The following is a 57,532-nucleotide window of genomic DNA, read 5'->3' as shown; positions in this document are numbered from 1 at the left end:
AGTATCGCTTTTATGCTATTCTTAATGAAAAAGAAGGGAGAGAAAGCCGATGCCGAATCCAACATTTGAAAATCTGAATCAACATAGAAAAGAAGAAATTATCTCAGTTGTTCTTCAGGAATTTGAAGATCGGAGTTTAAATCAAGTGAAGGTTGCAGAGCTTATCAAGCGGTTAGGAATCTCTCGCGGTGCTTTTTATAAATATTTCGAAGATTTAGATGATCTCTATTTATACCTGCAAAGTTATTTTTCTGAGATTATTCATAGAGATATTATGAATTGTATTATGGAAAATCAGCAAAGGCTTTTTTACGGGATTGAGCGGTATCTAAAGCGTGTCGCAGAAATGAACCGCAATTCTGATTATTGGCGGGGAATTAAGCTGCTGGTGTTGGGCTCCAAAACAAGTTATTCGATGGAAACCATCGACATGGAAGAGTCGCCGATGATTCGAGCTTGGTTTTCTTTACTAGATAAAAATAATCTACACATGAACAGCGGAGAAGAAAAAATCTCCTTTTTATTCTTTTCAATGGAGCTGGTAATGGATTTGTTGAGCAGCTTTCTGTTGAATGATTGGGAATCAGAACGGCTGCTGAAGGAATATAATTTTCGTGTAGCTTGGCTCTCTCATGGACTGATTAAATAATTAAGAAGAGAAGAATTAAGCAAAAGCGAGCGGTTTATTTAGGAAGAAGCTAGGTCTGTGGTCACTCATCCCCAGCATCGTATGAATAAGAATTGTTATCTCAACATTAAAGAGCTGTACCAAACAATTCGTTTGATACAGCTCTTTTTTTTACGGTTTAGCGATGACTTTTTGATTTAGTGGTTGTTCAAGGGTCGTTTCTTCATCCAGCTTTCTGAGGCGCTTGACCGCTTTGATATAGGAAGCAACTAAAACGACTGTAGAGCCAATCCATGCAAGAGGAGACGCTGCAGCTGCTCCTGTGAATCCAAATAAAGCAGTTAGGAAGATTGCAGCAAAGGAACGCATAAACAACTCCATAATACCTGCAAGTGTTGGAATCACCGTTTGCCCCAGTCCTTGCAGTGTATAGCGGACAACCAGCAGTATAGCGAGCACCCAGTAGAGACTGCCGTTAATATTGAAATAGACTTGTGCCAGATTTAAAACCTGAGTCTCACTAGAGCTGACAAATAGAGTAACCAGCGGTTTGCCGAAAAGAATCACAATACTGCCGGCAAGAATACTAAAGCCGATACTTAAGAATAAGGCACTTTTAACTCCTTGCAAAATCCGTCCGTATTTTTTGGCACCATAGTTTTGGGCGGTAAAGGTTGCCATGGTGATGCCGAAGGACATCATCGGCTGAATCGCAAACTGATCAATTTTACCTGAGGCAGCCTGAGCAGCAACGACATCTGTTCCTAAGCTATTGAGAGCTCCCTGCAGAATGATAGCGCCAATTGCAATGATGGAGGTTTGAAAAGCCATCGGCAGGGCGGCGTTTAAATGATCTCTAATTTCAGACCGCTCAAAAGAGAAATCCTTCCTCCGTATTTGAAGATTGGGAATTTTCTTTTGAATGTAAAATACACAAAGAATGCTGGCAACGACCTGTGCGGTAACAGTAGCCACCCCAGCTCCAGCTACCCCCATATGAAAGTTGATGATTAAAACCAAATCCAATACAACGTTGACAATACTGGCGACAATCAGAAAGACTAGTGGTGTTCGGCTGTCTCCCAAGGCACGAATGACATTGGACAATAAGTTAAACGCCATCGCAGCAAAAATTCCGATAAGAATGATTGAGATGAAGGTTTGTGCATCATCAAGAATCTCTACAGGAGTCTGCATCAGTAAAAGCAGCGGCCGAACAAAAATAAGACTAAGAATAGTAAGAATCACTGTGATGATACTGCTAATCAAAATGCTGGTAGCAAAGCTGCGTTTGACTCCTTGATAATCCCGAGCACCAAAACGCTGGGCGGTTATGATTGAGAGTCCTGAAGTCAATCCTTGAGCAAATCCGATAATTAGAAAAGTAATACTGCCGGTTGCACCAACAGCAGCCAAAGCATTTTTGCCTAAAGTCTGCCCGACAATTATCATGTCAGCCATATTATAAAACTGTTGGAAGATGTTTCCAATCAGTAATGGTATTGTAAAAAGAAAGATGAGTTTTAACGGTTTTCCAGTTGTTAGTTCTTTCATAAAAATAACCCCTTTGATTAGTTGGACAGCAACGAGAATCAAATACTTTAGCCTATATTACTCATTTTTCAGAAAATGTCTACACATTTTTTTGAAAATGGATGTTTTCTAATAAAACTTTTTCAGTTTGATAATAATATAACTGAATAGAGGAAATAACAAGGGGTTTTAGGAATGTTTTTTTGAAAAAATTGAATGGATAAAAAGTAATCAGCTTTTTATTGGAAAATTCCCTCTTAATAACAAAAAACAGCCGGATTGGCTGTTTTTAAAGTATGGAGCTTATTAGGCATAGAGGAAAGCATATAAACGCAGCCGCTTGTTGCCGGCTGTTAATCGTAATGGAGACAGGAGCAGACACTATTTTTTTCGGAAGTTATTTATATAACTTGTTTTTAATACGCAGACTGGCAGCAGTATGCATGATCCAGTGACGTGAAAAGGGCATTTGGATAAGTCCTTTGATGTCTTTTTTACACCAGTAGTCAATAAGCCAGCAGGCATTCTCGTTGTCACTTACTACGTGTAATGCTTTAAGGAGCAGCTTACTTTCTTCAGTCATTTTTCGCTTTAAATCGGAATATGACAGTTTTTTCAGCATAGCATCTGTACTGTCTTTTACAGCAGCGGCATAGTGATAAAGCTCTTCTATATCCAATGTATCAGAGAAGTCAGCAATCTGCTGTTTTACAAGTTCATTTCCAGTAGTAATAATAGATGCGCCAATCCGTTCCTGGTAATTCCCTGTAAAGAAAATCTGATCTTCACCTTTTATAAGAGAGTGGGTAACAATATCTTCAATTCTGAAAATGTGCCATATGGAATAAGCGATGGTTTTGTTATGGTATCCTTTGGCGTTGATAAAAGGAATGGCCTTAAAATCCTCCAAAGTCAGTTCTTCCTTCAGTTGATAGAGTACCTCCATCACAGATTTCCGCAGTTCCAGCAGCGTCTTTATGCCATCATCAAATGTAGCTTCTTTTTTCAGTTGTACCTGCATAGTTTTATTCATTTCCGACCAATCGTTAGTCATTTATTCTCACCTCGTAATTTTTGATTTAATTATAGGTAAAATGAAGAGGATGCAGTGCTTTTTTATAAGCATACAATTAATACAAACCTTAAAATACCTATTGATTATTTTCTCAGAACAGCCAACTCGGCTGTTTTTTTAGGAATTTTATGTATCTTGTCTGTAAAAAAAAGATAAAGCCGCAACCGTTCCCATCTATATTGTAGACACAGATTATTCTTTGTATTCAGCGATGTCTATCGCCTCTATATAGACTTTCTCCCCATAGTCATCAGTTTCAGAATAGGTAAAACCGAGCTTTTCCAGTAAGCGGATGGAGGCTTGATTTTCCGGAAGAACCCCGGCTTTGATTTGTCGGCAGCCATGTGTGCTGAGGGAAGCGAGTACAGCACTGACTACTTCACTAGCATAGCCTTTCCGGGCTTGAGCAGGTGTGATAGTGTAGCCCAGCCAGAAGGTACTATCTTCTTGTTTTAAGTAAATATCGCCAATCAACTCATTCGTTTTTCGATTGCTTACTGCAAATTGCGCACCTTTTGCAAAGTCGGGTTTCGTTAGCAGAAATGCTTGGTATTCTATTTTGCTCAGTCCTTTGAAGCCCTGATGAATCATCCAATCCAGATTATTTCGATAAAGCATAAAGTTATCAATATCCTTTTCTTCAAAAGGTCGGACTAGGCAGCGTTGTGTTTGTATGTACATGACAGCTCCTTTAATGTTTCTTTTTCTTTATTCTATACTAAATAAAAAGAAACAGAAAGTTTATTTCAGTGTTGAAATAAGCGGGTGTTTAACGGAGAATAGCTAACCGCCGGGCATTTTGATAGAAGCTCGCAAAACATGTTTATTTATTGAGAGGTCTATAAATTTTATTCATGCTAGACTTGAAATCAAGGAGGTGTTTAGGAATGATGGAACATTTTGATCAAGTCCTATCTTATATTGAGAAACAGTTGAAAGGAGAGATAAATTCGCAGAAAATTGCTAGAATTTCCGGCTGTACGTTTGCTTCGTTTCAAAAAATGTTTTCTTATATTGTCGGCATTCCTTTATCCGAATATATTCGACGCAGAAAGATGAGCCGGGCAGTTTTTGATTTGCTGGAAGGGAAAAAGATTTTGACTGTATCCAAAGAATATGGATATCATTCGCCGACAGCATTTAACCGGGCCTTTCAGTCTATTCATGGTTTCCCGCCTTCTGAAGTAGTACATAGAAAGGAAGAACTGACTATCTATCCAAGATTGCGGCTATCGCTTAGTGTTTCTGGCGGAGAACAGTTTCAGTATCGTTTGGAGGAAAAACCTACACTTTTCTTTGTAGGTAAGAAGTATCCGTTAAGTTCTGATATTGAGAGGAATTTTCACGAAGTTCCCTTTATTTGGCAGAATTTTATGGGGAGCGAGCTAGAGCAGCAGCTTGTAGAATACCGCAAACAAAATCAAAGTCCAATCTTCGGTATAGCAGTAGCTGAAAAAGCACAGCCTGCTCATTACTATATAGGTGTTTTCAAGCAGCTTGAAGCTGACTGCCCGGATGGATTAGAAGAACTAGTCTTACCGGCTCAGCGCTGGCTGCTGCTAAAAGGTCAGGGAAGCATGCCAGAGGCAGTACAGCAGCTGTACAGAAGGTTTTATCAAGAATGGCTGCCGGTGTCAGCGTATGAATATGAGCTGAAAACAGATGTGGAGGTTTATCCTTCTCAACAGGAGATGCACAGTAGTCAAAGCTGCGAGCTTTGGCTGCCTATCAGAAGAAAGGAGCTTAGCAATGAGTGAGCAAATTAGTATAAAGAATATTGAACCTGTAAGAGTTGCTTACAGAAGCTATCAGGGAGATGTGCGTTCAGCTGGAAAGCTGATGCCGTCAATTTTTAAAGCAATCAGAGGGAGAAATACAGGAGCTCCTTTCTTTTGTATCTACAAAACAGATCCTAAAACAAAAATCGGCGAGGTTGAGCTCTGTGTACCAACTGCAGAACAACCGGCAGCAGCGGATGTGGGCATAAAAACATTTCCTCAGATGCGGGCACTTAGCCTAATTCATAAAGGAAGTTACGATACGCTGGCTGCCGCCTATAAACAGCTATCCGTTTATATTCAGAAAAATGATTTGACTGTAACAGGGGCTTGCCGAGAGGTCTACATTAAAGGTCCGGGTGCATTGTTTAAAGGAAATCCGGCAGGATATATCACAGAGATTCTGATGCCTGTTGTTTGGGAGGAGCAAGAAGATGATTGAAGTAAAGGGAGTCACAAAACGATATAAGACAGGTGTGACTGCGCTTAATCATCTGGATTTACAAGTCAATGAAGGAGAGATATTCACTTTGCTTGGTAAAAATGGTGCGGGAAAATCTACTCTGATTGATTGTCTGACTACGGTCTGTCAGCCAACTGCTGGTTTAATCCGCATAGGTGGTGAAGAGTTGACCGAAAGAAACGTTTTTGCCATTCGACGACAGATTGCCTGTGTAGGTCAGCAGATTTCTATTGATACGTTTTTGACACTGAAAGAAAATATGCAGCTTCAAAGCAAGCTTTACCAAGTAGAAAAGGCAGCTGCTGAAAAAAGGATAGCTGAGCTGATTGAAATCTTTGAGCTGGAGGGGTACACGGAACATCCGATTATAAGCTATTCAGGGGGTGTAAAAAGGCGGCTGGATATTGCGATGAGTCTGGTTTCATCGCCAAAAGTAATTTTTTTAGACGAACCGACTGTAGGCCTGGATGTCTTTTCCCGCAAGGCACTTTGGGGCTGTATCCGTAAAATCAACACGGTCTTAAAAACCACGGTCTTTTTGACAACGCATTACTTGGAGGAAGCCGAGGTCTTGAGTGATCGTATTTTTATCATGGATAAGGGTCGAAAAGTGATTGCAGGCAGTCGGCAGGAGCTAACGGAGTATCTGCAGCAGCGTGTGATCCAGTTGACTTTTGACACAGCACAGGAACAACAACAGGCCTACGCAGTGTTGCTTCAAGAAAACCTAAAAGCTGCAAAGCAAGAAAGAAAACAGCTACGGGTAGAATCTGAAAATATTCAGCTGATTACAGAATTATTACTTAAGAAAAAGCTGGCATTTAGTGGTATTCAGTTAAAACGGCCTTCATTGGAGGAGATATTTATTGAGATTCTTTCAGAAAAGGAGCTGGAAAAATGAGTCTAAAAAGTTTGCTTTGGCGCAACATGAAATGGCGCTATCATTACCGGGTTACCGTTTTTGTTACGATTATTCAGCCCTTAATCTGGCTGCTGTTGTATAGCACGGTAGTCTCAGGAGCGGACAGAGTAGCATACACCTCTTTTATTTTGCCGGGAATCATGATTTTAGTGATGCTTGGCGCCTGCAGCAGCAGTGGAATGATGAATTACATGACTAAAAACGAAGGTAGTTTTCAGCGGCTGTTAAGAGCACCTGTATCTAGGACGAGTATCATCAGTGCACAGAATCTTGAAGCGGTTGTTTTATCATTTATTGAAATTTTCTTGTTGATGATTATTAGTCTGGGGTTGTCAGTTCGGTTTCAGCTATCAGTATCAGGGGGACTTTTAGCAATCCTGATTCTCTTTTTAACTGGTTTTTTCATGGCAAATGTTGCCTACAGCATCAGTCTGAAGCTGCCAAATGAAATCATCTATGAAACCGTGATGAATATGATTGTGCTGCCGCTGTTTTTTGCGAGTACGGCCCTGCTTCCGTTAGAGAATATTTCTGACGGAATTCGCTGGCTGGTCCTGCTGAACCCGTTTACCCATGTGATTGAAGCTCTCCGCAGATTATTAAATGGGCAGTCTCTGCCGCTGAAGAATACCTTGTTTTTAATTATCCTTTTAGTGGTTTTATGTATCATGGGACTACTTTTTTCAAAGCATATGCTGAAAAAGGAAAGCAGTAAATAGTGGTTTCTTTTCCGGATTTTCTATAGTAAAGTGAAAGAAAATAATTTAACTGAAAGAGGGGAAGCAGTTGACTGATAAAAAGGGGACAGCAATCGAAGATGTCCTGACCTATTTGAAGGAACACGCCTCGGAAAAGTATAAGAACAATGTTGTTAAACTGGGGATTCCAGAAAAGGAAACATTGGGTGTGGGGACAGCAGATTTGAGAAAATTTGCTAAAAAACTGCCTAAGGATAAAACGTTTATTTTAGCCTTATGGGCTACTGGATATCATGAATGCAAAATACTAGCTGTTTTGGCTCTGCAGCCGGCTGACTATACTGAAAAGGAAATCGAGACATTTATGTCAGGAATTCAGTCGTGGGACTTGTGTGATTTATTTTGTAAAACAGTGCTGATTGCACGCGCAGATTACGATAGTTGGATTAGAAGCTGGATTGATAAAGAAGAGTTGTATTATAAGCGGGCAGCATTTACGCTAATTGCCAGTACATCTGTTCATGTCAGTCTGACGAATGAAGAAATTCAAGACTATCTAACACTGATTAAAAAGTATTCAGCAGATGAACGCCTGCTGGTCAAAAAGGCTGTATCCTGGGCATTGAGAGAGCTGGGGAAAACCAATGAACAAGCGAAGGAATGGAGTATTGAAACTGCAGAGATTCTTACAAAGCAGACGGATAAAGGTCAACAATGGGCTGGGAAAGATGCGTTGAAGGAACTGTCTACCCTTGTAAGAACAGAAGGACGTACTCGGCTAATATCTTCCAAATCGAAAATGGGTAGAGCGCTTTAGCTATCAGTTTTAGCTATAAATAAGTCTTCAACGCTTTCTACTCCTAAAAACCGAATAAATAGCGGTCCCAAAGCTGTAGCTTTGGCAATAAGCCGGACTATATGAAAATGGCTCCATTTTCATATAGTCCGGCTTATTTCTGAGAAACACAGTGAGGCATGAGCTGATGTTAAACAGTACCTCCCTGGTTCTTGAAGCAAAACACTTTTGATTACCCCCTTTAATAGACACCTCAGGAAATAGATTTTTTGAATTTCTTTATTTTCTTAAGAGCCCATTCATAGTGACTTGAGGTTGTAGAGACAAAGTAGCTGCCTAGAGTAGAGCCGCCAACCCATGCGAATACGCCTTTAGAAAATAATTCATCGTTTGAAAATCCCTCTGCCAGCTTCATGACTTTTGCGTGACTAGCTTTGAGAAGGGCCAAGGCTTCAGCGTAAGAACTGTCTTTGTTTTGTTCCATAAATTCCACATTCATCGCACCGTATGACCGCCAATTGTAGCCTTCTTTAAGAAACTGTTTATGCTCTCCAGCCATATTTGATTCTACCCAGTCTAATAGTAACTGATGCCATTCATATAGGTGAATTAGCACATCGTGAACGTTTCTGTCTCTATTCCAATGCTCGCCCTTTTCCTTACTTACGTCAAAAGAGAAATCTGCTGTTTGCTGTTCAGCTGATAGTGAATCTAGTAAGGTCGTCAGCTCATTAAAGTTTGTTTCTCCCGCAGTGATAAGATCGTTTTTTGTAGTTGGTCTAGCCATTTTTAGTCTCTCCTTTTAGTTCATGATTTATATTCATAATTAACTTCTGTCTTAATTATCAACTGTTCCCTAAGGTACGAGTCAAGAGGTATTTTTTCATTTTTAATTACAATCGCTAATTAGAGAAACAAACATACAGCTGCTGATTTTCGATTTACTTATAAAACGGCGGAGAATATGGGCGATACTCTTACTTCCTTCTGTTTTTAGGCAATTTTATTTTCCCAGTCAGTAGGTGTTAACACTCAAAAAGGTGTTGGCAGATGTTCCGCCAACACAAAATATTCAGGTTTTATAGAATTATTTTTAATAATAAGGAAGCTCTATGATGGTTTCCTGTTTTGATTCGTCTATTTCTTCGTCACTAAGATAATATTCATAACAATAGTGCATGAAGTTATCTCCGTTTTCCTTGATCTGATTAAGCAAGGCATCATAGATGGGAACCATATCGTCATATTTACCCACATAATGTACAGACAATGCTTTGTAGGAAGGCAGTACATATGAAACGATGCCGTCTTTTTCCGGAAGCAGCTGATCTACAGGAAAGCCGATTTCCATTTCCATCTGAGACTCATCAATTTTTCCATCATCATCCATATTTTTAAAGGAAACAAAAGGGTTGCTAAGTATATTGGCCCCTTGTTCGCTAATATACTTACCTAGCTTCATAAAGGTTGGACCAATAATAGTTGGCAGCTCTGTAACAACCAGTCCTTTTTGCGTGAAAGAAACAATTTTTTGTTCAGGTTTTGTGATTTTTTCAATAATCATAGGTACACTCCTCTCGTTTTTTTTATTCTAACATGGAGAAGTGCCATACCATGTCATATTATAAATTGTTTTCTAAAAAATATTTTGCATGTGCACAAATTTTTTCTTTAACCCAGAGAGGTTCGATAATTTTGACATTGCGGCCGAACGGCAGTAAAAAGCTATAGAGTTCGTCCAGCTCTGTAAATTCAAACGTAATATTATAGCTGTTATCTGGATTGACACTTACCTCATCATAAAAAAAACGGTCATATTGGTTATAGGCGATACGCTTGCTGAATTGAAGAGTCACTTTAAACTTGTCAAAAAGATTATCGATACTTTCGGGTAATTTAGGATGAAAGTATTCATCTAGTATGGTGATGCTTTTTATACAGTCGATTCGAAAAAGCTGATGCTCCTTTTTTTCAGGTACATAGCCTAGAAGAAACCAGGTTTGACTTCTAAAAATAATTTTCAGTGGTTCCGCAGTAATCAGCATGGTCTGCCCATAGCGGCTATAAAAGATAAACGTGATTTTTCTTACCAGCAAAATGGCTTTTTTCAATTGAGAAAAGGTGTTGTTGTTATGGGGCAGCGTGGCAGGTAGAGTGAGCTCCAGCCAATCCGTCAAATCAAAGGCGGATTCGAATTTGCGCATTAATTCATCCGTCTCAAGAATTCCCAGTGATTTAAGCAGGTTTAATGCCAAAAAAAGGTCATCCTTTTCTTCATTTCCTAAAAGTGCCTGATCTAAAGTGAAAGAATCCTCTAGAAAAATTCCGCCGTTTTTCCCCTTGACTGAATAAACAGGAATGCCAGAGACACTTAAAGTGTCAACATCTCTGTAGATTGTTCGAACCGATACGCTGAAACGTTCCGCCATTTCTTTTGCGGTTGTTTTTTTCCGGTAGAGCAGAATCAAAATAATTTCCAGTAAACGATTGATTTGCATAGAATCACCTCAAGTTGTCTTTTTCGGCTGCTTCTTAACAGAAGGTTTACACCTCTTGGTTGGTTAATGACTTGTTTCTTGAATACCTAAGATTCTTTTTTCCTCTACTGATAAAGGAAACTCATTTTCTTTAGGAAGAGCGGTCATATCAAAGCTGCCGGCATCAATTTGATTTTTCATCTGGTGAACTTCCTCGGTGATATCGGTGATGTTCGTTGTCCAGTGCCGGACATATTTTTCTACCATTTTCCCTCTTAGACCGAGCTGGATTGCTTTTCGTTCCATTTTTTCCAAATGAAGGTCTTTGTCGGGATCCCATTGGCAGCGTACTTCAGAGCTTTTCACTTTTTTCTGCCAGCTCTCATAGCTTGGATACAACTGTTCATCGTAAGTTGAAAGAACAACATGCTTCAACAGCTCTCTGAAACCGTCAATTGTTATGTCGATTGCCAGCACTCGTTCTTGCCCTTCTTTTGATGCCCAGCCGGAACGATACATCATCCATAGGAAGGAAGGCTTAATCCAGGTCATGCGCTCCAGCTTAAAAGAAGGACCGAAATGACCTAACGAAGTAGCCTCTGCGGCAATTTTATGATTATAGGCTTGGTAAACTCTAATCGTTTCTGAATTAAATGATGCGTAAATCTTTTTTTCCATAATAGACTCCTAACACAATTTGTTACCTTTTATTATATAGGAGCTGCTGAGAGATAAAAAGAAAACCATAGATTATTTTTAAGAAAGAAGGAGAAATTATCTAATCGCAGTATTTTTGTACTAGAAAAAAAGGACTGCTAAACGACTGATTTTTAGCTAGATATATGAATGACATTCACCTACTCTTTCCAAAGCCCTTTTTGGACAGCAGTCAGCCTATTCCGACTGTTTTTTTTCTTCTCCAAAAAACTTGGAACAAAAGCCAGCAATTTTCTGCTTTTTGTTCCAAGCCTCAAAGGTTTCTTCAGTTTTTTCCTGCCAATATACTTTGAGGCAGAGTCTAAAATATTTCGTTTTTTCACTTCCCCTTCTGTTCCAGCTGTTTCTTCTATGCTTTCTGAACAGGGAACTGAATTTCAGTCAGCCAGTCTTCTTCGCTATCTTTGTTCCAGATGCCGTCAATATAATTTTCACGGGGAGATTCCATCAGTTGATAGTTATTAACTTCAATAAAATGGACCAATGCGGCATAGGCTTGGGGCAGTCCAGCATAAGAACCCTTATGCAGAACGCATACAGCTGTTTCAACCTCTGGAAGCTCTTTAAAGGTAATAAGCTCACTATCGGTTCCCATTTCAGTAACGGACTGACAAATTTCAACATCGATGTTTTCTTCACGGTATTCATGATCGTGATACACGTTGAAACAATACTCAGGTTCAGCGCATTCACAGTTGAGGCGCTCCATTTCAGCACCCATTGCTGGTACATAGGAGAAAACTGCATTATATGTAGGCAGTATTGTTCTCATGGAAGCCACAATTACTTTCGGCAGGCTCTTTATCACCACATGATAGTGCTGAACAGCATCTTTTGAGAGAAGATAGCCTTCCAGCTGTGCCAACATGGTTGTTCGTTCCGCAATTTCTTTCATAATTTGCTGCTTTTTTCTTTGCAGCAGCGTGGCTTCGTCCACGCCATTTTGCACCTGTTTGATTTCTTCAAGAGTATAGCCAATCTTACGTAAAGCCAGAAGCTGATGGAGAGTCGGCAGCTGGCTGGAACTATAATAGCGGTAGCCGTTTTCCGGATCGATGTATTGGGGCTTTAGAAGGCCGACATCATCATAATGACGCAAAGCCTTGATTGTCACATGATTCATTTTTGAAAAAATTCCGATTCTGTATAATTTTTCTTCTTCTTTACAATCTGTACTCATTGGACTCACCCTTTCAGAATAACTGAAGCAGAAATTTCCTGCCTCAGCATAACATCTATTGCTTTATCAGAAGCTACTCCCAGCGGAATATTCTGACAGCTAAACTGCCGCACAGCAGTGTAATACCCAGCATCAATAGAACAATCAACAGCGGATTCCCAACAGGTTCATTGATAGTCACTGACTTCAGCAGTTTAATCCCCTGAGTCAAAGGTAAAACACTGGCTACCTGTTGCAGTGCTTTGGGAAATAGCTCAAAAGGAATCATTGCCCCTGATAGAAACAGCATTGGAAAATAAACAAAGCTGCAGACTACATTAGCAATTTTTAATGTTGGGCAAAGGCTGGCAATCAACATACCGATACTATACATCGACACCATTACCAGAAAGTAAGCGCCGATTAGCTGCAGCCAACTGCCGTTCATCTGGTAGCCCAAAAAAGCAGTACTAACTAAAATGATTGTTCCGGCTGAAAGCAAGGCTGTGAGCATGCCGATAAAAAATTGTGCTGCCAAAATGAGCAGGGGACTGATTGGTGTGACGCGGTAATGCTTCAATATCTTTTTATCGCGATAATCACAAATTGTCAATGGAATACCCATAAATGCAGTCGCACAAATCCCAACTGCAAGTAAGGAGCTGAAACTGCTGTCCAAAAACGTGTAGCTGCCTTGAGCAACCTGCTGATTTCCAGCGATTGTTGCGATTAAGACTAATACACCTAGAGGCATGCCCACCCCAAAGAGGAGGCCATCGAAGGAACGTAGAGCCTGCTTTCCTTCGATTTTAACTAAAGTCAGAAATTTATGCATAGCTGATTCCCTCCATATGCTTTAAATAGGCTTCTTCTAAATGCTCCGCTGATGCTGCCTGAATAATTGCTTCTACCGTTCCTTCTACTACTTTTTTACCTTTGTTTATTAAGTAGAGATAGTCACATAAAGCTTCGGCTTCTTCCATATAATGGGTTGTTAAGAACATTGTCAGGCCCGCAGCCTTCAGCTGTTTTAAGATTGTCCAAACTTCTCTGCGGGCCTCAGTATCCAAGCCGGTTGTTAATTCATCCAGAAAAATAATTTCGGGATTGGGAATCAGTGCCAAAATAATGGACAGTTTTTGTTTCTCACCACCGGACAGCTTATTGACCGGTTGTTTTTCATATTGTGAAAGGTGGAACAGTTCTAATAGCTCCCGATAATCTCTGGGCTGTCTATAGAGGACAGATATTTCTTCGCAAAGCTCAGCTACTCTGATAGCCGGCTGATAGCTGGAAGACTGAAGCTGGACACCGATTTTTTGGAATATCTCCTTTCGCTTTTTACCAGGCGTGGTTCCTAAGAGTGTTACCTCACCGTCGTCAAACTGCTTGATACCTAAAAGACATTCAATAGTCGTTGTCTTTCCAGCACCATTAGGACCCAGCAGACCAAATACCTGTCCTTTTTCGACTGAAAATGTTAGCTGATTGATTATTGTTTTGTTTTTGATTGTTTTGCTCAAATCCTTGACTACTATGCAATGATTCATTGTAACTCCTCCCTTCAAAACCAATATATATCCTCCTGTAAGGGGAGGGTCAAGGGAAGGGGATGAAAAAATTTTTTGAAATTATTTGTGTAAAATGCTTCCGTTGCTCTTGACTTAAAGTTGGGTTTAAGGTTTAGACTTAGGATAGTTGATAGGTATAAGATTTGGAGGGAGAATAATGCAAAAAACAACCACTGTATTGCTGGTTACCGATCGGCCGCAGCAATCCTTTGATGTCGTTAAAATTTTGTATGACAAGCTTGTACAAGTAATGACTGAAAATCAGGAATTTAAACTGTTGCTTGCTTCTTATGAGGAAATGAAAGAAAGATTTATTTCTGCGGATATTGTGTTGTTGGGTTATCCCAATCAAGCATTAATCGCTCGATTGTCCTATCTATATGGGAAGACCAGCTACGTTGATCTAATCGATTTATCTGCCTATAGTGTGATAGATGCCCAGCGCTTGAAAAGACAAATTTTGACGATTGATAAGTTGACAAAAGAAGCGTTTAACGACCATCATCAGTTAAAGTGGAATATTCTTTGTACATTTAAAAAAAAGAGTCGTAAGTAACTTTATAGCCATAGCAGCCAAACAGCAATAGATGGTTGATGGTTACTAACAAGATAAGAGTGATGAAAATATTGTCAGAAAAGATTAGAATGTAGAAGATTGAGTCTGGGACATAAATAAAATCCCAGACTTCGGGCATCCCTAAAACCGAATAAGCGGTCTTCAAAAAGCAACCCCTCGAAAATGAGCCGAATAATCTCAAAAATAGGAGAAGCTACAGGTAGGTATCAATCAACAGCTACTCGGTTTCCCGTAGTGTTTCTTGACAATTTTTGGATTATTCGGCTTATTGCTGCGAAACACAGTGAGGGACGAGCTGATGTTAAAAAGTACCTACTCGGTTCTCGCAGTTGTTTTTGAAAATATATTAAAATTGTTCAAATTGTTTTGTTGTCTCTTTAAAGGATTTTTTTGCTTGCGTCACCCATTTTCCTTTGGCCGCTGTTGTTAAACTGCTTAGATAATTTGAGGAGTTACTTTTTAGAGCAGTAATTATTGTCTCTTCAGCTTGCTTCATTCGTTGTTTCCTTGTGTCGGAAACGTGTCTGCTATGACTAGCAGTAAACGAACGAATCAGCGATTTTTCCAAGTTTTTTCGAATATCCTTTAGTTCATCTTTTAAACTGTCAATCATTTAAATCTTCTTCTTTCTTTGAGATAATTCGCTCTTCTTCATAAATAGTTACTTGCTTTTTGTACTGTTGTTCAGTTTCTTCTAAAACACATTCTATTTTATAAGTAAGATTATTCACTAAATTTACTCCTTCTTCTTGTGCCTGTTCTACCATATGATAGGCATGCCTTAAATCCAGTGAATCGTGGTCTTCCTGCCTTGAAAATGTTGAACGGAGTCGTTCAACTGTTTCTTCGAGGAGGGAGTTGAAACGATGTTTTTCCAGAGTAGTTTGTTCTAATTCTTCCTCAAAACATCTTTTTTCTCTTTCGTAATCGTCTTCCAGTTGTTGTATTTTTTTATTGTAGTTCTCATTTTCCATTACGCACTTCCTATCTGACTTGCCAATCCATGGTCAGCTGCCAACTGTTCAGTAATTGAGGCTTTAATGGAGTCAATCAGCTGATCATAATGCTGCTCAATTTCTGCAGCTTTAGCAAGAGCTCGCTCATATTCTGCCACAGGCTCTGTCACAATACTTTCTTTTGTGGCACCACCACTTTGCAGAGCACTTAATTCTTCTGCTTCTGTCAGCGTTGCACCGACAGTACTTGCATTAGCTAAGGTATCCGCCCATAATTGCTGGGCGTCCTCTATTGCGTTGTTGTACATAGTTTTTAACTCTAAAAGTTCAGCTTGAATGGTTTGTTTCATTCCTTCTGTTATTGCTAGAGCTTCTGCAGCATCTAAAAAGATACTTTCAGTCGAGGAAAGCCCGCCACCACTCTTGGTTAATTTATTCCTCAAGCTATTCAGTTCTTTCATCCTCATTTTGGTCATTGTTTTGGCTATTTCTACACTGGATATTTTTTTGCCGTTTTCATCGACTAATGGTAGATAAGCACGGATAAAGGCTTGTTCTTCTTTAGACAGAAAACCAGTCATATCATGCCCTTTTCCGTTGTAAAGCTTAAATTTCTCACCGGGATAAAGACTGCCGAACATACTAGCGTATTTATTTAATGGATCATCTTCAGAAATAAAATAGACAAGACGCCCTTTATACTTATGAATAATATAGGCCATTTCAGCTTCACTGAATATTCGATTTAGAAATCCTGATTGATCAAAGAGCATACCTATCCCTTTTCCTAGTTTATTGCTAAGAGGAGCCGCATTGTATAATACGATATTAGGAATTTGATGAGACATCCCTAAAACAGCACCATCCCGTCCACCCTTCGAATGACCAGTCACGGTATCAACAGTATAATTCTGTTTTAAATTATTCAGAAAGGCGTTCCCTTCTTTAAAGTAAGCCGAACGGGCAGTATCTCCGTTTACAGCAATCGAACCATCCGCTATAAAATCCTGCATTTTCTCTCCCCAGCCATTGTCCAAATTGGTTCCAGCAAAACCAACGGTTACCTTCCCAGTGTTGTTATCCTTAAATGCTACACCGCTAAGACTGGTGTTTTTATCGTAAAAAGCGTCAACTAGCTGTAGATTTGGAGGGAATTTGCCGGAGTTCTTTAAATCTAGTATTTGGTCATTAATATTATTTATAGTTAACCCATTATATAAGGCATTTTCTACCTCATAAGAGATAGTAGAAATTGCACTCGTTTTTTCGGTTCCTGAATTGATTCCTTTATCTTTTAGTTTGTAATCACTCATTGGTTATCCTCCTCATTTGAAGGTTGATAATCAATGGAATCTCTAAAAAAGATAGGTGGATTTTTTTCAAACTGAAATGTTAATTCCTTCGAACTAATTGAGGAACCTTCTAACGTACCACGACCGCTTAAGACTAGAGTTGGTGCCTGCTCAGTAGGGATATTGTAGCGTTCTCTCAATTGCTTTACATTAGTGTCTTGATTGGTTAGCTGATACTCCAATTCATACATTGGAACCTCTGGATTATACATTTTCCGTAGATTTTTGTATTCGTTCAACTTATCAAATTTTCCATATTGAACAAAAAATTTAAAATTTAATATCTTCTCTTTTAAAGCTGAATCAGTCACTTCTTCAGTTAAATGAAAGCCTTGTTCATCGTAAGTTACGGGGTAGGTTTGTTCAATAACTTCGGGTGTTTCTATTTCTCGCTCAAAATAGAACCCTTCTGCTGTTTGAGTATTTCTGTTTAATCGAAGAACCATCCCTTCACTAATAAGGGGTGAAGTTTCTGTGTGGCTAACTCCCATTGTAGAAATAAGAACCCAAGTTCCTTTGTCCTCCTCTTCAAACTCCTCGTCTCGATAGCCCTCCATATCGTAAAAATCCATTAAATTCTTAGTAGGATACATTGCTAAGACATTCTCAAAACCTTGTTCTACTTCCTCTTTATTTTTAACTTCACAACCACCCAAGCTTGTCATAATGAATAATCCTCCTATAATGCTCAAAATAAGTCGGCAGTTTTTCATATTTTTCTCCTCTATTAGATATAAATGAAAATTCAAACATTTTTTTATCCTTTCTAATTATATTGAATATCAGACTTTTTGTCTATGTGATGAGTATAGAAAATAGTCATTTTCGAGCTGCTTCAATTACTAAAAAAGGTGTTGGTTGATTTCTGAATAACACAAAATATTATAGACTATGAAAAAAACAGTCAAGCGCCTTTGCTAATATGACGGCGCTTGACTGTTTCTTGATAAAATATCGAACTAAAACTTACTAAGCTCATTCTAACAGTCTTAGTTAAACGCATGGAAACAGCGGCCTGCTTTTGACTGATGTGGAACGCCGGCTGAGCTAAAGCTTTTTAATAGAGCTGATTTTCCCGTTGATGGTTGATGGATAGGTCTCTTGAATAGCACCGGAAAAAGTGACTTCTACTGTGTCGCCTTCAACGAGGTTTAGCTCTTCAAAGGGATATTCGGAATCAGAAATTTGCAGGGTCACTAAATCTCCTTCAACAAGTATGCTATTGGAATCAGCTGACACAGCGACTGTCCCTGAAATTGTCTGTGTTTCAGCATTAGACTCGATACGATTGTTTTGCCGATTTGATATGAAAAATAGCAGCAGAGCTACAAAACCGGCAGTACAGATAACCGCGATTGAAAATGTTCGTTTGCTTGATTTAATCTTGCCCTCCTGTAATAAGTAATTTAGCTAAAATAAAAAATGGAATCATTTATTTTGATGGCCGTTTTTTATGATTTTTTTCATAGTTCTGTCCACTATTTTTTATTAGATTTACAAAAAGTAACGATGTAATACGGTGGCTCCTCTCTTTATTCTGGCGGAGGATTCCTTCGGCGTCAATAAGGAACTTTTTTATTTAAAAACCTTTAATCCTGTTTTTGAACGTACCGCAAAAAAACTGTCTGTCAGAGTACTTAAAGTATGGGGTTAAGCAGCAAGCTAATGTACAAATTAAAAGGATAATGAAAAAGTGGACAAAAATAAATAATTCCCAGAGCAGAAACTCTCTAAGTACAAAGGGCTTCAGCTCTTTTTTTGTTATATAGAAAAAATATTTACTACTAAGTGAAACAAAGTAGTTGACAGAGGTGGGTACTAAGTATTACTATATACCTGTACTTAGTATTACGAAGTAGGTGAGTGAAATGAATAAATTGACAGAGATGCTGAAGGGAATTCTTGAAGGACTGGTTCTGGAAATCATTAGCCGAAAGGAGACATACGGTTATGAAATCACTAAGACGTTAAATGATCTTGGTTTTACAGATATCGTTGAAGGAACCGTCTATACTATTCTTCTTCGTTTAGAAAAAAATCAGCTGGTAGCTATTGAAAAGAAGCCTTCGGAAAAGGGACCCGCTCGAAAGTTTTATTCGCTGAATGAAAAAGGCGAGAGGGAACTAGAGGCGTTTTGGCAGCGCTGGACATTTGTTTCAGAAAAAATGGCAATAATTAAAGATGAGATGGGAGCGAAGCATCATGGGTAAATGGAAAGAGCTTTTAGAGGTAACAAAAAACTGGCGTCATGAAAAAGCTGAATATAAGGAGTTTGAGCATCGAATCGAGGCCCTTCCTGAGGATTATCGCTTTGTCTTTAAAGAAATCCAAAAATATATGTGGGAGTTCTCTGATTTTACTGGGCATAAGATGCTGGCGGCCATGTATGATTTGCTGGTAATTTTTGAAGACAGTGCTGAAAACGGACAGAATGTTTTTGCAGTGACAGGTGATGATGTAGGTGAATTTGCCAGTGATATCGTGAGAGAAGTGTCCACTACCTGGGTGGATGAAAGAAAAATAAAGCTGAATAAAAAGGTTCAGAAATTTAGAGATACACATACGAGGTAAATAAGAAGCACAAGAAGAATGGAGTGGAAAGCATGAGTGCCCCTGTGATTGACGTAAAAGATTTATCTAAAAGCTTTGGAACACAAACAGTGCTTAAAAACCTTAACTTTCAAGTGGGAAAAGGAGAGGTCTATTCTTTGCTTGGAATGAATGGTGCCGGTAAAACAACGGTTATTAAGATTTTAACAACGCTCTCTCATAAGGATGCTGGTGAAGCATACGTTGCAGGATTTGATGTAGAGCAGGAACCCCGCAGCGTAGAAGAGGCTATAAGTTTGACCGGTCAGTTTACCGCAGTGGATGAACTGTTTACTGCACAGGAAAATTTAGTAATGATTGGACGGCTGCGTCATCTTAAGGATGCCAAAGAAGCAGCCCTAGCTCTGCTTGAACAATTTCGGCTGCTTGATGCTAAGGATCAGCTGGTTGCTTCATTTTCCGGTGGGATGAAAAGAAGACTGGATATTGCCATGAGTCTAATTGGTAATCCGCAAATCATTTTTTTAGATGAGCCTACAACAGGACTTGACCCGAAAAGCCGTCTAGAGGTTTGGGGGTTAATTCGTAAGCTGAAGGAAGCAGGTGTAACGATTTTCCTAACGACACAATATATTGAAGAGGCAGAACAGCTAGCGGATAGAGTAGGAATTTTGAAGGAAGGCCGTCTGATAGCAGAAGGAACGCCAAAGGAACTAAAGGATACAGTGGAAGAAAACGGTGTGGAACTAGGTTTTTACACAAAGAACGACTACGAGAAAGCAGTGGTGCTGTTGGCTGCTTATTCCATACGTGAGAATGTGGAAGAGCTGAATATTCAAGTTTTGACAAATGGGAGTGCTAAAGAATTTGCTTTAGTTCTTGGAATGCTGGAAACAGCCGGGTTAGAGCTGCGGGCATTTTCAAAAATTGAAAGCAGACTAGAAGATGTCTTTCTGAAAATTGTGGAAAAGGGGGCGGCTTAAATGCATACAGTGCAGGATACAATGACGATGACAGGACGAGTATTAAAACACACAATGAAAAGTATTGATACGCTGATTACGGTTGTTTTGATGCCAGTTATGATTATGCTGGCATCTGTCTACATTTACGGCAGTGCGATGGATATGGGGAACAAAAGCTATATCGATTATGTGGTGCCGGGTATCTTAATTTTGACAATCATTACAGGTTCTGGCTACACAGCTTATCGTCTGACACAGGATGTGACTAAGGGAATCTTTGAGCGGTTTCATTCAATGCCGATTGCGAAAAGCTCAATACTTGGAGGGCATGTGTATACCTCTGTTCTGTATAATTTTGTTTCTATGTTTTTTGTAGGCATAGCTGCGCTGCTATTTGGCTATCGGATGGAAACCTCGCTGCTTCATTTTATGCTGGCATTCCTACTGCTTTTAGTCTTTAATTTTGCCATGACTTGGGTGGCGGTATTTTTCGGACTGCTAGCTAAAAGCGTAGAGACCGCCAGCGTCTATAGCTATATATTGATGGCCTTCGTATTCGTCAGTTCAGCATTTGCACCGATAGAAAGCATGAAAAGCGGGCTGCAGATTTTTGCCAAATATAATCCGTTCACAGCAGTCATTGATGGATTAAGAGAGCTACTGAGCGGCAACACACTTGATTCAGCGACCCTGACAGGTTTGATTTTTTCTGGGACGGTTTGGCTGGTATTTGCTTTTGGATCAGTAGTTGTCTATAAAAAGAAGCTGAAATAGCAGCATTTCTAAACAGCAAAGCTCTAGTAAAAAAAGAACATGAAATCCTTAAGTTCAGGATCCCATGTTCTTTTTTACTGTATCTCCGGACTGAGTAAGGCGTAGCTCCTTCGACCAGGAAATAACAAAAGACAATAAAAAGAGGCTAATCAGTGTTCCTTCACGAACAAAAATAGGCAAGTGATAGGTTATGGAGAGAAGTAGGGAAAGAAGAATACAAACGCAGTCTATTAGATAGCGGTAAAATTGAAAGCTGCGGTCGGTTCTAGCTGAAAGCAAGGCACAGAAATTTTCGATAGGGAATTTCAAAAATCCCAAGGCCAGCACTTGGCCGGTTCCAAATCCGGCAATGATTGTTCCTGCGATAAATAGCAGAATGCCACTGAGATAAGAGGTGACCATAATCGGCGCCAACAGATGATATAAGAAGAGATTAATGACATTACCGAAGCTGATTAAAGCAACCAACATCACCAAATAACTCTTGATTGTCCGCTTTCTGTCAAGCAGCCAGCAAATAACTAAAAACAAACAGTTGATTAAGGTAGTGACAGTCCCAACTTTTATAGACGTGAAAGTGGAAAAAGCTACGTTGAAAGAATTGAAGCTGCTGACACCGATATCTGCTTTAATAGTCAAGCTAATACCAAGGGCGCTAATCATATAAAAAACTAAAGAGAGCAAAAAATTCTGGATATTCATTTTCATTTAAAACACTCCTTTCTTATTTACGCTTCTTATTATGTGATACAATTCCAAAGAAGGAGTATGAGATATAGCATATTTTGAAGGAGAAATTTTATGATAAAAACCGCCTATCAACTTTCGTCAAAGAAGAAACTGGCAGCCAATGCTGATTTGTTTTCTGAGAAAGATTTAGCAGAAAGCTATATTACAGAGTTCAGCAGTAATCAATATATTCACAAAGAAGGAGAAGAACTGGATTTTCTATTTTATATTCTTCAGGGAAAAGCCAAGATTCTCAAGAATGAAGAAAACGGGAAAGCTGTTCTTATTCAGTTTGTTAAAGCAGGAGATATTATCGGAGATTTAACGCTATTAGAGGCGGAGACGATGACGAAAGACGTGGTTTCCATCGGTTCGACAGTTTGTCTGGCTATACCTATTCGATATGCCCGAACGGTTCTGCTTAACAGAAATTCTTTTCTAAGGAAAATCAGCAAATACATGGGGGAAAAACTGCTCCTGAGGATGGATCACTTTGCCGCAAATCAGACCTATGAACTAAAATATCGATTAGCTGAGCTGCTATTGGAAGTCTCGGTTGATGATGTCTACAAGGAAAAGCATACAGAAATTGCAGAGTATCTTGGCGTGAGCTACCGGCACTTACTCCATACCTTAAAGCAGTTTAGGGAGCAGGGATTAATTGAGAAACAAAACTCAGTGTACGTTATTGATAGAAAAGGACTAGAAGAATATCTTAGCCTATGATTGGTAAACTACGGGGGAATAGATAAAACAGCTGTGTAGTAGTCGAGCTTTGAATGAGTAAATTAGACATTAAATTTTCGTGGATATAAAGATTATTGTTGGTCAGAAGCGAAAAGCAATAGTAATAACCCCAGATACCGGAGCTTGCTCTAGTATCTGGGGTATTTGATTGAAACAGCTTTGTCCTACTCTGTTTCTACATATTTTTCTAGATAGTCATCACTAGGAGGTATAACCTGAATCACATCGATTAACAGCTTATCAGGACTTTCTATTAAGAAATGCCGCTGCCCGTAGTCTTCATCTTGAAGCTCCATTAGAATCGGCGCTTTTTGTTTTGTCACTATTTCAGTATAAAGCTGATCAACATTGTCCACTTCGAAATTAAGGATGATTCCTTGGCTGACAGCTTTATATTGGTCTGGAATCGTGTCGTGCTGGCTATCGATTAACGCCAGCTCAAAATCGTCATCATTTTTCAAACTAATGTACCAATCACTTGTAAAGGTTTCTTGGAAGCCAAATACTTGCATAAAAAAGGCAGCTCCCTTCTGGATATCCTGACTCATTAATACGGGGTAACAACTAGTTGTCATCATTTTTCTCTCCTTTTAAAGGGTTATTTTTCAATTTTTATTTTAACATACAAACTGTATGTATGTAAATATTAAAAAAAAACCTTCTAAAAAGACCAATAATCTAGGAAAGCAGCTTCCTTGTTATTGGTCCTTTATTCTTATTGTGAAAAAATTAATTATTCTTCTTTTAGCTTAATCGGAACATACCGCTGCATCTGCTTATAGCCGAGACCTTTTTCAATATCATTATTGTACTGATTTTCTTCGTCCAAATAGGGCATATTAAACATGAAATCACGACTTTCATCTAGTATAAAATTAGTGTTTTCCAGCCATTTGTAAATTTTATTTTGTACTTTTTCGATACTTTCATTGTCTTCATCAATGCTGACAGCCATCGCATATAAGCCCCCTGGAAAATCGATAATGTTAAAAGGCTGTACATCTTCTGCGGTTACCTCATCTTTAATCGCACAAACCATCTCTGCTTTGTCTTCTTTCGGTAAGGTAAAATCCAAACAGTCAAAAATGACTGTTTTGAACTTATCATAATGCCGCCACAGCTGCCACATGTAGCCGCCCTCTTTAAAAATGTCCATCCATGTTTGTTCACCAGATGTAATTGCTCTAAAGCCGGGAACTCTGACCACCATGACATCTGGAACCTTCTTGTCCAGCTGATCGGTTATCTCAATCAGGCGACTGACATTGGAGGGCTTTCCAATATAATCAACGCTTACAAATTGTGTTTCAATTTCCTTTGCCTTGTTATATAGCTGTTTGATATCTGCGTTATCTGTAAAATTCATTCTTTCTATTTCTTGGATAAAATCTAAGACAATATTTTTCAATTCATGCAGCAGGGAAACTTCATCGTCAATGTTTTCAACTTTCTTCCCTAATACATCAAGAACGACATCTGACCCGGAAGCACTGAAAATACGCTGAATATCTTTTATGCTAATATTCAGTTTGCGTAAAATAAGGATTTGCTCAATCCGTCTGACCGCATCCTCATCATACATTCTGTAAGTAACGTCTTCACTGCGGATACTTCGCAGCAGACCCATGTCCTCGTAATAGCGCAGCGTACGGGCGGTAATATCATATTTGCTTGATACATCCCTAATCTTAATTAATTTATTCATAAACTCTCCTCTCCTTCTATGATACAAGTGTAATTATAAATGCTTCCCTAAAGGAAGAGTCAAGTTTTTTTCAGTTTGGGAAATTTAGAAATTTGGAAGAAGCCAATGGAATAGGATTTTAAAACAGTAGCTATTTATTGCTTAATTAGTGTAAAAGGACTTGTTTAAGCAAGAATAGATTGTTTTTCCTATCTTTGAGGATAGCCTGAAATCTATGCTTGAATAGCGTGAGTTAAAAAATAGCTATTTTAATATTTGATGAATGATAAAATAGATAATAAAGCTAGAAAATAAAATGTATAGAAAAGAGGAAGAAGAATGGCCTGGAATCTTTATGTACTGAAATATAAAAGAACTGGAAATTATTATGTTGGAACAGCCCCAGATTGGAGAGATAGGATATATGTTCATCAAACAAAGACCTCTTCCCGAGCACTTGGTTCTCAACCATCAGAATTAAATAAATCAAATGCAGGCTTTTATTATTTTGTATATGGGGTTGACGGATTTGAAATAGATGAGAGCAGATTGGGTACGAATCAAAGCGTTTCGAAAATTAATCAAAGTATCTCATACATGATTGAAAATGAGTTAGCCGAATATTTACGAAAATGGGCTAAAGAAGAAATTATTGTAAACGGCGGTTGTTTCCCTCCTACTAGTATTGAGAAAATAAAAATTATAGCTGCTGCTGCTAAAGAGAAAACCGTTAGTTTATCTAAAACTGAACGGCTACTCTTTGAAAAAGAGCTTCCTGAAATATTTAAGTGTGATATAGGCAGCGTAGCAGCTAAAAAGACAATTAAAATGATTAATGTAACAAATAAAGAGGGAATAAGGCTGAATCTTTTAGAATCCGGGGAGTTGTGAAGGTGAAAAGAAGAGGTTCATCAGTAGTCGTTTTTAACATAATGGCTATTGTATAGAAAATAAGGGGATGCGTCATTAGTATGGCTTAATCCCCTAAAACTAAACAAATGGTGTTCCAAGAGCAGCATCTTCAGAGATACGTTGAACGATACTGAAAGTAGGCAGATATTTCGTTTGTTTGAAATGAGTATGATTTTATTTGAATGTTATCAACGAGAGGATAAAGTCAGGTGTAAATTAGCCTGGCGTTATTGCATCATAGTTCACCATAACTATATTACTTGTATACCTACATTTTAACATGTTTGGTTATTTTCTAGATTCTAAAAGGGAATTGCTAGTCTTCTTACAAAAGAGCAATCGAATTCAGAGGTTTAATTTAGTCTTAAAAAATTAATTGGAAGTTCACTACTTGTAATAATCGCGATTGGTTCTGAACGATCATTGATATCTATATTGCTAAAGTAATGTATTTCTTCTTCCCATTCTTGATGGAATCTAATTGTCAAAATGTCATCATTAATGGATAAGATATAATATATTTTTCTGTCTTTAATTAAAGTTAAGCGAGAATTTAAATATTGAACATACATCCTACCGAATTGCCATTGTGCCCTAATAGACAAATTCTGGCTGACAAAATCAATTACTCTAAATTCATTATTATAAACTTCATATCCTACTCTTCCTAAAGGATATTCCTTCAAAATAGCATCAAATTGCTTTGCCGATATTTCAATACCTCTATTTGAAAGCGTCAAGCAATCATGCATATCATATATTTCCATGTTAATACAGCGGTTAAAATCATCTATATTGAAAGTTAGTTCATGTTCAGTAATATTTTCATTATTTTGTGCGAATTCTTCTTCCCAACATTTATTTGTTAACATTGTTTTCACTCTCCTAAATATTTAAGTGCTTTTTCAATTGCTTTAATTATTTCTGGTTTTTTCAACAATTTTTGAATTCTTAGAGGTGCCAGCAACTTACTATCAGGATCTATAAATTTTCCAGAATCAACGTCGTATCTCCATTTTGTATTATTAGGTTCATGATAGTGAACATCACCAGGCCATTCTCCTGGGCGTGAGTTTTCAGCATCAATTCTTTCGGTCTTCCCTTTTGCCATGTTGTTTTACTTTCAAATCGAGGGCCATTTTCTCCTAACATATTACCACTAGCCATAATTGATACAACACCAGCACTGGTAATAAGAAACCCTTCTGCAACTTTAGCAAGAGCTTCTTTATTCACTATTGCTTGAGCCATCATAACGCTTCCGCCAGTATTCAAGGACAGGATAGGTACACCATCTACAATACCTGTCACTCCTGTTATTGTAACAAGAGAACCGCCAATAAAGAAGGTTATTCCGACAAAGAGTGTAGCTAGTAACAGCTTTTCTTCCAGCGTCAACGGATTTTCTAACAGCTCTTGCCGCTTCTTCAAGGAAAGATAGGTTTTGTATTGCAGCGTTGCTTCCGGATCTAATTCTCCATTTACATAGACCTCGTAAATCACTGTCCCGTTGGGTCCTTGCGTTGGTCGTAATTCGTAGTCCAGCAGATTTTTCATCAGCTTTTCCTGAATTGCCTGTTCCCGCTCTTGCCACTTCTCTTGAATCGGTTTTACCCAGGTCATATCAAGTCTGGTCACATCAAAGGTTCCTGAAGCTGGATTCCAGGCACCGCCTTTGTTCAGCGCCGCAATCGCTCGTTCCAGATTCTCAATGTTTGCCTCGGCTTCAGTAAATATACCGGCAGATACACTATCAAAAGTATACAGCTTCTGCAGTCGTTCTTCTAGTTTAGCAATGCTTCCCTGAACACTCATATAGCACCGTTCTAGGTACAAGTTCTGTTCCTCCAGCTTATCCATTACATTTGCATACGAGCGCAATAAGCTCTGTCCTTGTTGAATCTGGTCACGCAGCCGGTCTTCTTCGATATCCCCGCCACCGACGATTTCCTGAAACTTTGCCGGATATTTTTGGTGGGCTTCACTTAGTGACTCCGCTGCCAGGATTAAGGCATTAGAAAGCGGCGGATAGACGGCCATAAAATAGCGTCTCGCAGAATCATAGGTTTTGCCGGACAAGGGTGCATTTAAATAGGCATTCATTGCATCTTTTAGCAGACCGGCATCCTGAATATATTCGTTTGCCAGGGTCACGGCGACATTGGTTTGTTCCTGAATTTCACCAACAAAAAAACTAAGTCCCATCTACCTTCTCCTTTTCCTTCGTATTCTCGAACAACTGATCTTTTCTCGCCTGAAGCAATTCCTCCTCAGCAACGAGCAGCTGCTTTGATTCCTTATAAAGTGCGTCTTTCTGCTCCTCCAGTTCAAAGAAATTCTTTTTATGAGCAGCGGTTACTTCATCCTCTTCCAAACTAAAATACTGCCGTATATCTTCCTCTTCATTAAACTGAAGAACATCAGCAAGATATTCCTGGTGTTGGCTTGATAAGCGCTGACAGTCCTCTTCCAGTTCCTCAAGCTGCCACCGCTGCTTCCGATTTACTTCCTGATCTTCCGAAACCTGAGAAAGCTGTCGATTAATTTGACCTTCATTCATGGTCAATCTCTCACCTTCTCCCTGGTCCTGCAAGAATACTTAAGCCATTAAATCCTTTACCTAGCTGCTGATCAATAGCAGCAAACTCACTCGCAACGGAATGAATGTTGTTTCCATCCCTGGTTAACGCATTTGAAATCTGTCCACCAACACCACTCATCCGGCTTATAACGTTTTGTGCGCTGCTCTGACCGGAGACCTTTGTTCTATTAGCAGCTGGTCCTGGCTGTGACATACTATTTAAGGCACTAGCTGCTTGGCTAAATCTTGACGAAACTGTTCCAGCAATAGAACCTGATACATTCAAATTGCTCACTAGATAGTTCTCCTTTTTAATTTTTTTATTATTAAATTCGATGTGTTTGCTTATTTCACTATATAGAAGTGTAAAACGATTAAAATGTTTAGTAAAAACATTTATCTAATCATTTTTGGAGGCACAGCTATATTTGCTAAAAATCAGCCTTATGTTGCTAAGGAACTTTGGGACAGGATATTCTTTACTTTATTCTTAGGTTGCTATAGTGGTGTTAAACAGTGAATAGTCGACTAAAGAATAAGAACTATTGGGCAAAATAATCGAAGTATTTGGAAGATCATTGCGTTATCTTTCAAAGCAGATAATATGAAAGTTTTAAAATAGAATAATAGTAGATCAGAATAGTACCTAACTAATGGTATTGTTCTGATCTACTTCTTTTTGTTTGGATAAGTTTGTTTGTACTTTGTTAATTCTACGAGATAATCAATGCTGGTAGAATAAAAGGTAGCTAATGCTATTAAAGATGGAATAGGGATTTCCAAATCTCCTGTTTCATATCGAGAGTAAGTTGTTTGACTGACATTTAAAAGCTTGGCTACCTGTTCTTGGCTTAAGTCATTGTCCTCACGTAAGTTGCGAATTTGATAATACATAAAATCACCTCAGGACAATTTTATAGTATGCGATTTTCGCATGTTCACTTCTATGCAAAAATCGCATAAAAAATTTGGAGGTATAAATAATGAAAAAAACAATAACCAAAAATAACCAACCAATCAAAGAAATTACTCAACAGGATATTCACGAGCTAAAAGATTATTTAGAACAATTAGCTTCATGGAAAGAACCACTCAAACAAATACATAATTTCTTTGATAATCAAGCAATTCCTTTGAATAAGAAAAAATCGTGAGAGAGTTTCATGCGCAGGCTAGAATATTTAATGCGTTCTATATGAATTTCATACTGAGTATGGATACTTTGGAAGAAAAGGTTATAAATTTAGAGGGAAAAGGAAAAGTAAAAATGTAGAAAAAACAGTACAAAAATCTTAATTTTCTGCTATATGGCTTATCTCAGATAAATAATGAGATAAGCTTTTTTTATTTTAAGGGTAAAAAATAGTTGTATTTATGGTAAAATGAAGATGCGTGTGGCTAGATTTTGTACTTGTGTTTCGCAAGTTTTGATTAAATTGTTGGGAGGTATAGCTGCCTGATAACTTTTCAGCATATAGAAATTTTCTACGCTGATTTCGCCTAATGAGTTGCCACACGTTTTTTAGGGAGGTATTTATGAGCGCTTTTTCTGATATCAAAAATCGAGATGACTTTTTTAAATTATTGAACATTCCCAAAAAAAATATGACTTATTTGTTATATAACAAGGATAAGAAAGGTACTGAGAACTCTTATCAAACGTTTGAAATAAAAAAAAGAAATGGTGGCATAAGAATAATACATGCACCTAATGATGAACTAAAGTTTGTGCAGAAGAGGTTGGTTAAATTATTATGGACAACTCAAAAGAAAGCATGGAGAGAAAATAATGCAAAATCTAACATCTCGCATGCTTTTGAGAAAAAGAAAAGCATTATAACAAACGCTAGAATTCATAGAAATAAAAGATTTTTGTTGAATGTGGATTTAGAAGACTTTTTTAGTAGTTTTCATTTTGGTAGAGTAAAAGGTTTTTTTGAAAAAGACAATACTTTTAAGGTTCCAAAAGAGGTTGCATTGATTATTGCACAACTTACATGTTATCAAGGTGTGTTGCCACAAGGAGCACCAAGCTCACCGATAATTACCAATTTGATATGTAAGATAATGGATTTTAGAATCTTAAAACTTGCTAAGCAATTTAAATTAGATTACTCAAGATATGCTGATGACTTAACATTTTCAACAAATAATAAAATTTTTTTAGGTCAAGAAACAGTATTTTTAAAGAAACTGAATGAAGAAATAGAACGTGCAGGATTTAAAATAAATAATGAAAAAACAAGATTACAATTTAATTGCTCCCGTCAAGAAGTTACTGGCTTAATTGTAAATAAAAAAATTAATGTCCCTAGAGAATATTACAAAAATACTAGAGCAATGGCTTATAGCCTTTATAAAAATGGGGAATTTATGATAAATAACGTCTCAGGTAATATTAATCAATTAGAAGGTCGGTTTGCATTTATAAACCAGCTAGACAAATGGAATAATAAATTAGAATATGATCTTTCTCTTGATGATAATAACATTGAGTATCAAAAGTACTTATTGCCTACAAAACGAAAAGAAAAAAATCATCATGTCATGTTACAGATGTTAAATGCAAGAGAAAAAGAATATCAAAAATTTCTTTATTATAAATATTTTTATGGTAATGTAATACCTACAATTGTTACAGAAGGAAAAACTGATATAAGATATATAAAAGCGGCACTGAAAAGTTTATATAAAGATTATCCAAATCTTGTTGAAAAAAAGAATAATGAATTTAAATTCAAAGTGTTTTTCTTTAGAAAGAGTAAACAAAAAAATGGTAAAGATATCTCTAGGTATAAATATTTTTTTAATTTACCGATTGATGGTGCGGATTCAATGAAAAATTTGTACAATTTTTTTTCAGAAAAAAATAATAAACTATATCCCAACTATTTGAAATGTTTCAATTCTTTTGGTAGTAGACCAGCTAGCCCAACTATCTTTATTTTTGATAACGAGATATCAAGTAAAAAAGAAAAACCATTGAAATCGTTTATAAATTACGTATATAGTAAAGAAAATGCACAAGTTAAGAAAGATAGAATAAAGTTTTTAGAGGATAATTTATCGTTAAGAGTTACCGAAAATTTATTTTTAGTGACAAATCATTTACTAAAAAATTCTATAGAAACCGAGATAGAAGATTTGTTTGATAATAAAACTTTGGCACATGAAGAAGGCGGGAAAAAATTTTCTAAAGATGGGGATAGTAATAGCTGTTACGGAAAAGAAATATTTTCAAAATACGTTTTGAAACATTATGAAGAAATTGATTTTGAAAATTTTCGACCTATTTTAGATATTTTAAATGAAATAATTATTGGCTATGGCGATTCCTTATTGGTTGCAAAATGGTTGCACAAATAAAAAAATAACCGTGAAAACCTCTGATATCAAAGGTTTCACGGTTTTATTATTTATTCCCACTCGACGTAAATCACGTTACATAAACGTTGCTATAACAACATTTATCCTTATAATTTTCCGTTTTAGTAGGGAAATGGTAGGGTTTTTTACTGCCTGTTTTCCACTAAAATTAGGTATTTTTGATTCCTTTGCAAAAGTAAATTGGATGTTTCCCGTCATTTGTTCAGCAATTCCCTCATCGTTACGACTCCAGAGATGCGCGTAGTGTTTCAATGTAATTTCTGGTGACGAATGTCCTAAACGTTGGGATACAACAAGGATATCTGCATTAAATTCATTGATTAGATAGCTGACATGTGAATGACGTAATCCTTTTCCTTGAATAGGATGAACTTTTGCAAGTTTAGCATAACGCTCAATAATGCGTTGAACAGTTGAACGATATAAAGGTAAATCTGTATAACTCAAAATAAATTGTTCAACACCATGATTTTTCTGGACTTTTTTCCATTCTGTCAGCATTGAAACAGTATCGTCATCTAACGAAATGATACGCATACCGCTCTCCGTTTTAGTGTAAGGTTTACGAATAAAATCGCTTTGGTTCTTCATGTCCAAAGTATGGTGAACCCTCAACTTCTTTCTCTTCAAGTCAACATCATTCCAGTTTAAAGCTAAACCTTCACTGACGCGAACACCGGTCATATAGTACAGCCAAATCATCACAAAACACATATGCTCATAAAAATCATTCTTATAGACAACAGATAGAACTTGTTGTCCAATAGGCAACAACTGACTTTCCTTTGGGGATTGCTTTAGTTCTCATAGAAATATTTTCATTCAAGAACTGCAAAGTAACAGCATAATTAAGCGATTTACGAAACATACCATACATTAATGAACTGTATGCCTGAGAATAGCCACTTTGGGTTAAAAGCCAGATGTGATAGTTCTCGCAGTCTAGTACAGTGATTTCTCGCAATTTCTTATCAGCAAAATGACTAGTGATTTGTTTTAAACCACATTCTCGTGAAGACCAGGTACTTCGCTGTACAGATGATTGATAATGAGGAATGTAAGATTGCTCCATAAATTTTTCATAGGTTAAATCATAGTTGGCAAAACCATTACTTTTGAGATATTCACTTTTAATACGCATGACTTCTTGATGTGCTGCTTTTGCTGAGGTAAACCGTTTCCCTAACTGGTCTTTTGTTCCTTTTTTCTGAATTCGTTTGCCAGTGACTTTGTCTGACCCAAGTTCAATTAGATACGAAAAACGCCCTTTAGCATCTTGATACACGCAAGGATATTTTGTTTTCGCCATGGTTATTCCTCCAATTCAAGAGGAATACCGATAATTTCTTCAACTATATGCCGAGGTACAACCCCGACCCTTTTATTATTATAGTATGGATACCCTGCGTTTACCATCCTAATTTTGCTTGTCGAATAATTGTCACGGATTGATTTGTTTTAAATCCCAATTTTTCAAGATCTGTTTTTGAAACCATATTTTTCTTATACATCGAATTTCCTTTAGGTTAAAAATCGCTAGCTGATTTTTAACACTGCTTTTTTGTAGCTAGCAGTTGCTATCATAGAAATAGGTGCGCATTTACTTCTTAACTTAATTATCTATGATGTATTTTTTCTTATCAGACCTAAAAAAATGATACAATGACTGGTATAGCAAGCTTATTTAATTTCGGAGGTGAAATTTAATGGATGAACAGCAAAGAAGGATAATTGAAGAACTAAAACAAACGTGGTATACGACAAATGAAGCAATAGAAGAGCTGTCTGAAAATGGTAAAAAGATATCGAAGGCCTCTTTTTTACGTGCTATTTCAGAAGTTGATTTTGACAAAGAGATTGGATTTGTTGGTAAGCCGAAAACGAAAAATGAAAAAACTGGTGGTAAAGGACGTCCTTTAACATTATATAATCATGCAGCAGTTGAAGCAGTACGAACCTTTGCACTTTCTGATACGTATAAAAAGATTCAAGAAGAGCCAATCGATTTTTTTGTGAATGATGAATGGAAGAAAGAAATAACTGTGTCCTTAAAAGGCTATTTAATAAGTAATTATGAAGATGAAAAAATTAATGGTGCAGGGATCACAGATATTACTGAATATGTAAATGAACTTGTAAATAGAGTTGTGATCAAAAACTACTATAGCTTAATAGGTCAAAATAAATTCTTGGTTCATAGAAACAAGGAGTTAGAGGGGACTAAAGAAAGACTCATTGCGGAATCAAGTGCGATAGAAGCGAGAGCAGGCGAGTTGCATCAGATTGCAAACTTTATTAAGCAGCATAGTAAAAGTACAGATAAATTGCTAATCAATCGGACAGATGCTTATTTTGAGCAGTTGTTAATTTTAAATAAGAAACTGGATGATAGAAAAATTCGCTATAAATAAAGTCTTTAAATCCGTAAAACAGGGACTTTTTTTTTTAAAATTTTGATTGGTAATTGTGTGAAAAAATATTAGTTATGATATCTTGAAATCCATCATAAAGGTTTCAAGATATCGTGTTGTTACTTTTCAAGATATTAATTTCTAAAAATTCGTTCGATAATTTCTTCAAGTTGATATGAGGATAATTGTTTATTTTTAAATTTATCAAATGTACTAATTAAATCAGATGTATTAACTATTGTTTTGTTTGGTTCTCGTATATTTATGTATCTCAATGTTGAAACTCGTATTTCATGTTTTTTAGCTATACGCAACAATTTATATTTATTTTCATTTATAGTTTGGCCGTCAAATATATCGTTAAAAAATTTTGTTCCTAAAGTGATTTCATTTGGAGTGTTAACTATAACTAGCATAAAACCATCTTCTTTTTTATGTGAATTTGGTTTCAAATTAGGTAGAATAATACGCCATTCTTTTTCTGGAGACCACTCATTATCCTTATAAAGAGCAGACAATAAAACTGCAATTTCAATATTTTCGTCGGTTACAGGGTCTACTAGTTCTGTCACGCTAATTGGAGTTGTACTGTAGGTGACAGGATAAATAAAATCGAAAGACCTCATTTTAGTAGAATATTCGAGGCAGACACCAGCATTATTTCCATAATGACCCCACATATAGCTACTATCAGCATTTTCAGTAAAACAACAGATCATCAATTCTTTTTGCGCAAAAGTTTTGTATATTTCTATTTGATTTTCCATAGCTTCAATAAAATTGTTTTTCGACATAGGCCATACTTGATTAACTTTTCGAGCTAATAAAACTCTCTCATTATACTGTTCTATAATAGTGTCTTTTGTGTTAGTAATCATTAGTGAATCAAAACTATCATTAAAATGGCTTGGAGAAACTGCTGTGACCTGATTTTTTTCTAAATTTTCCAGCAAATATGGTGTCACTCCTGAGTATCTATATAGTTTTTTCGGAATGTTTTTAGTCATATTAGCTTCAATACCTCTTGCTAGATACTCATTTTGAAGTCGTGATAGTAATTCTGAACTTCGTTCTTTTAAGATCATATTTAATCTCCTTTTTTTAATAGTTATTATTGAATAGTAGTTTGAATTAAATATAACACTCTATCTCTAACTCAGTCATATGTGAAATAAATTCATTCATATCTCTGTACACAAAGTATTCTCCTTGTTTAGCCCCACAATGCTGACATACATTCATACAATATACTTCTTTTCTTGTGTTACTATATTCATTTTTTACAGTTGAAAACAGATTCATCATTTTTTTATCCAAGTGTTTGATATCTCCTAATAAATTAATGGGGTAGAATTCTATTGTAGAATCTTGCATATGATATTTTAAAAGTTCTAAACTCTGTTCTTTGAATAATCTATTCTTATCCCAAGGGAAAAGTAAACTATCTCCAGATTCAAATAAACAATATGTGAAAATAGGGGTTTGTTTTTTGCATCTGTAACACTTTTTTTCGTAAGTGTAAACGGGAATGTTTTCATTAGAACTGAGATTCTGAATTATATTATTACTATCATTAGTGTTTCCAAAATTATTTTTAGATTCAGTATTAGTTGAACCATTTTTGAAAATAGAAATAGAGGATTTGCTGTAGGAAATTATGTCTCCATCTTTAGAAAATTTTAAATCTATGTTACCTGTAGTTTCATTCAGTAAAAAACTGTATAATTCCAATTTCTCTTGTGTATTATTATCAATGAAATCTAGAGAAAATTTGTTATAAGAATAGATTTTTTGGCCTTTTGAGAATTGAACATCAATTTTTCCTGTAGATTCATTCATTTCCATCGAATAGATATCTAATTGCTTTTTCATAAATTATCCTCCTTTTTAGCTCATTACATATACATCCTTTAAAGGTCATATATTTTGTTTTTTTCATACTCTATTAAAGAATATTGATTAGAATCAGCTATTCTCTTTACGTGCTTTACTAAATCCCTGAAGTCTGTAATTCCATCCACCGCATACTTCAATTTGTTAATAGCACTAGAAGGTATCCCCATGTCTAGTAAGATAGATAAAGTACTATCCATTCCTTCATTTTCTAGTTGAGAAGCAGCATAAGTATAATCACCAACGTTAATTATTCCCATTTGTTTGCACACTTCTTTTTGTAGACTATCTACAACGCCTATCCATTTCGGTACTTTATAAGAAATCCAATGTCTTTGCTCACGAAAATAGTTAGTGACAGCCTGATCTAAAACTCTTTGATTAGTCCATTTGGGATTATTATCTTTTAAATATTTGAACTCATTATTTAAAGATTCTGATGTGGATTTACTTATTAGGCTATTATAAGCTACTACAGGAAGTTTATTTCTAGTCATAGGTCTTGTAGTTTCAGTGTCTTTTAACAAATTGTCCCAACAAATGTTAAGAATATAAGCTAGTGCTTCGTATTTTGGAATGCCACTCCATAATACTAATTCTGGTTTTTCTTTCAAAGTTATTTTAATATTCTCGATTATCTTCTTTTGACCAGATACAGACACAGCATTCTTTTTGATCACTTTGAGTAAATCATCATCATAATTCATTAATTCTTCAAATCTAGAAATATGTTCACTTTTAACTTCTTTTTTTTCAAAGTTGATTAATATTTCATCAGAAATTTTTTCTTGATCAAAGAAAGGAATATCTAACTCTATTTTCTCTTTTTCCGGAATCGGATGGAAGACATATACATAGCCTGTAAAGTGCTCTAATAGTCTGCCTGCTCTTCCACGAATATTTGAGAAATCAAAGTAGTCTATTTTATTTGGCCCCTTCTTTTCATCAAAAATAAAGACGTTTTTTGCACTTGTATTTACTCCTTCAATAATTGTAGATGTACAAAATAGTACCTGTAATAAACCTCTATTAAAGTAATCTATTATTGAATGGGTCAAATGTTTTGGTATTGTTCCAGAATGAACACCGATTTTTTGCTGGATTAGTTTATTAAAACTCCAATTAGAGTTTATGTTTTCTTGTATCCATTCACTAATAGGTAAGTGCTGTTCTTTTGCTAAAAGATTATTAGTGTTTAAATACTCTAAGTATTCTTTAGCCACTTTTAGCGCTCTGTCTGGAGATGAAAGATATACTATAGATTGTTCCTTTTCTTTTTCTGAGAGCATTTTGAAAAGTTTGAGTTTCCTTTCTTTTTCCATTGATCTTGGTTTATCGCTTTGAAAATCTATATTTATCATTTCCACTTTAGTATCTACTAGAGTGTAATCAGTTTTTATAAATTGGGCATTGTAGTGATTTTCGAAGCCGTGAGATATTTCATCTATATTTGGACCTAAAAAATAGAAAATAGTGTTATTGTTATCCAGTATTTTTTTAAGCGCTATATTTAAAACATCAGATCGTTCATCATCTCGCGAGGAACTAACTTTATAAAATTCGTCTAAAATGCAATAATCCACTATAGGGAAGTTAGGATATTCTAAAACACGTTCGGCTGTCAAAATAAATATATTTTTGTCTTCCATTTTCTGTGAAGTATTTACAACTATATTGTACTCTTGATAGGGTTTAAGTTTTATTCTTGTTTCATTAATTAATGCCAGAGTGGGTTGAATAATGAGGATATTTTTAAATTTCCTGCTAGCAACAATTTCTTGTATTAATAAACTTTTTCCAAAACTGGTGGGAGCGCTTACTACAATGTTTTCTTTTTTCTCAATTAAAGTAGAAAGATGTTTTTGTTCCTTATGAAATACTACATTATCTAAATAATTTGAAGAATGGAAAGCTTTTCTAATTTCAGAAGTCGTATCCAGAGTTGAGTTACTAGTCAGATATGGATAAAATCCGGCTGACTCTACAATGTCCATCCATATTTCTTTGGTGGAAGAATCGATGTTTTCCCAAATCTCTAATATATGAATTATAATTTTTCTTGCTATGTCCTTTTTGTTATTCAAAGACAAGTTAGATGTAAATTTAGCTAGAGAAAAACTATCTTCAAAACTTAATTCTTTTACAGAGTAAATGTCTACTTTATTCCAATCCATATAATCAAATCCTTTCTACACCTAAGCTTTGTATGGTTTTAAGTTTTTTGTGTAACATTGATACTAATTTTTTTTTGCTCTCCAATGGCATTAGTATCACTACAATATTCATTTTTTTGCTCCAAGGGTGGCGGGAGCTTTTATTTAGAAATCGTTCATGTAACATACTAATTTCTTCCATGTACTTTGTTTCAAAGGTATCAAAATCATTCTCAAAGCTATCAAAAAAATCTGTTTCATATGCACAAAATAGTGGGATAGTTATATTATCCAGTTTTTCCGATATGCTTGTATACTGATTTAATAGTGAGACCCAGTATTCGGTATCATGACCGTGGCTGTCTATAATAGCTTTTGAGTCTTTCAATCTTTTTGATATTACATTAAATTCACTATGAAAGTAATCTATATTAAAATGCTCATATAAGTCTTCTACTAATGCATCCACACCTCTTTTTCCATCCGTATACAATTTTGATTCACCTAACCAGAGCGTATTAGTTTTTGGTTGAATATGAATAGAATCAAAACCGTGCACAGCATGTCCGTATGAATCTTTAAAATATATTTTTGCTATTAATGGAAATGTTTCAAAATAGTATTTTAATACCGAATGTAAAATTAGTTCTCCAAATTCTCCACGTCTAAGATACTTATCGGATATATCATCTTCTAGACATTCACCAGTTTCATAAATCTGTGAAACTTCTTGATAGCAATCTATTTTATAGATAGAGTTAGCTGCGTCGATTAAAGTATCTAAAAGTTTTTCTTGAGGGATACTGTCTCCCTCATGGAATCCCAATGCGAAATTTGGTATTTCTTGAGTGAGTAAATGTACAAATTCTGCAAGTCTTTGACCTAGATTTCCTTCAGAATCTAAATCAAAATCTATAAAATAAGAATATAAATTAGATTCAGATATTTTACACTTTAATACTTTTTTCACTTCAATTGATCTAGACATTATCTAACCTCACTATATTTGTGTATTTTCAATTGCTTTGTTTAAATCAGTTTTTTTATTCTTAATGCTATGAATATTTCTATAAGAACAGGGGGTTGGTATGGATTTGATAATAGGATCGAACTTTATGGACCAAAGATCACTATTTTTCATATTTATTCAATCCATTAATGCATACAATATCATTTTAACAGAAAAATAACATAAATTGTCGTATTTTTATTAGATGTTAAAAATAAAGCGAGTCTATATCTTATAAGATATAGGTGCAAGCTGAGCTTGCCAAAAGAAGAAATGAATAAATAGAAAAGGAATGATTAAGTATGACAAGAACTGCAGAAAATACTTGTACAAAGCAATTAATGATCTCTAATACGTTTAATAATCGAATAAGGACAACAAATTTCAATGAACTAAGTACCCAAGAGCTAATTGAACTTTCATTCAATTTAAAACCTTCTGAAGCTGCCAAGTTGCTAGACAGTATAGATGGTTTAACAGATTTAAGAAATGGACTTTCTAAATTTCCAACGACTATGGAATTCCAATTCAAAGCAAGTTTTGAACTATCAAAGCGTATTTTACAATTTGGTGTGAAAAAGGAGAAGATAACAAGCTCGTATGGGCTTGCTCAACACTTAATTCAAGAGACATGTGATTTAGAGCAAGAGCATTTTATTCTTCTAACATTAAACACTAAGAATCAAATTATTAGACAAAGAACCCTATTTATTGGAACGTTAAATCAAAGTATTGCACACCCCAGAGACATCTTTCGAGAAGCAATAAGAGATAACGCCGCTCAAATTATTGTTGCCCATAATCATCCGTCATAATATAAAATCTCGTGAAGTTCAAATAGACGAAATGTTAGATAAATGCCTATATGACAACAATCTTGTGTCCAATATTTTGTTATGTTATTATTTTTTTCTTTAAATATAAAGGTTCCTATTTTTTTCAAACTCCATTTAAATAAATTTGCTCTCTTATCCACATGTTATGAATAACTAATAACATAACATTAACGAAAAGAGCATGTTATTTTTTATTATTTACTGGGTTAAATAAAGGAACTAAGGGAACAAGAGTCTATTAGGCTTGATATAAAAAGATTTAGTGGTTCCTATTTTTACAAAAAAGTTCCCTAGTTACAAATTTATCAGGACAAACTAGGGAACCTTTATCATTAAATTAAGCGTGAGAGCAAAATACAATAACGATAAGATAAGCATAAAAGATCAAATCGTTAATAAGTTACCCACAGATAACAAACTTAAAATACTCAAAAATGACAAAAAACTAGGGAACTTTTAGCCAAATTAGGGAACCAAAAGGAACCACCTAATTAAAAATTCTTACAATGATTTTTTTGAAAAACAACCAAATAAAAGAAACATATGTAAGGAATACAGTCCTCAAAACTGATACTGAAAAAAGTAAACTGATTTAGAAACAAATTTATCGCAGATGTAGCATGTGTTGATTGAAAATAGCAAAAATAATTACACGAGATTTTTATCTGAATTTAGTGAAAAATACACAAAAGCCAATCTTTTTGATTGGTTCTTTTTTTAATACTAGACTAACCTATTCCCTCGTGAATCAGAGTACGATCATTAAAGAAGCAACCATCTTTTCTTTTTTTATTAAAACTTTGTCATAAGACAAATTCATCTCCTGATTTTTACCGTCATTCCTTCATTTGGGCCTCTAAATTTCGGCTAATTCATTGGTATCACTGCGTTTTCGCCCAATAAAGCCATGAGATACTAGGCTTCAAAATGAGCAGGGAACCCCGCTTGCCTCGGTTACTTGTTTAGTAACCTTTCCAGTGTCCGACTCGGCTCAGCCCATTCCCATTTTGTACACCAACTACACAATTCAATAGGCTTGCAGCCAGCTTTTTTATAACAGGTTTCGGTGCGAAACCTATATCACCTTCAGGACGTATTATATAAAAGCTTCACTGCGTTACGCTACCGCCTTGTGCCCGATCTGGGCGTCACTGCGTTCTCGCCCTAAAAATCATTCCCCTGATTTTGTGTACCAATATTGCAACAACTGCACACCAATTTTTTAGGTACACCTCGAATAGCGCTGTGCTATTTTGTTGTAAAACCGTCGAGGTACAGTGTACAGCAGAAGATCATTCATTTTTGCAATATTAGGTACAGCGATTTAACGTAGCCATGCGGCTTACAGCCTGGCTACTGTACCTACTGACCCTACTGTACCTAAAAATCGCCGCAGCGATGCTCGCTGTGAATGGCATTATATCAATGATTTTTAAATGCAGGTACTTCATGTTGCAAAATCGAGGTACACAAGGAAAGACCATCCCCCTTACTGCGACACTACAAAAAACTCTGCGAGCTTTTCTTCGGTCTTGCCCTTCACTACGTTTCGGGTACTCTTTTGTTGCATTTTATTATCTATCGACAAGTGAAATACTAACAAAAAACGGAACAACATATATGTCGTTCTACAAAAGAAATTGGATTTTTAGATAACAATAAAACAGAATTGATATTTCTTCGTAGCACAAATGCAACGTATGTACACAAAGTAATTACACACAAAAGAATGGACTGAATTTGATCGTAAAATCTATTGTTTAATTTGCAGAGCTTAGAAAGACATTCGATATGAAATAATGTAAAACATGAACCGATTAGCAACGGCGTACCGTTGCTAATGAGTTTGGGACATAAGTAAATGCCTGAACTCTTCTTTCTCTAAAATCCGAATAAACGGCGTTCCAAAAGTAGCTCTCTCGGAAATAAGCCGAACTATCTCAAAAATATGAAAAACTATTTTCGGATAATCCGTCATATTTCTCGGAGCTAAACACTTTTGTCTCGGCCTCCAAAAAAGTGAATACACAAACAAAAAGAAAGTAGTGATAAAAATGAAACGACTTATTTCTTTATTAAATGGTTCCTATGATGGGTGTAAATCTCAAAAAAGGTTTTTATTAGCTCTTAATGCTTATCTAACTATTAAGTTAATTCAATTTATTAATTTTTTATTCTACTCATCTCAAATTCAACCAGCACCTTCAAATGCTATTCAAGCTATTCATTTTGGACTGCTTCTATTCATTCTTATTTGGTTCCTTGCAATTAGACCATTACGAGGTGTAAAAAGAGCTCAATGGAATTTTCTAGTAATCACATTACGTTGGAAACTAGCATTATTTACACTTAAGGTAGAACAAAAATTTAAGGAGGTGATTCAATGATTCTAGATACGAACAAACCCAAAGTTAATGACATCTTTTGGATTAATAATGGTGATAATACTGTTCATGTGATTGAAAAAGAGAATAACTTATTTGCAGCAATTTATTCTGGCGATAGTCGTTCACCAGTTATAGAATGTCTTTTTCTAAGCGCTGAAAAAAGCTATGCTGAACAAGGATTCAAAATTTGGAAACTAGATACGATTCTCACAGATGATGAACTATTACCTTAAAAAGACAGCAACGAGTATTGGGAAACTAGAATGCAACGAAAAAAAATAGTTTAGATATTAATGCCCTAGAGAAGTAGCAGCTACTTTTAGCAGCTACTTTTTTTATGTATACAAAGATGTTGATATTTGTTATTATGGTATTTGTAAAGAGAAAAATAGAAAAGAGGTTTTTCGTCATGGTTAGGATTAATAAAAAAATAGTAGCTGCTGTTGGATTTAACCCGACAAAAAAAAGCCATCAGTTAAGTATTTTAGACATGTGTAAATATATTAAAAGAAATAAAATTACATTACCTTTATATCAAAGAGATTTGAGTTGGAATGTACAAAAATCAATGGCATTATTAAATTATCAACTATTCGGAAAAGCACCAGTTGCACCAATATCTATTAATCAGATGAGTACGGGGATAAATGCGGTTCCTCAAGTCTCTTTTATTAATAGGGAGCTTATTGATTCAAATCAAATTGAAGCAGATCATCAATCTGTAGTTGACGGACAACAGCGTTTGTCTACAAATTATAAAGCATATACAAATCATGAAGATTTTAGAAATATATTTCTAGACGTATCGGCTGCGAAATTCAAGATAGTAGACGGTAGTATAAAAGATTACCATGTTCCTGTTGGAGTAGTTTTAAATGAAGATGATGGAGTTTTACTGCATCATCTCCAAGAAAAAGATCTTGTACAAGAGCTTTTCCCTATTTTAACGCAAGTTAGAAGCAAAATGATGAGTTATAATTATACAATTAATATTGCTGATAATTTGACAGAGGATGAACAAATTGAGTGGTTTGAAGTGCTAAACAACGCTGGAAGTAGAGTTTCGGCTTTACAAATGAGTTTTTCAAAGTTAAAACTCCACGATTTTGATATTTACTCGGACTATGTTGCTCCCTTTAAGGAAAAAATTCAAACATTTGGATATGATGAATTATTTTCACCGTTTACAACAAATGTCTCTTATCCAGTTGCTTCTTTAAATCCTGCATTTGAAAAAGTTAAAAAAAATGGGCAACATAGTAATAACTACGCACCCATTCCGTCAGATACTAAGGAATCTCAGATAACTAAACTAACTGTTGACGATTTAAAAAAAGTTATTGAATTATCTTTAGGCGGTTTAGATAGAGCATTATCTTTTATACAAAACAATGACTTAGAAGAATTTGTTGACAGAATGGATTATATTTTATATTTAGTTGGATATTTTATTTTTAATGATAACTTGGATATAAAGACTGAAGAGAATCTAGTTATGTGGATTGAAACAATTGATTTTAGCAATAAATCAAATGGGGAAAGACGGAATATTTTTGACAAATTAATTAATAACATCTTTGATGAAGATTGAAACGTTAGTTTTTATTTACTAAGGAGAAGATTTCGTGTTAGATTATGACAGCTATTTACAAAAAAATAACTCTATGTCTTTTGAAGAATCATTGGAAATATACAATTTGATTTTTAAAATGCTGGAATGCAAGGATGATTATTTAAACGAATTATGGAAAGAAGTCGTAGATTCTGCTTTAATTTATGCGAATATACGAATTAATTGGAATTATTTTTCTCGTGAAGAGAAAAATGAGAAAGATAATTTAAGGACTAGCTATCACGATACCTTTATGATTAATTTAAAGGCATTTCATAAGTTAGGTGAACAACTAGAATTAGATACTAGTTGGAAGAGAAAACTAGGGTCATCAGAAGACAGGAAGCGATGGGGCGATTTTGCTGGATATCTCTTGTGTATTGAAAATATTAGAGCAAGATAAAAAGATTATTCTCAGCCACGATACTATTAAAAGTAGGACTACTCGTCATTTGTTTTGATTCTCATTGGAATTGATTAGATTAGTAGCTTGACGTATTATTAAGCAAAAAATGTTATTCTGATTTGGAAAATGAATATATAATTTTAGTGTGTAAGTAATGATAGATAAAATCTGTGATAGAATTGTGTAGACTATGTTATAGGGGGAGTTCAAATTGAGTACAAGAGAACAAGCGATTTTATACTGGATATTAATCTTGATTTTTTTAAGTATTGTATTTAGGAGAAAAAATGGTATTTTAGATTCTTTAATGGATGTTGTTAAATATACATTTAAATTTCTTCTAAATCCCATTTCTATTGTGATTATAGGCTTCAATTTCCTTTATTTATGTATAGTCTACTATTTTGCATATAAAGAAAATTTAGAAATTTCACTCTGGTATATAAAAGATTATCTAATCATACTGTTTTTCTCTGTATATCCTATAGTTGCTTATTTAAAAAAATTAAATTTCAAACAACTATTTCATGAAAAGAAAGCAGAATTATTTGGTCTTGCTGCAATTCCATTGTTTATAAATTCATCTTATACTTTTTCTGTTGTTTGGGAAATGATATTAGTGTTTGTTTTGACAATACTTTCTGTCTTAATAGCAATTGGAAATCAAAAAGAAGATACAAAAATAGTGGCTAAATTCTTCAATTTTTTCTTAATAACAATCTCTTTGTTTATGATCTTTAGTTCTTTTTCTCAGTTTATTAAGAATATTAATGATGTTTTTACGTTGAATTTTTGGTTATCATTCGGTTTAGAACCATTAGTTTGGATAATCAATATACCAGTTATTTACTTAATTAGAGAAATGATTTTCATTGAAAAGAAAATAATATTTAGTGAATATAAAAATCGAGTATATCCTTATGTTAAATATTGTGCAAAGCTATTAGCAAGAAAAATTAGATTTCGGAAGTATGCACATCTAGATCATGATATACCAAACTATATTCAAGAAGCAAAAGAGCTCTCAGCAATTGGAGGGAATAGAATATATATTAAGCTGAATAAAAAAGAATTATCAGATGAAATCTTAATAGCTATTGCTAGTGATGCAATTTTAGGGAGAAATAAGTTTACTAACATAAATAATCAAAGAGAGAAATATCCTAATGCAGTTGAAATTAAAAATGCGAATAACGAATTGTGCGTATTCTGGCAAGATAACTTTGTAGCCCCTAAGTATAGAGTTGATGAAACTGAACGAGGAGGCACTGTTGAATTATTGGAAGGTATAAAATTAACCCGAACATAGTATAGAGGATTATGCCATTAAAAAATTAATATACAAAAATTCCCTGCCAAGGATCATCTTAGCAGGGTTTTATTTTGGTAGGGAAAATGGTAGGGAACCATATCATTTTTAATGAAAATCAAGCATTTCATAAGTTGAAAAACGTTGATTTATCGGTATTCCCTATTCATATTATGTTGGCTCTTTATTCCCACTCCACAGTTGCTGGCGGCTTACTCGTAATATCGTACACGATACGATTGACATGAGCCACTTCGTTCACAATACGTACGCTGATTTTCTGCAGGACTTCCCATGGGATACGGGCGAAGTCGGCAGTCATGCCGTCGATTGAGGTTACTGCACGGATGCCCACTGTATAGTCATATGTCCGTCCATCACCCATTACACCTACACTGCGGATGCCGGGCAGCACAGTGAAGTATTGCCAGATATCACGGTCTAGGCCAGCATTAGCGATTTCTTCTCTAAGAATGGCATCTGATTCGCGAACGATTTCCAGTTTTTCTTCAGTGATTTCACCAAGTACGCGGATGCCTAGACCAGGTCCAGGGAATGGCTGCCGCCAAACGATATGGTCAGGCATGCCTAGCTCTGTACCCAAGGCACGAACTTCATCCTTGAACAGGGTATTTAATGGTTCGATTAATTTGAACTGCATGTCTTCCGGCAGACCACCTACGTTGTGGTGGGATTTGATTGTCTGCGCAGTTTCAGTACCGCTTTCAATCACGTCTGTATAAAGCGTTCCTTGTGCAAGGAAGTCAATGCCTTCCAGCTTGGTTGCTTCATCATCGAAGACATAGACGAACTCATTACCAATGATTTTACGTTTTTCTTCCGGATCAGAAACACCGGCTAATTTATCAAGGAAACGTTTTTGAGCGTTCACACGGATAATGTTTAAGCCAAATTTTCCGCCAAGCATATCCATCACCTGATCGCCTTCACCTTTGCGAAGCAATCCATGATCGACAAAGATACACGTCAATTGGTCGCCAATGGCTTTTTGCAGCAGTACGCCGACAACGCTGGAATCCACTCCGCCGGACAGTGCCAGCAGAACTTTACGGTCGCCTACCTGCTCACGCACCTTTGCGATTTCCATATCAATGAAGTTTTCCATCGACCAGTCGCCAATACAGTTGCAGACATCAAAGGCGAAATGACGGAGCAGATCATTACCGTATTCAGAATGGCGAACTTCCGGGTGGAATTGTACGCCATAAAAGTTGCGTTCTTTATTTTGAATAGAAGCAATGGGACAGTCTTTACTTGTAGCAACAAGCTCGAAGCCTTTAGGAAGCTCGGTGACTAAATCTCCATGGCTCATCCAGACAGTTTGCGGTGAAGGCAAGCCTTTGAATAAAGCCGCATCGGCTGCTGTTACTTCCAGTTCAGCTTTTCCGTATTCACGGTTTTTGGCTGGTTCAACTTTTCCGTCTAGACAATAAGTCAAAAGCTGCATCCCGTAGCAGATACCTAGAATTGGAATACCTAATTCGAGAATCTCAGGATCGATGCGGAAAGCTTGGTCATCATACACACTGTTGGGACCACCAGATAAGATGATGCCCTTAGGTGCGATTTCTTTCACTTCTGCAGCAGTAATGCGGTGGCTCAATAACTCTGAAAACACACCGAACTCACGGATACGGCGGGTGATCAGCTGATTGTATTGGCTGCCATAGTCCAACACGATGATTTTTTCAACGTTTGTCATTTCGGAAACGTTCGTCACATTTATTACCCCTATCTATAGAATTATTTTTATATAAAGAGAAACGATTAGATTGGCTGAAGCTGCCTGTAGCTGCGAATTCGCAGAAGCAAATCTTCAGTGAACAACAAATCTTAGGAAAAGCCGATAACCAGAATGGTGTTAGGCCTTGATTCTCTCTAAAAGCAACAGTGGTTCAGCCTGTTCGAAAACAGCGAAAATGAAAATCAGAATTTTCTTAAATAGATTTCATCAATGATATGTTTTTCTTTTTTATGGAGTATGATATCAGCTCGGCCTCTAGTAGGCAAGATGTATTCCTCTAAATTCTTCAAATTCACATTTTTCCAGACATTTCTGGCCATCTCAAAAGCTTCTTCCCGATCACCGATTGCGTATTGATAATAATAGTTACTTGGATCCAGAAAGGCGGTATCGAGCAAAGCCCCAAAACGTTCTAAATACCATTGTTCGATCAGCTTTGGTTCGGCGTCTACAAAAACAGAGAAATCAAAGAAATCACTGACATAAATCTGTTCATTTGCCGGCAGTTGTAAAGTATTAATCCCTTCCACAATCAGAATATCCGGCTGATTGATTATTTCGTATTCATCATCGATGATGTCATACACGCTATGGGAATAAACAGGCACACGGATTTCATCTTCACCGTTTTTAACAAGATTCAAAAAGCTGATGAGCTTCTCCATGTCATAGCTTTCCGGAAAGCCTTTACGGTTCATAATGCCTCGTTCTTCCAAAACTTTGTTAGGATATAAAAAGCCGTCAGTTGTAATCAGCTGAACATTTCGACGTTTAAATATCCGGGACAAAATCGTCTGCAGCAGCCGGGCAGTCGTACTTTTCCCCACTGCAACGCTTCCGGCAATCCCAATGATAAAGGGCGGTACAGGTACATATCTATGCAGAAACAGTCCTTTGCTTAGTGTCAGGGATTCGAATTCCTTCATATGCAAATGAATCAGATGAGTTAACGGGACGTAAATATCTTCTACATCCTGCAAAGAAATCTGATCATTGAACCCTTTGATATTTTCCAGCTCATCTTCAGTTAACGGCGCTTCCCCTTTGTGGTAAAACCCCAGCCATTCCTCACGAGGAATGCGATAGTAATTCATTCTTTCGTCCATTTGCCCCTCCACCAACAGTGACATGTTTTCTTTGCCTATTTTAACACAATTAACAGCTATCTATACAGTGATAATGGAAAGAAATGTTTCTTTAGGCAAAAGTTTTTAGCAAGTGGTATGATAAAATCAGAATACAGCTATTAATTGTGAAAGAGGGGATAGGCATGACAAAGCTTGTGTTATTTGGCGACAGCATTACAGCCGGTTATCTGGGGGAAGCAGCTTCTCCAATATTAACGAATTTAGTGAAAGCAGCTCTCGCAGCGCAGGGATTTGAAAATATCATGATTTCAAATGCAGGGATTCCAGGAGATACCTCAAGTGGTGGAGTGAAGCGGCTTGAAAAAGATGTGTTGGCTAAGGAGCCTGATTACGTTACCATCTTTTTCGGTGCCAACGATTGTTCAGATAATTATCCAATTGATGTTGATAAATATGGCGAGAACCTAACAGAGATGATTGAGAAAATTGGCAGAGAAAAGGTTATTCTATTTACAGCTCCATTTGTTGTATCAGCTCGTCAGCCTAGTCGTCAAGATGAAACCGTGCGCCGCTTTGTAGCGAAAGGAAAAGAGATTGGCGAACAGTTTGCTGTTCCTACAGTAGATATGTATCATGCCCTGAGTGTTTACCCAGGTACGGAGGAATTTTTCCAGGATGACGGACTGCATTTTTCTGAATCCGGCTATGAGTTTTTAGCTGCCTTGATTGTTCGGGAGATAAAAGGTAAACTGTTGGATAGCTAAGTAGGAACAGCTGGCATTTTCTCAGATATAAATGAGAGTGAGCTACAATGTTTTGCTGGCAGCAGCTTTCGAATAGAAATAATAAGTAATCAAAGATAGAGGACAAACGAATGACGAATCATTATTATACAGAAAATCCGGATATCGCTCATGATATTGAAGAATGGGATTTTGAATTGGCAGGTAAAAACTTTCATTTTATGACGGACAGCGGAGTGTTTTCACGTAAAGGAGTGGATTACGGTTCCCGCGTGTTGATTGATGTCTTTGACTGGAAAGAATTACCAAGTGAAGGACGTATTTTGGATGTAGGCTGTGGGTATGGACCAATTGGTCTTGCTTTAGCACATGCTTCTGGCAGAACAGTGGAAATGATTGATGTGAACCAGCGGGCGGTGGCTTTAGCTGTGGAAAATGCCGCGAAAAACCACATTGAACAGATAGACATTCATCCATCTAATATTTATGAGACGCTTCATGAGACAAGCTATGCAGCGATTGTCAGCAATCCGCCGATTCGGGCTGGAAAGCAAGTTGTCCATGAAATATTAAGCGGAGCAGAGCCTTTATTGGCGACAGGTGGTACATTAACTGTTGTCATTCAAAAGAAACAAGGAGCACCCAGCGCTCAGAAGAAAATGTCAGAGGTTTTTGGCAATGTAGAGATTGTCAGTAAAGATAAAGGCTACTATATTTTGAAAAGTGTGAAGGAAGCCTGATTATTTGGATTTAAGTATACTAAAAGTTTAGGAATTTAGTTATGCCCTAGACGCATTGAAATCCGTTAAAAACTTGATAAACACCTATGGAACAACATGATTAACGAATGTTGTTCATAGGTGTTTATTTGTTGTCGGATGAATATTTTTACAGCAAACTTTGCCGCTTTTACATGAAAACTAATAGAACGCTTAAAGCATGACATAAGGAGAAGCTCAGTGATTAAAGAAGGCTAGTTTGATTTCCAGACTATTACAACTCAGCTGTTTATCAGCACAAGCTTTGAAGCAATGGCAATCACCCAAAGATGTAAGGGATAGAACAGGTAAAAGGCGTACTTAGTCATTGGGGATGTCTGTCCTTTTTGTCCGTTATAAAGATGAAGGAAAGGCACTACTGAAATAAACGCAAAATCAGAATTGACACCCAACATAAGCAGCGTATTTGACCAGTCCCCCATCCATTGGAAGCTGGTAATGAGTAGTAGTAGGGAAAAGGCTAGGTAGCAGGCATCTCTCAGTAAAACTTTTTCTCTAGTGAAGTAAGTAATCGCCATAAACGGTAAAATTACCATTCCCCCCTCAGTAAATAAAGCACCTGCCGCCAGCAAAGCTAAAGCTCCAGCAAATCCCATTAGTTTGAGTCCAAGCTGTTTTTGACTACTGCTCCAGCTGAACAACAGCAGCATTAGCAGACCTGCTGTTAAGGTTAGAAAGATATTGTTGTGGACCTGAACGGCTGGATCTGCCAGCCATAGATTCAGTAAGCTGCTGCCTGCGGCCATCATTCCGGCGGCTGCGCCCAGTCGCATCAAATAGTTCTGCCGACTGCGTGTGTAAAAAAAGCCTTCTACTACCATATAAGCAAAGAATACCCCTACACAGCGAGTAATAATATGGAAAATAGTGGCTGTCGTGTCTGAAACAAAAAATGAGATGTGGTCGAGGACCATTAAGCCCATCATAAGAAATTTTAACTGGTTTGCATTCAAAAAATCACTTCCTTCTTTCGTTGAATTGGAAAAACATTCTGTCGTTTCCAATGATGATATAATCTATAAAATTAAGTCCAAAGGTGTGATAGATCAGCACAACTGAAAGAGTATCATAACTAAAAAGCCGCTCTCCATAGATTGAAGTGATAACCAACGAACGAAAATGAAAGGATGACTACTGGATGCCTATTTTTTCATGTCTAATTTCTTCTAAAAGAATCAAGAGAGGCTTATTACGTCAAAAAAGAAAGCGTTGACATTTTGAAGTCTATCTCCTACAATAGACAGTGTGTTAAATGGAATAGTTTTCATTTGGATAGTGATTGTTTACGAACAAGCTAAACCTGTATGAATTAAAAAACGTGCTTGAAAGCATGCCTTTTTTGATTCGTTCAGGTCTTTTTTTATGATGAAAATCAGTTGGAAGCCGAAATCCATAAAATGTGTTTGTAATGATTGGAAGAAAAAAATAAACAAGGGGGACGGGGACCGATAGATGAAAAGATTTCTTTCAATTTTATAAATAGGAATGACTAATGAGAAGAGTGGAGGTTTTTTTATGAGAAAAGCAGGAAAGTTTATTTCTTTGGTATCGTTATCTGTATTATTGGCAGCCTGTGACAGCAACGCTGTTAAAGAAGAAAAATTAGAAGGAACTACTCCGCAAAAGTACACAACAGAAGAAAAAACAGAAGGAAATGTGACCTATATACTCGTTAAGAATCCGAATAATGGAGCTGTTTTAGGCTACTTAAAGGATGGTGGTGTTCAGCTGATTGAGGAGGAAGATGGGGATTATACTTATGCATTTAAGGATATGAACGGCAACGGTAAGCTGGATGATTGGGAGGATTGGCGTAAAGATATTGATACCCGGGCGGCTTCTTTGGCAAAGGAACTGACTAAAGAGGAAATAGCCGGTTTAATGCTGTTTAGTAGTCATGAGCGGGAACCAGAGCAGGGGTTAACCGACGATCAAAAGAAATATCTGAACGAAGATAATCTAAGAAATGTTCTGAATGCCGGCGGAAATGATGTTGAAGCTGCAGTTAATTGGAACAATGAGATGCAGGCGTATGTAGAGCAACTGAGTACAGAAGAGGGAAAGAAATTTATTCCAGTCAACTTTAGCTCAGATCCGCGGAGCACGGCTGGTTCAGATGCCTCGTATAATGCAGAGGGAGAAGATATCTCCAGATGGCCCTCTAATTTAGGCTTGGCTGCGACCTTTGATCCTGATACTATGTTGAAATTCTCTAAGGCTGCTTCTGAGGAGTATCGGGCGATGGGAATTGCTACGGCCTTGGGTCCACAGATTGAGCTGGCGACAGACCCGAGATGGCTGCGGGCTGACGGCACCTTTGGCGAGGATACGGCACTGGCGACAGATATGGCAAAAGCCTATGTAGACGGCTCGCAATCTTCCTATGATTCTGATGGAGCGGATATTGGCTGGGGAGCAGATTCAATTAACGCTATGGTGAAGCATTTCCCAGGAGATGGTATGGGCGAAGGCGGTCGGGAATCGCATATGAATAGCGGTAAATATGCGGTTTATCCGGGCGGTAATTTTGAAGAGCATCTAATCCCATTTTTAGATGGCGCCATGAAGCTGGATGGTAAGACGGAACAGGCAGCGTCTGTGATGAGTTCTTATTCTGTAGCAATTGATAAAGACGGCAATCCATTATTTGGAGTGAATAAAGGTTCTGCATATGATAAGGATAAAATTGATATTTTGCGTAAAGATAATAAGTATGAAGGGATTATTTGTACAGACTGGACGGTCACTTCAGCGGTTTCTGATCCTGATAATGTTTTGGGTATTGGTACAGCCTGGGGAGTGGAGGATGAGACAGTCGCTCAGCGGCACTATGAAGTACTGCTGACTGGTGTGGATATGTTTGGCGGGAACAATGCAATTCAGCCAGTTCTCGATGCTTATGACCTATGGGATGCAGCTTATGAAAAGGGCGACGTAGATATATCGGCTGAAGAACGCTTCCAGCAGTCTGGGGCTCGTCTGGTCAAGATGATGATGCTGCCGGGAATTTTTGAAAATCCGTATCTGTCCTTAGCTTCTTCTGCTGAAATCGTCGGCAGTGAAGAAAAAAGAACAGACGGTTATCAGGCACAGCTGGATTCAATTGTTATGCTGAAAAACAGTGATGAGACCATTAAAAAAGCAAATGTAGAAAAAGATTATCAGGAGAAAGTAGTCTATCTCCCAAGCTCAATCCATCATGAGTTTAAAACCGTTTTTGCAGACGCACAGGATACAGCTGAGCCTACAATGAATGTGGACGCAGCGAAAGAATACTTCAAAGAAGTTCTGACGGATGAACCAATTAAAGAAGGAGAAAAGGTAACAGGCTTTAAAGCACCGGATTTGAAAAATGTAGATATGATTGTTATTGGAATGAGTAGTCCGGATAATGGCAGTCCCTTTAGTAGTGCCGGTCTAAAAGACGATGTTTTCTATCCGCTGTCTCTGCAGTACGGCACTTATAAAGCGGATGGTAAGAATGTCCGCAAAACATCTATTAGCGGAGATGTTTTGGAAAATGGTGAAAAGGAGAACCGCAGTTATTATGGACAGACCGCAGTCATCAGCAATAGCTATGATTTGGAAGCCTTTAAAAATGCGAAAAAGCAGAGTGAACAAATTGAAAAAGATACAGGGAAAAAAGTACCGGTTATTGTTGTTCTGAAAGCTAAAAATCCAGTAGTGGTGAGTGAATTTGAAAAAGACGCTGATGCCATCGTAACTGGCTTTTCTGTGAGCGATCAGGCCTATTTCGACATTATTTTAGGAAAGCAGGAGCCAAAAGGGCTTTTACCAATGCAGTTCCCAGCAGATATGGACACGGTAGAAAAACAGCAGGAAGATGTTGCACATGACTTGGAGGTATATAAGGATACAGCAGGCAACCTGTATGATTTTGGCTATGGCTTAGATTATAAGGGTGTAATCTCTGATGCACGGACCGAAAAATATGTAAAATAAGCAAAAAAACCGCCTTTGTTTTATTTTTGTTTCTTTTAGTAAGAGTTACAAAAGAAATTCGCTGTCTGCTATCAAGTTTCGCTGTCTTTAAGTAAAAAACTGAAACCTTTCGCTGACTCGCCTATGCTATACTTTGGTCAAAGGGAGTACAGGTTGAGTAAAAAGGTTGCTGTATTTTTATTAAATGACAAAGGAGCGGAAAGATGAAAAAAGTTATTTGGGTGTTATTGCTTTCTACAGCAGTTTTGACTGCCTGCGATAATTCAAAAAAAGAAACAAAAAATTCTTCAACAGAGGCATCAACAGAGGAAGTATCTAAGGAGTCAACAGAAGAATCTACAGAGGAATCTACTGAAGAAACCACAGCTAAGTCTGAGAAAAAATCAGGTGCTGTTCCAAGTCTGGAAGAACGGTCTGAGGCAATGGCTGACTATATGGGTGCAGAGAAATCAGAAGAGCTGTATCGTCAAACTGACCCAGTAGTTGTTTCAGAAGGAGATTTGGAAATTTCGATTGACGAATATGCTTTGAATAAGCTGACAAATTTTGATTCTAATTTTAAGATTCCTTTTGGCGATGAAACAGAAGAAGGCGGTATATTACTAGCGACATTTACAATTACAAATAATAGTGATAAGACACTATACTATCCGTCAACTCCAGACTTAACCTTTACAGGAGCAACAAAGGCGTACACAAATAATAAGTCTGTTGTGAAAGATGATTCTGACAATATCATCAGCTTCACTGTTCGAGAAGACGGTGAACTGCCAGCAGGAGAGACAGTTACTAAAACAGCCAATTATCTCTTTAGTAAAGAGGCACTTGAAGAAATAAACAAGTTGGGAATTGTAACGATGCAGGTTCCACGAGGCTATACAGCGCCGGATACCTTTAAAGCTGAAGACGCCGTGGGTGAAGACCAGAAAATCCAGCTGTCAGTTACGTCATCTGGTGAAAAAACAGCAGGGGATAATGCAGCCTTTCTACAGGATAAAGCCAGTATAGATAACATGGGGACAAAAACACTGGATAAAGAAAAGAAAAATATAAATGAAACAAAAGATATTAAAGGATTCAAAGCAACACTTTCTGACTACCAATTTACTTTCTTTGAGCCAAATGAAGTAGAAGCACAGCGCTTTAGTTCATTTGAAAACGGCGTTGTACTATTGACCGTTAAATTTGATTTAGATAATCAAGGAAAGAAAGGCATTAATATGGGCAGCAGTGCCTCTGTGTTGACGGTGAATAACGGCTCTCAACGTCTTCTAAGTGAAGGAATGCTGGTAGACTACAATAGTATAAAAGACATTGTTCAGCCGGGAGAAAGTGGTGAACTGCTGCAGGTATTTGTTCTTGACCAGGAGCAATATGAAAAAATCTGGCGGGAAAAAGACTTTAGCATCAAGTTGAAACTGCTGGATGAAGACTTTTCAAGTGAAGAAGCAGAGTTTGATTTACCAAAATAAATTAAAAACATCCTAAGAATAGAGGGAAAGGTGACTCAGCGAAATACCTTTCCCTCTAGTTTTTGGTTATAAAAGTTATAATACCGACCAGATAGAAGCTTCAATGGTTTATCTGGTCTATTTAGTGTATCTTTGGAAGAGGCTTAAATCATAAGAAATTTTCACATTCCTCTTAAGTGATTATGGGAAAGAGAGGCGGACCCATAAATAACTGCTCAAATTCTTCTTTACACTAAATCCAAACAAAGGATGAGTTTGGGACATAAGCAAATGCCCGAACTCTTCTTTCTCTAAAATCCGAATAAACGGCGTTCCAAAAGTAGCTCTCTCGGAAATAAGCCGAACTATCTCAAAAATATGAAAAACTCCAAGTAGGTATCAATCAACAGCTACTCGGTTCCCTCGTAGTGTTTCTTGACAATTTTCGGATAATCCGTCTTATTGCTGTGAAACACAGTGAAGGATGAGCTGATGTTGAACAGTACCTCCTTGGTTCTCGAAGCTAAACACTGTTGTCTCGACCTCATTCCAGGCAGCTGCTTATAGTTTATCCTGTTTCTTGAAGCTAAGCGTTGTTGCTTTGGCTTCTAAAGGGTTCCGGCAATAGGTAGTACGATTGACGGGTTTTTATTTAACAGAATTTATCTAGCTTTAGTAATCCTCTTCAGATCGTGTGAATTCTTCATTTTCCAATCTTGTTAAAAAGGATTTGTCCATTCGATAGAGTTCGTAAGCCGGATTACTAGTTGTCGTTTCAAAATAATAAGCGACAGGAGTTCCTTTTACTAAGACCACAGCATAAGCTGCGCCTGCTTGTTTCAGTAATTCCTGATTTAACGCTGGAATATCTTCATTTAAATCGTCAATTTTACCGCTGTATGTCAATAGTACACCTGTATCGTAAGTATAGTTATTCAATACACGAGGGGAGCCAAGACCATCGTTGACAAAGCTGAATTTTTCCGGCAGAGACAATGTTAAAAACTCTTCCTGACGTGTTTCAGCAACATCAAGACCATATTGACTCATTGTGTCGTATGTCAACATGCTTTCATAAATCGCCCCAACAGCTTCAATATCTAAAGGATATTTGATGGTGATTGGACGATAGACACTGTCTTCTGTTTGGTTGTTGTATGAGCCGGAAGTAAAATTCAGTTTTATGGTGTGGATAGGGTAGCCTTGTTCCTGAAGGCTTTCGCATAGAAATAACCCCTCCTCTGGATCATACTCGTTTTCCTTTTGTGCTTTCAGCTCATAATAGTCCTGTCCATCCTGCTGAACAACTAGGTTATCAGGTTCAAGCGCCATGGGCAGGTTGTCAGCTTGAAAATTATCATACGTCATTTTCAGAACGGCAAAATACTTGTTTTTCACAGAGCTATTCACATAGAGAATAGAAATATCTGAATAACCGCGTTCCGCCATCGTTTTTTTCCATCCGTCTGATAAAGTGATTTCATTCTTTTCTACAAAGTATTTCTCAGGATCCACTGGCTGCTCTGCTGGATCATCTTGTTCAGTAAATGATGTTGTTAAATCATCTTCACTGGTAGAAACAATTTCCTGTGGAGCACGAGGCAGCTCTCGTTTGGATTGAGGGCGGTCCTCACGGATAATTCCCCCAACCCAAACAAATAGGCAATAGCCTAAGATACTTAATACCAACACTGCGGCACCAACTGCCGCTGTAACCAACTTTTTATTTTTCATTTTCTCCTCCTGTGCAGCTCGTGTCTGAAAAGTTTAGCGGTAAATATTGTTGTAAGTTTGATGATGTTTATTATCAAAAATTCTTATTTAAGCACCACATAACCTGGTTTTTTCATTTGATTTACATTAAAAATTTAAAAAACTCGTTTAGCACAGAACTTTTCAGACACGACCTAGTCTGATATTTATTATATAAGAAAAGCTTAGTACTGCCAATTTGTTTTTTCCGTTTTCACTTAGGAACGTCTATGCTATGATAAAATAAGCACAAACAAGGAGGATGAAAATGAAAAAAAGGTTAATTGTTGGTGGAATATTACTAGGTACTGCTTTATCATTTGGTATTACTGCTTCAGCTGCAGAATATCCAGCAGTCATTAAGGTTTATGATAAAGATAATGATGTGACTACGCTGGATGCTTATCAAAAATCAACAACAAAGTTCAAGGAAAAAACATTTACTGATCCTGAGTATGCTGCTTTTATAACAATGGAGGCGTTGTTTTCAGACGGCTTTAACAAGGGCAAGGATATTTTGCCGTTCAGTGAAGCCGAATTTTGGAAAAGTGTTCAGGAACAGTTCGAAGACAAACAGCCTAAAGGCTTAAAAGGAATAGTGGTAGATGGAGAAACTCTGTCTGCAAAGGAATTATCCTCAGCAACCAGTACTGTATTGAAAGAGATGCTGCAGCAGGTCGTAAATTATGAGGTTATGTCTTCAGAGATTGCAGGTGACACTGCAAAAGTGAAGCTGGCATTTTACCCCATTTCTTTAGGTAGCTTCAGTCGCCAGATTTTCTATTTAAACTATGATGTTTCTGGAGAAGGAATTGTTTTTCTGGAAGATGAAGCGTTTATGACCACGCTAAGTAACTACAATTATTTGAAATATGTGGAGAATAATATTGCCCCTCTTACCAAAGAGCCGGTAACGCACGAATTGACCTTGCAAAAGAATGAAT

General features: G+C 36.8%; 58 protein-coding genes and 2 pseudogenes (1 of these 60 running past the window's edge). 27 read left to right on the top strand and 33 right to left on the bottom strand.

Features of this window, described 5'->3' with window-relative positions; genetic code table 11:
- Positions 1-49 precede the first annotated feature (49 nt).
- Complete coding sequence (locus tag ACYSNQ_RS09410; RefSeq protein ID WP_426082754.1) at positions 50-649, top strand: TetR family transcriptional regulator; 600 nt, start codon at positions 50-52, stop codon at positions 647-649.
- A 150-nt stretch (positions 650-799) separates the two neighbouring features.
- Here the strand turns inward: ACYSNQ_RS09410 and ACYSNQ_RS09405 are convergent, their stop codons facing one another.
- The 3 genes from ACYSNQ_RS09405 to ACYSNQ_RS09395 form a co-directional block, all read right to left on the bottom strand.
- Positions 800-2,182 (bottom strand): MATE family efflux transporter, encoded by a 1,383-nt coding sequence (locus ACYSNQ_RS09405; protein WP_426082752.1) that lies wholly within the window; start codon positions 2,180-2,182, stop codon positions 800-802.
- 376 nt (positions 2,183-2,558) lie between these two features.
- Positions 2,559-3,215, bottom strand: a complete 657-nt coding sequence (locus tag ACYSNQ_RS09400) for a phage head-tail adapter protein (RefSeq protein WP_426082750.1) — start codon at positions 3,213-3,215, stop codon at positions 2,559-2,561.
- A gap of 213 nt (positions 3,216-3,428) precedes the next feature.
- A complete protein-coding gene (locus tag ACYSNQ_RS09395) occupies positions 3,429-3,917 on the bottom strand; it encodes a GNAT family N-acetyltransferase (protein WP_426082749.1) in 489 nt (162 codons plus the stop codon).
- 206 nt (positions 3,918-4,123) lie between these two features.
- On the opposite strand from ACYSNQ_RS09395, the gene ACYSNQ_RS09390 reads away from it, so the two are divergent.
- The 5 genes from ACYSNQ_RS09390 (at position 4,124) to ACYSNQ_RS09370 (ending at position 7,914) form a co-directional block, all read left to right on the top strand.
- Positions 4,124-4,993 carry an AraC family transcriptional regulator gene (locus tag ACYSNQ_RS09390; RefSeq protein WP_426082747.1) on the top strand — a complete coding sequence of 290 codons (870 nt, stop codon included), beginning with the start codon at positions 4,124-4,126 and terminating at the stop codon, positions 4,991-4,993.
- Entirely contained in the window at positions 4,986-5,456 is a 471-nt protein-coding gene (locus ACYSNQ_RS09385; RefSeq protein WP_426082745.1) for a GyrI-like domain-containing protein, read from the top strand. Before ACYSNQ_RS09390 ends, ACYSNQ_RS09385 begins: the two co-directional genes overlap by 8 nt.
- Complete coding sequence (locus tag ACYSNQ_RS09380; RefSeq protein WP_426082743.1) at positions 5,449-6,378, top strand: ABC transporter ATP-binding protein; 930 nt, start codon at positions 5,449-5,451, stop codon at positions 6,376-6,378. Before ACYSNQ_RS09385 ends, ACYSNQ_RS09380 begins: the two co-directional genes overlap by 8 nt.
- A complete protein-coding gene (locus ACYSNQ_RS09375) occupies positions 6,375-7,118 on the top strand; it encodes an ABC transporter permease (protein WP_426082742.1) in 744 nt (247 codons plus the stop codon). Before ACYSNQ_RS09380 ends, ACYSNQ_RS09375 begins: the two co-directional genes overlap by 4 nt.
- Before the next feature lie 67 nt (positions 7,119-7,185).
- On the top strand, positions 7,186-7,914 hold the full coding sequence (locus ACYSNQ_RS09370) for a DNA alkylation repair protein (protein ID WP_426082740.1): 729 nt from the start codon (positions 7,186-7,188) through the stop codon (positions 7,912-7,914).
- A gap of 232 nt (positions 7,915-8,146) precedes the next feature.
- On the opposite strand, the gene ACYSNQ_RS09365 is transcribed toward ACYSNQ_RS09370, so the two are convergent.
- From ACYSNQ_RS09365 to ACYSNQ_RS09335, 7 genes are all read right to left on the bottom strand, one after another.
- Positions 8,147-8,680, bottom strand: coding sequence for a ClbS/DfsB family four-helix bundle protein (locus tag ACYSNQ_RS09365; protein ID WP_426082739.1), 534 nt, complete (start codon positions 8,678-8,680; stop codon positions 8,147-8,149).
- A 306-nt stretch (positions 8,681-8,986) separates the two neighbouring features.
- Entirely contained in the window at positions 8,987-9,457 is a 471-nt protein-coding gene (locus ACYSNQ_RS09360) for a GyrI-like domain-containing protein (RefSeq protein WP_426082737.1), read from the bottom strand.
- A gap of 58 nt (positions 9,458-9,515) precedes the next feature.
- A complete protein-coding gene (locus tag ACYSNQ_RS09355; RefSeq protein ID WP_426082735.1) occupies positions 9,516-10,391 on the bottom strand; it encodes a helix-turn-helix transcriptional regulator in 876 nt (291 codons plus the stop codon).
- Positions 10,392-10,454: 63 nt separating this feature from the next.
- Entirely contained in the window at positions 10,455-11,048 is a 594-nt protein-coding gene (locus tag ACYSNQ_RS09350; protein ID WP_426082733.1) for a DUF4291 domain-containing protein, read from the bottom strand.
- 388 nt (positions 11,049-11,436) lie between these two features.
- Entirely contained in the window at positions 11,437-12,267 is an 831-nt protein-coding gene (locus ACYSNQ_RS09345) for a MerR family transcriptional regulator (protein ID WP_426082731.1), read from the bottom strand.
- Positions 12,268-12,340: 73 nt separating this feature from the next.
- Positions 12,341-13,081, bottom strand: coding sequence for an ABC transporter permease (locus tag ACYSNQ_RS09340; protein WP_426082730.1), 741 nt, complete (start codon positions 13,079-13,081; stop codon positions 12,341-12,343).
- On the bottom strand, positions 13,074-13,796 hold the full coding sequence (locus ACYSNQ_RS09335) for an ABC transporter ATP-binding protein (protein WP_426082728.1): 723 nt from the start codon (positions 13,794-13,796) through the stop codon (positions 13,074-13,076). Before ACYSNQ_RS09335 ends, ACYSNQ_RS09340 begins: the two co-directional genes overlap by 8 nt.
- A 178-nt stretch (positions 13,797-13,974) precedes the next feature.
- On the opposite strand from ACYSNQ_RS09335, the gene ACYSNQ_RS09330 reads away from it, so the two are divergent.
- Complete coding sequence (locus ACYSNQ_RS09330) at positions 13,975-14,373, top strand: hypothetical protein (protein ID WP_426082727.1); 399 nt, start codon at positions 13,975-13,977, stop codon at positions 14,371-14,373.
- 367 nt (positions 14,374-14,740) lie between these two features.
- On the opposite strand, the gene ACYSNQ_RS09325 is transcribed toward ACYSNQ_RS09330, so the two are convergent.
- The 5 genes from ACYSNQ_RS09325 to ACYSNQ_RS09305 all read right to left on the bottom strand — a co-directional run bounded on the left by ACYSNQ_RS09325 (position 14,741) and on the right by ACYSNQ_RS09305 (position 17,899).
- On the bottom strand, positions 14,741-15,007 hold the full coding sequence (locus ACYSNQ_RS09325; protein ID WP_426082725.1) for a hypothetical protein: 267 nt from the start codon (positions 15,005-15,007) through the stop codon (positions 14,741-14,743).
- Positions 15,000-15,368, bottom strand: coding sequence for a hypothetical protein (locus tag ACYSNQ_RS09320; protein ID WP_426082723.1), 369 nt, complete (start codon positions 15,366-15,368; stop codon positions 15,000-15,002). The genes ACYSNQ_RS09325 and ACYSNQ_RS09320 overlap by 8 nt, the downstream gene beginning before the upstream one ends.
- Complete coding sequence (locus ACYSNQ_RS09315; protein ID WP_426082722.1) at positions 15,368-16,663, bottom strand: hypothetical protein; 1,296 nt, start codon at positions 16,661-16,663, stop codon at positions 15,368-15,370. The genes ACYSNQ_RS09320 and ACYSNQ_RS09315 overlap by 1 nt, the downstream gene beginning before the upstream one ends.
- On the bottom strand, positions 16,660-17,415 hold the full coding sequence (locus tag ACYSNQ_RS09310) for a tandem-type lipoprotein (RefSeq protein WP_426082764.1): 756 nt from the start codon (positions 17,413-17,415) through the stop codon (positions 16,660-16,662). The genes ACYSNQ_RS09315 and ACYSNQ_RS09310 overlap by 4 nt, the downstream gene beginning before the upstream one ends.
- A gap of 334 nt (positions 17,416-17,749) precedes the next feature.
- Complete coding sequence (locus ACYSNQ_RS09305; protein ID WP_426082720.1) at positions 17,750-17,899, bottom strand: hypothetical protein; 150 nt, start codon at positions 17,897-17,899, stop codon at positions 17,750-17,752.
- 671 nt (positions 17,900-18,570) lie between these two features.
- Between ACYSNQ_RS09305 and ACYSNQ_RS09300 the strand changes: the two genes are divergently transcribed.
- Genes ACYSNQ_RS09300 through ACYSNQ_RS09285 form a run of 4 tightly spaced genes read left to right on the top strand, consistent with a single transcriptional unit; the run spans position 18,571 to position 20,991 of the window.
- Positions 18,571-18,912 carry a PadR family transcriptional regulator gene (locus ACYSNQ_RS09300; RefSeq protein WP_426082719.1) on the top strand — a complete coding sequence of 114 codons (342 nt, stop codon included), beginning with the start codon at positions 18,571-18,573 and terminating at the stop codon, positions 18,910-18,912.
- Positions 18,905-19,273 carry a DUF1048 domain-containing protein gene (locus ACYSNQ_RS09295; RefSeq protein WP_426082718.1) on the top strand — a complete coding sequence of 123 codons (369 nt, stop codon included), beginning with the start codon at positions 18,905-18,907 and terminating at the stop codon, positions 19,271-19,273. The genes ACYSNQ_RS09300 and ACYSNQ_RS09295 overlap by 8 nt, the downstream gene beginning before the upstream one ends.
- Positions 19,274-19,305: 32 nt before the next feature.
- Entirely contained in the window at positions 19,306-20,235 is a 930-nt protein-coding gene (locus ACYSNQ_RS09290; RefSeq protein WP_426082716.1) for an ATP-binding cassette domain-containing protein, read from the top strand.
- Positions 20,236-20,991 (top strand): ABC transporter permease, encoded by a 756-nt coding sequence (locus ACYSNQ_RS09285; protein WP_426082715.1) that lies wholly within the window; start codon positions 20,236-20,238, stop codon positions 20,989-20,991.
- A 54-nt stretch (positions 20,992-21,045) separates the two neighbouring features.
- Here the strand turns inward: ACYSNQ_RS09285 and ACYSNQ_RS09280 are convergent, their stop codons facing one another.
- Positions 21,046-21,693, bottom strand: a complete 648-nt coding sequence (locus tag ACYSNQ_RS09280) for a YczE/YyaS/YitT family protein (RefSeq protein ID WP_426082762.1) — start codon at positions 21,691-21,693, stop codon at positions 21,046-21,048.
- Between the two features lie 99 nt (positions 21,694-21,792).
- Here ACYSNQ_RS09280 and yeiL point away from each other — a divergent pair, with 99 nt between their 5' ends.
- Positions 21,793-22,446: a transcriptional regulator YeiL gene (gene yeiL, locus ACYSNQ_RS09275; protein WP_426082714.1), complete on the top strand. Its 654-nt coding sequence runs from the start codon at positions 21,793-21,795 to the stop codon at positions 22,444-22,446.
- Between the two features lie 185 nt (positions 22,447-22,631).
- Here the strand turns inward: yeiL and ACYSNQ_RS09270 are convergent, their stop codons facing one another.
- Both ACYSNQ_RS09270 and ACYSNQ_RS09265 read right to left on the bottom strand, forming a co-directional pair.
- On the bottom strand, positions 22,632-23,042 hold the full coding sequence (locus ACYSNQ_RS09270; protein ID WP_426082713.1) for a VOC family protein: 411 nt from the start codon (positions 23,040-23,042) through the stop codon (positions 22,632-22,634).
- Between the two features lie 158 nt (positions 23,043-23,200).
- Entirely contained in the window at positions 23,201-24,172 is a 972-nt protein-coding gene (locus tag ACYSNQ_RS09265; RefSeq protein ID WP_426082711.1) for a MerR family transcriptional regulator, read from the bottom strand.
- Between the two features lie 318 nt (positions 24,173-24,490).
- Here ACYSNQ_RS09265 and ACYSNQ_RS09260 point away from each other — a divergent pair, with 318 nt between their 5' ends.
- On the top strand, positions 24,491-25,042 hold the full coding sequence (locus tag ACYSNQ_RS09260; protein WP_426082710.1) for a hypothetical protein: 552 nt from the start codon (positions 24,491-24,493) through the stop codon (positions 25,040-25,042).
- 374 nt (positions 25,043-25,416) lie between these two features.
- Here ACYSNQ_RS09260 and ACYSNQ_RS09255 read toward each other — a convergent pair whose 3' ends face one another.
- The 5 genes from ACYSNQ_RS09255 to ACYSNQ_RS09235 form a co-directional block, all read right to left on the bottom strand.
- Positions 25,417-25,935 (bottom strand): hypothetical protein, encoded by a 519-nt coding sequence (locus ACYSNQ_RS09255; protein ID WP_426082708.1) that lies wholly within the window; start codon positions 25,933-25,935, stop codon positions 25,417-25,419.
- A gap of 109 nt (positions 25,936-26,044) precedes the next feature.
- Entirely contained in the window at positions 26,045-27,268 is a 1,224-nt protein-coding gene (locus ACYSNQ_RS09250) for a T7SS effector LXG polymorphic toxin (RefSeq protein WP_426082706.1), read from the bottom strand.
- On the bottom strand, positions 27,258-27,629 hold the full coding sequence (locus tag ACYSNQ_RS09245; protein WP_426082704.1) for a hypothetical protein: 372 nt from the start codon (positions 27,627-27,629) through the stop codon (positions 27,258-27,260). Before ACYSNQ_RS09245 ends, ACYSNQ_RS09250 begins: the two co-directional genes overlap by 11 nt.
- 4 nt (positions 27,630-27,633) lie before the next feature.
- Entirely contained in the window at positions 27,634-27,939 is a 306-nt protein-coding gene (locus ACYSNQ_RS09240) for a TIGR04197 family type VII secretion effector (protein WP_426082702.1), read from the bottom strand.
- A gap of 374 nt (positions 27,940-28,313) precedes the next feature.
- Entirely contained in the window at positions 28,314-28,538 is a 225-nt protein-coding gene (locus ACYSNQ_RS09235) for a helix-turn-helix domain-containing protein (RefSeq protein WP_426082701.1), read from the bottom strand.
- A gap of 89 nt (positions 28,539-28,627) precedes the next feature.
- Here ACYSNQ_RS09235 and ACYSNQ_RS09230 point away from each other — a divergent pair, with 89 nt between their 5' ends.
- The gene (locus ACYSNQ_RS09230) at positions 28,628-28,798 is read left to right on the top strand and encodes a hypothetical protein (protein WP_426082700.1); all 171 of its coding nucleotides are present in this window, start codon (positions 28,628-28,630) and stop codon (positions 28,796-28,798) included.
- A 382-nt stretch (positions 28,799-29,180) separates the two neighbouring features.
- Positions 29,181-31,010, top strand: coding sequence for a retron Ec67 family RNA-directed DNA polymerase/endonuclease (locus ACYSNQ_RS09225; protein ID WP_426082699.1), 1,830 nt, complete (start codon positions 29,181-29,183; stop codon positions 31,008-31,010).
- Between the two features lie 75 nt (positions 31,011-31,085).
- On the opposite strand, the pseudogene ACYSNQ_RS09220 reads toward ACYSNQ_RS09225, so the two are convergent.
- Both ACYSNQ_RS09220 and ACYSNQ_RS09215 read right to left on the bottom strand, forming a co-directional pair.
- Positions 31,086-32,340: pseudogene (locus ACYSNQ_RS09220) on the bottom strand (tyrosine-type recombinase/integrase).
- Positions 32,341-32,342: 2 nt separating this feature from the next.
- Positions 32,343-32,527, bottom strand: a pseudogene (locus tag ACYSNQ_RS09215) (DUF3173 family protein).
- Positions 32,528-32,737: 210 nt separating this feature from the next.
- Between ACYSNQ_RS09215 and ACYSNQ_RS09210 the strand changes: the two are divergent.
- Entirely contained in the window at positions 32,738-33,442 is a 705-nt protein-coding gene (locus ACYSNQ_RS09210) for a hypothetical protein (RefSeq protein WP_426082698.1), read from the top strand.
- Between the two features lie 134 nt (positions 33,443-33,576).
- Here the strand turns inward: ACYSNQ_RS09210 and ACYSNQ_RS09205 are convergent, their stop codons facing one another.
- The 4 genes from ACYSNQ_RS09205 to ACYSNQ_RS09190 are packed head-to-tail and all read right to left on the bottom strand — an operon-like array spanning position 33,577 to position 38,476.
- Positions 33,577-34,527 (bottom strand): DUF2971 domain-containing protein, encoded by a 951-nt coding sequence (locus ACYSNQ_RS09205; protein ID WP_426082696.1) that lies wholly within the window; start codon positions 34,525-34,527, stop codon positions 33,577-33,579.
- 46 nt (positions 34,528-34,573) lie between these two features.
- A complete protein-coding gene (locus ACYSNQ_RS09200) occupies positions 34,574-35,314 on the bottom strand; it encodes a hypothetical protein (protein WP_426082694.1) in 741 nt (246 codons plus the stop codon).
- 38 nt (positions 35,315-35,352) lie between these two features.
- Positions 35,353-37,509 carry a DEAD/DEAH box helicase gene (locus ACYSNQ_RS09195; protein ID WP_426082692.1) on the bottom strand — a complete coding sequence of 719 codons (2,157 nt, stop codon included), beginning with the start codon at positions 37,507-37,509 and terminating at the stop codon, positions 35,353-35,355.
- Positions 37,510-37,513: 4 nt separating this feature from the next.
- The gene (locus ACYSNQ_RS09190) at positions 37,514-38,476 is read right to left on the bottom strand and encodes a HamA C-terminal domain-containing protein (RefSeq protein WP_426082691.1); all 963 of its coding nucleotides are present in this window, start codon (positions 38,474-38,476) and stop codon (positions 37,514-37,516) included.
- Positions 38,477-38,799: 323 nt separating this feature from the next.
- Between ACYSNQ_RS09190 and ACYSNQ_RS09185 the strand changes: the two genes are divergently transcribed.
- The 6 genes from ACYSNQ_RS09185 (at position 38,800) to ACYSNQ_RS09160 (ending at position 45,047) form a co-directional block, all read left to right on the top strand.
- The gene (locus tag ACYSNQ_RS09185; protein WP_426082689.1) at positions 38,800-39,312 is read left to right on the top strand and encodes a JAB domain-containing protein; all 513 of its coding nucleotides are present in this window, start codon (positions 38,800-38,802) and stop codon (positions 39,310-39,312) included.
- A 2,075-nt stretch (positions 39,313-41,387) separates the two neighbouring features.
- Complete coding sequence (locus tag ACYSNQ_RS09180) at positions 41,388-41,720, top strand: hypothetical protein (RefSeq protein WP_426082687.1); 333 nt, start codon at positions 41,388-41,390, stop codon at positions 41,718-41,720.
- Positions 41,717-41,953, top strand: a complete 237-nt coding sequence (locus ACYSNQ_RS09175; RefSeq protein ID WP_426082685.1) for a hypothetical protein — start codon at positions 41,717-41,719, stop codon at positions 41,951-41,953. Before ACYSNQ_RS09180 ends, ACYSNQ_RS09175 begins: the two co-directional genes overlap by 4 nt.
- A 176-nt stretch (positions 41,954-42,129) precedes the next feature.
- Positions 42,130-43,311, top strand: coding sequence for a GmrSD restriction endonuclease domain-containing protein (locus tag ACYSNQ_RS09170; protein ID WP_426082683.1), 1,182 nt, complete (start codon positions 42,130-42,132; stop codon positions 43,309-43,311).
- 34 nt (positions 43,312-43,345) lie between these two features.
- Complete coding sequence (locus ACYSNQ_RS09165; RefSeq protein ID WP_426082681.1) at positions 43,346-43,735, top strand: hypothetical protein; 390 nt, start codon at positions 43,346-43,348, stop codon at positions 43,733-43,735.
- 214 nt (positions 43,736-43,949) lie between these two features.
- Positions 43,950-45,047 carry a hypothetical protein gene (locus tag ACYSNQ_RS09160; protein ID WP_426082679.1) on the top strand — a complete coding sequence of 366 codons (1,098 nt, stop codon included), beginning with the start codon at positions 43,950-43,952 and terminating at the stop codon, positions 45,045-45,047.
- Between the two features lie 184 nt (positions 45,048-45,231).
- Here the strand turns inward: ACYSNQ_RS09160 and guaA are convergent, their stop codons facing one another.
- Together guaA and coaA are read right to left on the bottom strand one after the other, a co-directional pair.
- Positions 45,232-46,788 carry a glutamine-hydrolyzing GMP synthase gene (gene guaA / locus ACYSNQ_RS09155; RefSeq protein WP_426082678.1) on the bottom strand — a complete coding sequence of 519 codons (1,557 nt, stop codon included), beginning with the start codon at positions 46,786-46,788 and terminating at the stop codon, positions 45,232-45,234.
- Positions 46,789-46,994: 206 nt separating this feature from the next.
- On the bottom strand, positions 46,995-47,918 hold the full coding sequence (gene coaA, locus ACYSNQ_RS09150; protein WP_426082676.1) for a type I pantothenate kinase: 924 nt from the start codon (positions 47,916-47,918) through the stop codon (positions 46,995-46,997).
- 164 nt (positions 47,919-48,082) lie between these two features.
- Between coaA and ACYSNQ_RS09145 the strand changes: the two genes are divergently transcribed.
- Positions 48,083-48,664, top strand: coding sequence for an SGNH/GDSL hydrolase family protein (locus ACYSNQ_RS09145; protein WP_426082674.1), 582 nt, complete (start codon positions 48,083-48,085; stop codon positions 48,662-48,664).
- A 110-nt stretch (positions 48,665-48,774) separates the two neighbouring features.
- Positions 48,775-49,383: a class I SAM-dependent methyltransferase gene (locus ACYSNQ_RS09140; RefSeq protein ID WP_426082672.1), complete on the top strand. Its 609-nt coding sequence runs from the start codon at positions 48,775-48,777 to the stop codon at positions 49,381-49,383.
- 260 nt (positions 49,384-49,643) lie between these two features.
- Here ACYSNQ_RS09140 and ACYSNQ_RS09135 read toward each other — a convergent pair whose 3' ends face one another.
- Entirely contained in the window at positions 49,644-50,375 is a 732-nt protein-coding gene (locus ACYSNQ_RS09135) for a TraX family protein (protein ID WP_426082670.1), read from the bottom strand.
- Between the two features lie 562 nt (positions 50,376-50,937).
- On the opposite strand from ACYSNQ_RS09135, the gene ACYSNQ_RS09130 reads away from it, so the two are divergent.
- Together ACYSNQ_RS09130 and ACYSNQ_RS09125 are read left to right on the top strand one after the other, a co-directional pair.
- Positions 50,938-53,385 (top strand): glycoside hydrolase family 3 protein, encoded by a 2,448-nt coding sequence (locus ACYSNQ_RS09130; RefSeq protein ID WP_426082669.1) that lies wholly within the window; start codon positions 50,938-50,940, stop codon positions 53,383-53,385.
- Between the two features lie 203 nt (positions 53,386-53,588).
- Positions 53,589-54,857: a DUF5068 domain-containing protein gene (locus tag ACYSNQ_RS09125; RefSeq protein WP_426082667.1), complete on the top strand. Its 1,269-nt coding sequence runs from the start codon at positions 53,589-53,591 to the stop codon at positions 54,855-54,857.
- 651 nt (positions 54,858-55,508) lie between these two features.
- Here ACYSNQ_RS09125 and ACYSNQ_RS09120 read toward each other — a convergent pair.
- Positions 55,509-56,570, bottom strand: coding sequence for a hypothetical protein (locus tag ACYSNQ_RS09120; protein WP_426082666.1), 1,062 nt, complete (start codon positions 56,568-56,570; stop codon positions 55,509-55,511).
- 286 nt (positions 56,571-56,856) lie between these two features.
- On the opposite strand from ACYSNQ_RS09120, the gene ACYSNQ_RS09115 reads away from it, so the two are divergent.
- A protein-coding gene (locus tag ACYSNQ_RS09115) for a hypothetical protein (protein WP_426082664.1) crosses the window boundary here: on the top strand, positions 56,857-57,532 show its 5' portion. The gene runs 140 nt beyond the window's last position; 676 of the gene's 816 nt are visible here — the first part of the coding sequence; the start codon lies at positions 56,857-56,859; its stop codon lies beyond the right edge, outside the window.

Source organism: Enterococcus sp. LJL51, from assembly GCF_054871795.1.
Note: the sequence above shows the minus strand (reverse complement) of the source record. Positions and strands in the feature narration are given on the sequence as shown.

Coding starts and splice junctions, on each gene's coding strand:
- ACYSNQ_RS09265 (WP_426082711.1), bottom strand. CDS start 24,172: ATGAATAAATTAATTAAGATTAGGGATGTATCAAGCAAATATGATATT.
- ACYSNQ_RS09235 (WP_426082701.1), bottom strand. CDS start 28,538: ATGTATTATCAAATTCGCAACTTACGTGAGGACAATGACTTAAGCCAA.
- ACYSNQ_RS09255 (WP_426082708.1), bottom strand. CDS start 25,935: ATGTTAACAAATAAATGTTGGGAAGAAGAATTCGCACAAAATAATGAA.
- ACYSNQ_RS09395 (WP_426082749.1), bottom strand. CDS start 3,917: ATGTACATACAAACACAACGCTGCCTAGTCCGACCTTTTGAAGAAAAG.
- ACYSNQ_RS09120 (WP_426082666.1), bottom strand. CDS start 56,570: ATGAAAAATAAAAAGTTGGTTACAGCGGCAGTTGGTGCCGCAGTGTTG.
- ACYSNQ_RS09400 (WP_426082750.1), bottom strand. CDS start 3,215: ATGACTAACGATTGGTCGGAAATGAATAAAACTATGCAGGTACAACTG.
- ACYSNQ_RS09170 (WP_426082683.1), top strand. CDS start 42,130: ATGGTTAGGATTAATAAAAAAATAGTAGCTGCTGTTGGATTTAACCCG.
- ACYSNQ_RS09360 (WP_426082737.1), bottom strand. CDS start 9,457: ATGATTATTGAAAAAATCACAAAACCTGAACAAAAAATTGTTTCTTTC.
- ACYSNQ_RS09250 (WP_426082706.1), bottom strand. CDS start 27,268: ATGGGACTTAGTTTTTTTGTTGGTGAAATTCAGGAACAAACCAATGTC.
- ACYSNQ_RS09125 (WP_426082667.1), top strand. CDS start 53,589: ATGAAAAAAGTTATTTGGGTGTTATTGCTTTCTACAGCAGTTTTGACT.
- yeiL (WP_426082714.1), top strand. CDS start 21,793: ATGATAAAAACCGCCTATCAACTTTCGTCAAAGAAGAAACTGGCAGCC.
- ACYSNQ_RS09365 (WP_426082739.1), bottom strand. CDS start 8,680: ATGGCTAGACCAACTACAAAAAACGATCTTATCACTGCGGGAGAAACA.
- ACYSNQ_RS09325 (WP_426082725.1), bottom strand. CDS start 15,007: ATGATTGACAGTTTAAAAGATGAACTAAAGGATATTCGAAAAAACTTG.
- ACYSNQ_RS09195 (WP_426082692.1), bottom strand. CDS start 37,509: ATGGATTGGAATAAAGTAGACATTTACTCTGTAAAAGAATTAAGTTTT.
- ACYSNQ_RS09380 (WP_426082743.1), top strand. CDS start 5,449: ATGATTGAAGTAAAGGGAGTCACAAAACGATATAAGACAGGTGTGACT.
- ACYSNQ_RS09285 (WP_426082715.1), top strand. CDS start 20,236: ATGCATACAGTGCAGGATACAATGACGATGACAGGACGAGTATTAAAA.
- ACYSNQ_RS09140 (WP_426082672.1), top strand. CDS start 48,775: ATGACGAATCATTATTATACAGAAAATCCGGATATCGCTCATGATATT.
- ACYSNQ_RS09410 (WP_426082754.1), top strand. CDS start 50: ATGCCGAATCCAACATTTGAAAATCTGAATCAACATAGAAAAGAAGAA.
- ACYSNQ_RS09390 (WP_426082747.1), top strand. CDS start 4,124: ATGATGGAACATTTTGATCAAGTCCTATCTTATATTGAGAAACAGTTG.
- ACYSNQ_RS09185 (WP_426082689.1), top strand. CDS start 38,800: ATGACAAGAACTGCAGAAAATACTTGTACAAAGCAATTAATGATCTCT.
- ACYSNQ_RS09230 (WP_426082700.1), top strand. CDS start 28,628: ATGAAAAAAACAATAACCAAAAATAACCAACCAATCAAAGAAATTACT.
- ACYSNQ_RS09260 (WP_426082710.1), top strand. CDS start 24,491: ATGGCCTGGAATCTTTATGTACTGAAATATAAAAGAACTGGAAATTAT.
- ACYSNQ_RS09200 (WP_426082694.1), bottom strand. CDS start 35,314: ATGAAAAAGCAATTAGATATCTATTCGATGGAAATGAATGAATCTACA.
- ACYSNQ_RS09335 (WP_426082728.1), bottom strand. CDS start 13,796: ATGAATCATTGCATAGTAGTCAAGGATTTGAGCAAAACAATCAAAAAC.
- ACYSNQ_RS09180 (WP_426082687.1), top strand. CDS start 41,388: ATGAAACGACTTATTTCTTTATTAAATGGTTCCTATGATGGGTGTAAA.
- ACYSNQ_RS09405 (WP_426082752.1), bottom strand. CDS start 2,182: ATGAAAGAACTAACAACTGGAAAACCGTTAAAACTCATCTTTCTTTTT.
- ACYSNQ_RS09270 (WP_426082713.1), bottom strand. CDS start 23,042: ATGACAACTAGTTGTTACCCCGTATTAATGAGTCAGGATATCCAGAAG.
- ACYSNQ_RS09355 (WP_426082735.1), bottom strand. CDS start 10,391: ATGCAAATCAATCGTTTACTGGAAATTATTTTGATTCTGCTCTACCGG.
- ACYSNQ_RS09375 (WP_426082742.1), top strand. CDS start 6,375: ATGAGTCTAAAAAGTTTGCTTTGGCGCAACATGAAATGGCGCTATCAT.
- ACYSNQ_RS09280 (WP_426082762.1), bottom strand. CDS start 21,693: ATGAATATCCAGAATTTTTTGCTCTCTTTAGTTTTTTATATGATTAGC.
- ACYSNQ_RS09310 (WP_426082764.1), bottom strand. CDS start 17,415: ATGAAAAACTGCCGACTTATTTTGAGCATTATAGGAGGATTATTCATT.
- ACYSNQ_RS09315 (WP_426082722.1), bottom strand. CDS start 16,663: ATGAGTGATTACAAACTAAAAGATAAAGGAATCAATTCAGGAACCGAA.
- ACYSNQ_RS09225 (WP_426082699.1), top strand. CDS start 29,181: ATGAGCGCTTTTTCTGATATCAAAAATCGAGATGACTTTTTTAAATTA.
- ACYSNQ_RS09345 (WP_426082731.1), bottom strand. CDS start 12,267: ATGAGTACAGATTGTAAAGAAGAAGAAAAATTATACAGAATCGGAATT.
- ACYSNQ_RS09210 (WP_426082698.1), top strand. CDS start 32,738: ATGGATGAACAGCAAAGAAGGATAATTGAAGAACTAAAACAAACGTGG.
- ACYSNQ_RS09290 (WP_426082716.1), top strand. CDS start 19,306: ATGAGTGCCCCTGTGATTGACGTAAAAGATTTATCTAAAAGCTTTGGA.
- ACYSNQ_RS09385 (WP_426082745.1), top strand. CDS start 4,986: ATGAGTGAGCAAATTAGTATAAAGAATATTGAACCTGTAAGAGTTGCT.
- ACYSNQ_RS09350 (WP_426082733.1), bottom strand. CDS start 11,048: ATGGAAAAAAAGATTTACGCATCATTTAATTCAGAAACGATTAGAGTT.
- ACYSNQ_RS09205 (WP_426082696.1), bottom strand. CDS start 34,527: ATGATCTTAAAAGAACGAAGTTCAGAATTACTATCACGACTTCAAAAT.
- ACYSNQ_RS09340 (WP_426082730.1), bottom strand. CDS start 13,081: ATGCATAAATTTCTGACTTTAGTTAAAATCGAAGGAAAGCAGGCTCTA.
- ACYSNQ_RS09330 (WP_426082727.1), top strand. CDS start 13,975: ATGCAAAAAACAACCACTGTATTGCTGGTTACCGATCGGCCGCAGCAA.
- ACYSNQ_RS09190 (WP_426082691.1), bottom strand. CDS start 38,476: ATGTCTAGATCAATTGAAGTGAAAAAAGTATTAAAGTGTAAAATATCT.
- ACYSNQ_RS09175 (WP_426082685.1), top strand. CDS start 41,717: ATGATTCTAGATACGAACAAACCCAAAGTTAATGACATCTTTTGGATT.
- ACYSNQ_RS09145 (WP_426082674.1), top strand. CDS start 48,083: ATGACAAAGCTTGTGTTATTTGGCGACAGCATTACAGCCGGTTATCTG.
- ACYSNQ_RS09300 (WP_426082719.1), top strand. CDS start 18,571: ATGAATAAATTGACAGAGATGCTGAAGGGAATTCTTGAAGGACTGGTT.
- ACYSNQ_RS09320 (WP_426082723.1), bottom strand. CDS start 15,368: ATGGAAAATGAGAACTACAATAAAAAAATACAACAACTGGAAGACGAT.
- coaA (WP_426082676.1), bottom strand. CDS start 47,918: ATGGACGAAAGAATGAATTACTATCGCATTCCTCGTGAGGAATGGCTG.
- ACYSNQ_RS09295 (WP_426082718.1), top strand. CDS start 18,905: ATGGGTAAATGGAAAGAGCTTTTAGAGGTAACAAAAAACTGGCGTCAT.
- ACYSNQ_RS09130 (WP_426082669.1), top strand. CDS start 50,938: ATGAGAAAAGCAGGAAAGTTTATTTCTTTGGTATCGTTATCTGTATTA.